Genomic DNA, 57671 nt, shown 5'->3' with positions numbered 1-57671 from the left:
GAGGCCCAGCCGTCGGCCTGGAAACGGCCGATCATCGTGGTCCAGGTGCTGGAGTTCGAGTTCCAGCCGTGGACGAAGAGGATCGGGTCGTGCACGAGTGCGGCAGCAGCCGGTGGCGTCACCGTCGACGGCAGCAGCAGCATGGACGAGAGGGCCAAGAGGCCCAGGACCTTTCGCATGGTTTCCCCCCATTTGGTCGGGTGTTGAAGCGAGGCACTCTAACCGGGCACGGCCACGTTCAACCATGGCCCGTAGAGTGCAGGCATGGACGCCGTGGTGGCCCGCAAGATGTACCGGACCTTGGAGCCGTACCACTCCTTCGTCTACTTCGCGCCGCAGAGCCGGCAACTCGACTACTTCGCCACACGAGCGGCCGGGATGGGGCCGGTGCCCGCCGAGGTGGTGGTCGCCACCTTCTTCAATTTCGCCCCCCGTTTGGTCGAGCAGTCGGTGCCCCGGGTGTGGCAGGAGCAGGCGCCCGCCGCTTGGCACGAAGCGCGCCTCGACGCCGTCGACCACACCCTGCAGGAGGTCGTCGTCGACCAGGCGGCCGCCGTCGAGGCCGCCCAGTTGGCCCGGCGAGCGGCCGAAGCGTGCGAGGCGGTCGGACGGCCGCTCTACGCAGGCCACGCCTCGCTGCCGTGGCCGAGTGACGACCAGCCCCACCTGGTGCTGTGGCACGCCGTCACCCTGCTGCGTGAGCACCGCGGCGACGGCCACATCGCCGCGTTGCTCGTGGAAGGGCTCGACGGGTGCCAGGCCCTCGTCATGCACGCGGCGGCGGGCGACGTACCCCGCTCGTTCCTCCAGGGTTCACGGGGGTGGTCCGACGTGGAGTGGGAGAAGGCCGAGGGATGGCTGCGCGAGCGGGGGTGGATCGACGAGGCCGGCGGGCTGACCGACGCGGGCCGCGCCGCGCGCGACCGCTACGAGGAGGCCACCGACCGCTTGGCGCTGCGGCCGTGGGAGACATTGGGCCCCGACGACTGCGACCGGCTGCGCACCATGGTGCGGCCGTTCTCGCGGGCCATCGTGGAGGCCGGGCTGCTCTCGTTCGTGCGGTAGCGCCCGCCGTCAGTCGTCGAGGCGCAGGGCGGAGATGAAGGCTTCTTGGGGCACTTCGACGCGGCCGATGTTTTTCATCCGCTTCTTGCCCTCCTTCTGCTTCTCCAGGAGCTTGCGCTTGCGGCTGATGTCGCCGCCGTAGCACTTGGCGATGACGTCCTTGCGCTTGGCCTTGACCGTCTCGCGGCTGATGATGCGCCCGCCGATAGCGGCCTGGATGGGCACGTCGAACATCTGCCGAGGGATCAGCTCGCGCAGCTTGGAGGTCATCTTGCGGCCGTACTCGTCGGCCTTGGTGCGGTGCATGATCGTGGAGAAGGCGTCGACGGCCACGTTGTTGAGCAGTACGTCGATCTTCACCAGGTCGGCGGGCTGGTAGCCGGAGGGCTCGTAGTCGAGGGAGGCGTAACCCTTGGTGCGTGACTTGAGCTGGTCGAAGAAGTCGACCACCACCTCGGCCAGGGGGATGCGGTAGACGAGCTCCAGCCGCTCAGGCGACAGGTACTCCATCTTCACCATCTCGCCCCGCCGGGTCTGGCACAGGTCCATGACGGTGCCGGTGTACTCGGTGGGCAGGAGGATGGTGGCGGTGAGGTAGGGCTCTTCCACCGAGGCCAGCTTGTGGGGGTCGGGCATCTCGGAGGGGTTGTCGACCTCCACGACCTTGCCGTTCTCCAGGTGGGCGATGTACTCCACCGACGGGGCGGTGGCGATGAGGACGAGGTCGAACTCGCGCTCGAGGCGCTCGCGCACGATCTCCATGTGCAGCAGGCCGAGGAAGCCGCAGCGGAAGCCGAAGCCGAGGGCACCGGAGGTCTCGGGCTCGTAGGTGAACGACGAGTCGTTGAGCCGCAGCTTCTCCAGCGCATCGCGCAGGTCGGCGAAGTCGTCGCCTTCCACCGGGTAGAGGCCGCAGAACACCATGGGCTTGGGGTCGCGGTAGCCGGGCAGCGGCTCGGCGGCGCCGTTTGTGGCGGTGGTGACGGTCTCGCCCGAGCGGGCTTCTCGCACGTCTTTGATGCCGGCGATGAGGTAGCCGACCTCGCCGGGGCCGAGGCCGGCGGTGGGCGTGGGGACAGGCGAACGGAAGCCGATCTCCTCCACGTCGTGGGTGACGCCCGCCTGCATGAAGCGGAGGCGCTGGCCGTTCTGCATTGTGCCGTGGACGATGCGCACGGCACTGACGACGCCCCGGTACTGGTCGTAGTGCGAGTCGAAGATGAGCCCTTGCAGGGGTGCGTCGCGATTGCCCTTGGGCGGCGGGATGCGCTCGACGATGGCGTCGAGCAGGTCGGGCACGCCGTGGCCGGTCTTGGCGCTGATGCGCAGGATCTCGCCGGCCGGGATGCCCAGCACGTGCTGGATCTCGGCCGCGTAGCGGTCGGGGTCGGCGGCGGGCAGGTCGATCTTGTTGAGGGCGGCCACGATCTCCAGGTCGGACTCCATGGCCAGGAAGCAGTTGGCCAGGGTCTGGGCCTCGATCCCCTGGGCGGCGTCGACCACCAGCACCACGCCTTCGCAGGCGGCCAGGCTGCGGCTGACCTCGTAGCCGAAGTCGACGTGGCCGGGCGTGTCGATCAACTGGATGATCGTGTCCTTCCAGTTGACCCGCACGTTCTGGGCCTTGATGGTGATGCCCCGTTCGCGCTCGATGTCCATCGAGTCGAGGTACTGCTCGCGCATGTCGCGGGCGTCGACGGCCCCCGTCAGCTCGAGGATGCGGTCGGAGAGGGTGCTCTTGCCGTGGTCGACGTGGGCGACGATGGACAGGTTTCGTAAGCGGTCGAGGGGGATCACGATGCCCGCCATCGTACGAACCCCCGTTCTGGTCCGTTAATCCGGCGCGTGGGCGCCGGATTAACGGACCAGAACCGGCAAAGGTCAGGCTTGGCGGAGGGCTTCCATGGGACGGCGGTCGCGCATCCACACGGTGAGCTCGGCGGCGGGGACCGGCTTGCTCAAGAAGTAGCCCTGCACCACGTCGCAGCCGAGCGCCGAGAGCAGGTCCCAACTGCCTTCGTCCTCCACGCCCTCGGCCACGGTGCGCAGGCGCAGGTTGCGGGCCAGGTCGATGGTGGAGCGCACGATCACCGCGTCGGAGTCGTCGCGGGTCATGTTCATGACGAACGACTTGTCGATCTTGAGCTCGTGCACCGGCAGCCGCTTGAGGTGCGCCAGTGACGAATAGCCGGTGCCGAAGTCGTCGAGGGCGAGCTCGACGCCCATGTCGCGCAGCGCCTTCAACACGCCGAGCACCCGCACGGGGTCGGCCATGACGATCGACTCGGTGATCTCCAACTGGAGCCACTGGGAGGTCAGCCCGTGCGTTTCCAGCAGGCGGGCCACGTCGAGCGGGAACGCCGGGTCGTGCAGGTTGCGCAGCGTCAGGTTGACGGCCACGCCGATCTCGAAGCCCTCGTCGTGCCAGCGCCGCACCTGGGCCAGCGACTGGTCGAGCACGTAGAGGGTGAGCGGCTTCGACAGGCCGCTGCGCTCGGCGATGGGGATGAACAGGTCGGGCGGCAAGAGCCCGTGCTCGGGGTGCTGCCAGCGGATGAGGGCCTCGACCCCGATGATGCGGCCCGACTCGAGGTTGGCCTTTGGCTGGTAGTGCAGGACGAACTGCCCCTGCTCCATGGCCTGGCGCATCTCGTGCAGCAGCGTGAGGCGCTTGGGGCTGTAGGGGTCGCGCTCGGCGCTGTAGACCTGGTAGCCGCTGCGGGTCTCCTTGGCCAGGTACATGGCGACGTCGGCTCGCTGCAGCAGCGTGTCGATGTCGTCGCCCTGCTCAGGGTGGAGGGCGATGCCGATGGACGCGTCGATGTCGAGCACCACGTGTTGCAGGCTGAAGGACTGCTCCAGGGCTTCGAGCATGCGGTCGGCCACGTCCATGGCGGTGGCCTGGTCGGTCACGTCGTGGAGCAGCACGGCGAACTCGTCGCCGCCGAGGCGGGCGATGGTGTCCTCCCGGCGCAGCACCGCTTCCAGGCGGGGGCCGATCTGCTGCAAGAGGATGTCGCCGATGTGGTGGCCGAGGGTGTCGTTGATCTCCTTGAACCGGTCGAGGTCGATCAGCATGACGGCGACATTGGTGCCGGCGGCCCGGGCCTCCTCGATGGCCTCCTCGGCGCGCTCCCGGTACAGGGTGCGGTTGGGCAGCCCGGTGAGCGGGTCGTGGGCCGCCTCGTGCTCCTTGGCCAGGAGGATCGACGCGCACTTGTGCACGGCGGCGATGGGGAACAGCAGCAGGGGCACCAGCAGCAACGTGCTCTCCGAGGCGGCCACCACGATGGGGGCAAGGCTCAGCAGCACGCCCGACGTGCCCGCTTGGAAGAGGAAGTCGCGGCGGAGGAACTTGCGGATGGAGGCGCCTTCGGCGAGCGCCGGGCCGGTCCCCGCCACGGTGTTGTTCACCAGGAAAAAGACGATGGCGGCGAGCACGACAGCGGGCAGGTCGTCGCCTGTGATGGCGTTGCGGGCCATGAGGTTGGGGCGCAAGCCGTGGAGGACGGCGGCGGACGCGCTCACCGACAGGGAGAACTGCGAGACGTTGTAGGCGACCTTCCACAGCGGCTTGCGGTGGATGGCATCGGCGAGCAGCGACGCCAGTGCGAGCGACAACACCGCGGCGGCCGCGCCCGAGGTGAGCAGCAGGGCGAAGGCGAAGGTGGTGGAGACGGTGATGTGCTCCTCGCCGTCGCGACGGGCGACCTTGATGGGGATGAGCTCCCCGAGCACTACGAGGGGGGTGAAGAAGACGACGAAACCGGGTGAGGCCTCGGTCAGGTCGGAGAAGGTGAGGGCCACCAGCGCGGCCAACGACGCCAACCCGAGCGCGCAGACGACCGTCACGTAACGGTGTACCGGCTGCCACCGGCCGAGGCGCAAACGGATGTGGTCCAAGGTCGTGGCCTTCACGAAAAGAAGAGGGTTGCGGCCCGGGTGCCAGCATCACCCGGTTCCGCCAGTTGATTACGAGTGGGCTTGTGCCCCTACCACTTCCGGGGAGCGCCGAGCAGCGCAACGGTTGCGGCAAGGCCGGCAAAGCCACTGGCAAGCCTGAAAAGGCGAGCCTTCATGGGGGACCTCCTCCCGATAGCGACGCCCCCGCTGGGAGCCGCTCCTGATCCTTCGGCCACCCCGCCGCCGTCCTTTAGTGGCAACCCCCACACGGACTAGTCACTCAAACGTTGCCCGGCTTGGTGCGTCCTTTGTTCGCCGGAAGGCTCGTTTCGGCAGCCCGTGGCTGCGGAAAACCGGCGCGGTGTCATCGGTCGCCGCGCCTGTCCGCCCGGCTCCTCAGGGTTCCCCCTCAGGCCGGGGCACGGCTCGGCCGATATCCAGCCGGTGATCGTCGTCGCGCTCTTCGCCCTCGGGCTGCTCAGCGTGCCCTTGGCGGGCGGGAAGCTCGGACGAGTCGCGGACTTGCGGCTCCGGCGCTGGCCGGTGTTGCTCCTGGCGCTTGCCGTGCAGTTGATCGCCCTCAAGGCGCCCTTGCCGGTCGACATCGCCGCCGGCCTCAACCTCTCCAGCTACGCCCTGGGTGTCTGGTACCTGGCGGGCAACCTCCACATCCCCGGCATGTGGATCGTGGCTGTGGGCAGCGGCACCAACATCCTGGCCCTGATCGCCAACCGGGGGGTGATGCCTGCCACCGAAGGGGCCTTGGCCACAGCGGGCCTGCCTGCGACCGCCGGCGGCGGCTTCGTGAACTCCACGGAACTGCCTGACGCCCGCATCCAGTTCTTCGGCGACATCTTCGCCCTGCCCGAGTCGTTCCCCCTGCACAACGTCTTCAGCATCGGCGACATCTTCATCGTCCTCGGCGCCCTCATTGCCGTGCACCGGATCTGCGGGTCGCGCCTCGTGCCTACGGGCAGCAGCGACTTCCGGGAGCTGCGCCGCAACCGCTCCTTCGTGTCGCTCTGGCTCGCCCAGGGCGTGTCGAGCATGGGTGACTGGGTGTACACCATCGCCGTGGCCGCCAGCCTGGCGGGCCGCGATGCCAACCCGGCGACCTTCGCCACCATGCTCGTCGCCCAGGTCGGTCCCGCCGCCCTCATGGGCGCGGTCGGTGGGCCACTGGTGGACCGCCTGCCCCGCAAGGGCGTCATGATGATGAGCGACCTGCTACGCGGCCTCGCCGTGGCGTCGCTGTTCCTGTTCGGCACGCCGACGATCCCCCACCTCTACGCAGTGGCGGTGGCGCTCGGCGTCCTCGGCGCCCTGGCCCAGCCCGCCCTGCACGCCTCCCTCCCCAACGTCGTGCACCAGGACCAACTGGTGGCGGCAAACGGGTTGGTGGCCGCCACGTTCAACGGCGCCGTCATGGTGGGCCCGATGCTGGGCGGCATCCTCGTGTCGCGACTGGGCTTCGCGCCCGCAATCTTCATCAACGGGTTGTCGTTCATCGGCTCGGCCCTATTGGTGGCCCGCGTCCACCTCCCGCCGCAGCCGCCTTGCGACGACGACTGGCACCCCGTGGCCGAGCTGCGGGAGGGCTTCCGCTACATGGGCACAACGCCCATCGTCCGGGCCGTCATCGTGGTCATGGGCATCGTGATGCTGGCCGCCGCCGTGAAATCGCCCATCGAGCCGCTGTTCGTGCTGCGGGTGCTGCACGCCCGGCCCGAGATGCTCGGCTTCATCGGCGGAGCGTGGGGCATCGGCATGGTCGTCGGGTCGGTGCTGGCGCCGGGCGCGGCCCGCAAATGGCGGCGGGAGAACCTGCTGTGGGCGGGCGTCGCCATCGTCGGCGTGTCCGTGGTCGCCGCCGCCCAAGTCGGCGCCGTCATGGTCCTCCTGGTGCTGTGGCTGTTGGCCGGGGCGGGCAACGCCATCGGCACCGTCTGTTACGAGTCGCTGTTGCAGGAGCGCACTCCCGACGAGTTGCGCGGCCGGGTGTTCGCCGCTTCGGAGGCCGTGCTCGACACCGCGTTCCTGGGCGGCGTCGGCTTGGCGGCGTGGATGGGTTCCAGCCTTGGCGCCCGCAACGCCATCACCGTCGCCGGGTCGCTGTTCCTACTGGCTGCGTTGTTGAGCCGGGTGCTGCTGACCGAGCGCGCCTCAATAACCGTGTTCCGGGTCCACCAGCCCGACGAGGGGTCGGTTGTGCGCGAAGCGCTCGACGTTCTCGCGCACGCGGGCAGCGACGAGGGGGCGGGCCATCTCGGGGGTGTTGGCAGTGTGCGGGGTGAGCAAGCAGTTGGGCAGTTCCCAGAGCGGGTGCCCCTCCGGGAGCGGCTCGGGATCGGTGACATCCAGAGCGGCGCCGCCGATCCAGCCCTCGTGCAGCGCGCGCACGAGATCGGCAGTGACGACGTGTTCGCCACGCGCCACGTTGACAAGCCACGCATGAGATTCCATGGCCCGCAGCTCGGCCTCGCCGATGATGCCTTTGGTCTCGGGGGTGAGGGCGAGAGCGAGCACGACGAGGTCGGCCCCGGCGAGGACGTCGTGCAGCCGGTCAGGCGTGACCACGCGTGCCCGACCTGCGAGTGGCTGGGGCTGTCGCCTGACGACTGCTGCCTCAACGTCGAAGGGGGCGAGCAGGCGCAGCAACGATTCGGTGATGCCGCCGCCGCCCAGGATGGTGACGCGGCCACCCAGAAGGGTGCGCCCGCTGTAGCGGCCCCAGGAACGGGCGACCGTCCGCTCGTGGAGGTCCCGTAGGCCGTAGAGCCCGAGGGCCAATGCATGCTCGGCCACGGGGTCGGCATAGACGCCCTTGCCGCACGTCCACGTGCGGTCGTCGTCGAACAGGCGGGCTGCGGCGAAGCGCTCCACCCCCGCCCACAGCAGCTGCACCCAGGTGATGTGCGGCGCGGTGGCGAGCTCGTCGCGGAGGGGCTCGACGGCGAAGGGGTCGCACCAGAAGAGCGCCTCGGCCTCGGCAAGGGGCACCACCTGCCCGCCGCCCTGCTCGACGGCCTCGCCCATCCAGGCCCGGGTGCGGTCGGAGATCGTCTGGGGGCCGAGAGCGATGCGAGGGACGGTCATCGACTGGGGAGGATAGGGCCGCCGCTGCTATCGTCTTCCCCCCGTGGCGAACATCAAGAGCCAGATCAAGCGCAACCGACAGAACGAACGGCTCCGCCTTCGCAACAAGGCTGTGCGTTCGGAGATCAAGACCCGCGTGAAGAACGCGGTGTCGTCGGCCGAGTCCGGTGCCGAGACGAGCGCCGACGCGCTGCGCCTGGCCGTCAAGCGGCTCGACATGGCGGCGGCCAAGGGCGTGATCCACAAGAACCAGGCCTCCAACCGCAAGTCGCGGCTGATGAAGCGAATCGCCAAGCTCAACGCTTCTTCGTAAGCCTCTTTACGAATCTTCGGACGATGGCGCCCTCGGGGCGTCATCTTTCGCGTCAGGGGCTCCGTACACTCGATTGTGATGCGTCGATTGGTGGTCTCGTTGGCCGTCGGCCTCGGGGGGATGGCACTCCTGCTGGTGGGCTTGAGCTGGGACGCGCTGCTCCACGCCGCCGATCCCGGCTTGGCCGGACGGGAGGGGTTGTTCACCGCCTCCAACCCGGGCCACGTGCTGTTGGCGCTGGGCATCGCCGTCACGTTGGTGGGCTTGTTGTCCGCCGGCGACGCCGCGCTGGCCGTGCAGGCGGGCGGATCGTGGGGACGAGGCGGCCTGCGCCGAGTGGCGGCAGGCGTGAGCGTGCTGGTGGTGGGCGCCACCGCGTTCACGGGCGTGTGGGCGGCCCGGGCCGGGCACGACGGCGGGCACGAGACGGCTGCGCACGACAACGGGCACGGGCATGAGCCCGCAGCGGTCCCGGTGGCGGTAACGCCCCCGGCGCCGGCGGCACACGCCGACGGCCACGGCCACGGTGCGGCCGGCAATGCGAGCGGCGCCACGCCGGAGCAGCGGGCGACGGCCGACCGGCTGCTGGCCGAGACCAAGGCGGGCGCCAAGCGTTGGGCGTCGCAGGCGAACGCCCGAGCCGACGGGTTCCGGCCCATCACGCCGGTGTGGAACGGCATCCAGCACTGGCACAACCAGCGGTTCCACACGGACGGCAAGGTGCTCGATCCTGCGGCCCCCGAGGAGCTGATCTACGCCTCCACCTCGCGTGGGCCGGTGCTGGTGGCCGCCATGTACGTGATGCCCGAGGTCGGACAGCCCGGGCCCAAGGTGGGCGGGCCGCTCACCGTGTGGCATGCGCACGACGACCTGTGCTTCACCCCCGACGCCATGGTGGTCGGCTTCGCCCGGCCCAACTGCCCGGCGGGCTCGGTGAACCTGCCCACGCCCGAGATGCTCCACGTGTGGGTCGTCGACAATCCCGACGGGCCGTTCGCCCCGGAGATGTCGCCCACCGCCCTGGTGGCGGTCGCAGAAGGCTGACGCCGCCCGGATAGGTACTCCGGCGGGCCGCAGGGAGCGCGGGCCTACTGGCGCACGTTCAACGCCGCCGGGCGCCTGCGTGGGCGCCGCGCTTGGCCGCGGGCGGGCGAGGCACCAGCCGGCTCAGGCGGGCGACCAGCACTTCGAGGACGAGGTAGTCGGGCCACGCCTTGGCGCCCCGCAGGTCGAGGTCGGCGTCGGCCAGCCAGCCGATGGCCTTGGCGATGCCCGCCGACTGCAGGCGACGGGCCTGGTTCATGGCCTTCTTGGCCGGGAACGGGGAGGTGCCGAGCAGCGCGGCGGCTTCGTTCTCGTCACGGACGCCCGCCCCGTCGAGCTTCAACATCGCCTGGTAGTGGCGGTGGAGGGTGGCGAGCACGACCAGCGGATGGCGCTCCCCCGCCGCCAGCATGCGGTGCAGGTACGACAACGCACCCTCGGTGTCGCCCGCGTCGATGGCGTCGGTGAGGTCCCACGGCGCCACGCCGCCTGCTTGGCCGAGGAACGGGGCGATCTCGTCGAGGCCGATGGAGGCGCCTTCGCCGTAGGCCGCCGCCAAGGATTCCAGCAGGTTGTTGAGCCGCCCCATGTCCTCGCCGAGGTGCTCGCCCACCAGCGCTCCGGCGGCGGCGTCGAGGCGCACCGGGCCTTCGTGGAGGCGGCTTGTCAGCCACGAGGTGCGGGCCTTGGCGCTGCTGGGCACGGTGGCGTCGACGACCTTGCCGACCTTCTTGACCGCGTTGACGAGCTTCTGCGAGACCTGGCCGCCGCCTGCGGTGAGCACCAGTGACGTGGTCGGCAACGGGTCGGCCAGCCACTTGATCAACGGCTCCAGCTCGTCGGAGCGGAAGCGGCCGACCTCGCGGACCACCACCACCCGGCGGTCACCGAGGAACGGAGGGGTGAGGCAGGCGTCCACGATGGCGGCGACCTGGACGTCTTCGCTTGAGAGGTCTTCGACCGCCATGGTGTCGTCGCCCGCCAGCTCGCGCACGAGCTTGCGGACCTCTTCGACGACCAGCGCCGGGTCGTCGCCCTTGACGTACCAGGCGTTCACGCTGCCTCCATCACTGCGGCCAGGACGTCGCACACGCGACGAGCCCCCCGCACGTCGTGGGCTCGGATGATCCGACAGCCGCGGGCCACGCCGACGGCCGTAGCCGCCAACGACGCCTCGCGGCGGTCGCCCACCTCGAGGTCGAGCAGGCGCCCGAGAAAGGTCTTGTTGGAGGCCGACAGCAGGACCGGGTAGCCGAGCGCGGCAAGGCGGTCGGACGCGTGCAAGAGCACGACCGACTGTTCCCAGGTCTTGCCGAGGTCGAGGCCGGCGTCGAGCACGATGCGCTCGGCGGGGATGCCCAGGTCCTCGGCCCGACGGGCGCGCTCGACCAAGAAGTCGCACACGGCGGCGACCACGTCGTCGTAGTGCGGCTCCGGGTCGGGGATGCGCGGCCCCAGTCGGATGTGGGTGGCGATGACCGTGGCACCGGCCTTGGCCGCCACCGTGAGGTAGTCGGGATCGGCGAACCCGCTGATGTCGTTGCCCACGCAGGCGCCCGCGGCGAAGGAAGCCTCGGCCACCGAGGCCCGCCAGGTGTCGACCGATATGGGGATGTCGAAGCGGGCGTGCAGCAGCTCGACGGCCGGGACGACCCGGTCGAGCTCCTCTTGCTCGCCTACTTCGGGGCCGGGGCCCGCCTTGACCCCACCGACGTCGAGGAAGTCGGCGCCCTCGGCCACGAGCCGTTCCGCTCGGGCCAGGAAGCTGTCCAGATCGAAGTAGGCGCCCTTGTCGTAGAAGGAGTCGGGCGTGCGGTTGAGGATGCCCATGACCAGGGCGCGGGTGGTGATGTCGAAGCTCCGCTCGCCGAGGGTGAGGCGCACGGGCCGAACGTACACGCGGGTACGGCGGCGGCGAGGCAGACGGCGAGGGCACCTCCGGCGGCGACCACCTTGGGCAGGCGCCGGCGCGCTCGCGCCCCGATCACCGCGAGCGCGAGGAGTGCCGCGACATGCGCGGCCTCGAAGCTGCCCAGGCCCAACGCCGCCGCGTGGTGCGCAACCCCTTCGACCCAGCCGAGCATGAGCCGGGTGGGCAGGTGGAGGACGGCGGCGACCGCCCCGCCGACCATGCCGGCCACGAGGCCCGCGCCCATGCCCCACATCATGAGCGGGCCCGCCACCGGCCCAGCGAGCAGGTTGGCCGGCGTCGACACCACCGGCAGGCCGCCGAAGATCGGCAGCAGCACCGGCGCGACGCCCACCTGCGCCGCCAGCGTGACGGCCACCGGCAGCGGCACCCGCCGTCGCACGAGCCGGGGGGTGACCAGGGCGATGCCGGCGCACGCACCCACCGAGAGCAGGAAGCCGACCGAACCCACCAGCAACGGGTCGACGAGCAGGAGGGCGGCGACAGCCACGGCGAGGACGCGTACGGCCGAGATCGGTCGCCCGGCCGCGGCGGCGACGAGCGTGACCGCGGCCATGGCCTCGGCCCGCAGCACAGACGGCTCCCACCTGGTGAGCACACCGAACAAGGCGAGCACGGCGAGAGCAACGACCACCCGACTCCGCAGCCCCAGGAATGCCAGCAGCGGCGTCGCCAAGGCGAGGACGAACGCCACGTTCTGGCCCGAGACGGCGAGCAGGTGCGCGAGCCCGGCGTCGCGGAACTCCTCGACGATTGTCGTCGGCTGGCGACGGTCGTCGCCGAGCACGATGCCCGCGAACATGGCCTGCTGTCCCTGCGGGAACGACGCCACGCCCCGGAGGAGCAGCCGCCGGACGGCGTTGCCCGCACGAGCGGGCGGCGACCCGCCGTCGAGCGGCGCCAGGGAGTCAAGCCGCAGCCGAGCCCCCACGTGGCGCCGCAACAGGTACTGGCGACGGAGGCCCGTCAGCGGGCTGCGTCGCCCGCTCACCACGGCGCGCTCGCCCGCCGACCGTGCCCGGAGGGCGGCCGCCGCCTTGGGCGAGGCCCACGCCTCGTAACGCCGGCCCTCGAGACGCACCTCTGCTCGGGTGCCGCCGCGCACGTCGACAGGATCGGTCACCAGCGTGGCGATTCCCTCAGCCGTGCCGCTCGTGGGGGCGGCGGCGAGGCCCGCCCAGGAGCGAGCGCCCAGGCCGGAGGCGAGGACGCCCGCCGTCAGCAGGAGCAGCACGGGGCGACGCGCCGCCAGTGCGGCCAGTGCCGCGACACCCACCGCCACCAGGGAAACCGGCGCGGGGCGCGCCAGCCACGCACCGACACCGATGGCGACGACCACCGCCACCATGGCGCGGTCGGACAACACCCGCATCGCCGGTGGCTCGGGCACTGGCGGCGGCACACCGCCTGGGTCGATTGCTGCGGCCCCGGCACCGAGCGGCGCGCCTGGCGATGGCGCCGGGGCGGGCGACGCAACGGAGAGATCGAGCCCGGGCAGAGCGGCCGCTTCCGTTCCTGCGGCACCGGGCGCGTGGCATCGGCCGACGGCCCCCGACATCGGCACACCCGTCGGTCCGGGCGATGGCGCCACCTCGGAGGCCACCGCAGGTTCCGACGGCGGCGAGCCAGGCGGGTTCCAGCCGAGGCGGCGACGGCCGGTCACGTGTACACCAGCTTTTCCAGCGCGGCCAGCTTGGCCTCGCCGATGCCGCGCACTTCGAGCAGCTCGCGCACCGACCGGAACGGTCCGTGGCGGGTGCGGTAGTCGACGATGGCCCGCGCCGTCGACGGCCCCACGCCGGGCAGCGCCTCCAGTTGCTCGACCGTGGCCGTGTTGAGGTTGACCCGCGCCGGGACGCTCGGGCGGCCCCCGGCCCCAGGCGCAGCAGTTGGTGGTGGTGGCTCCGCCTCCCCTCGGCGCGGCACGTAGACCCGCTCGCCGTCGGCCACGGGCGCGGCCAGGTTCAGCCGGTCGAGGTCGGCATCGGCCGTGGCCGACCCGGCGGCGGCCACGGCATCGGCCACCCGGGAGCCTCCCGGCACGCGATAGAGCCCGGGCTTGGCCACCGCCCCCGCCACGTGCACGACAACCTCGGCGGACACCACCGACGTGGACGACGCAGGCGACGCCGCCCCCGCTCGGGGCATCGTCGACTCCACGGGTACCCCGGCCCCCGCCCCTCCGGCGGCACCCACCGCCCACCCGAGCCCGCCGACAGCAACCACCACCACGAGCAGCGCGGCGGCTGCCACTTGCCACGCCTCGAAGGGCAGGACTTCCATGCGCTCACGCAGCGAGCGCCACCACGACACGTCGGGCACACCACTCCCCTCGCCAGGATGGACAACGAAGGGGGAAGTAAGTGCGAGCCCGAGGTTACTCAGGGGGTGTGACAGCTAACAGGGGTCGCGAGGCATCGCGGCCCACCCAGACGGCCTCGACCTCGAAGGGGATGCGCCAGTACGCCGCCCGGTGCCCGTAGCCCCGCAGCCGGAGGCGCAGGTAGTCGCCCAGGTAGCGGCGCAGGAAGCCGACGATGCCGTGCCTGCGCCACTGCTCGACGTGCACCGCCTCGTGACGCAGCAACGGTGCCGAGCCCGCCGCCGAGCGCCGCACGATCACCAGGGACCCCAGCGTGACGGCGTCGGAGCCGGGCGGCACCGGCCCCCCGACCCACACGCGGGCACCGGGCGGCAGGACGGCGCGGGCCTCAGAAGAGGCGGGCAGTGAGCGCCTTCCGGTACTGCGCCGTGCGAGGGTCGTCGGGGCCGAGCAACTCCAACAGGTCGACGAAACGCTGGCGGGCGTCGTCGTCGTCCTTCACCCGGTCGAGCAAGGCGTCGAGCTCGGCCGTGCGGTCGTCGTCGGCACCGGACCCCGCACCCGCGGAGCCCTCCGGCGAACTCGACGCCACGCGGGCCAAGGCGGCGACTCGCCGGGTCTCGCCGGTCTCGGGGATGCGGGCCAACAGCGACAGCGCCTCCTCGGGCGCACCGGTGCCGACCAGCAGCTCGGCCAGCGCCACCACCGCGCCCGGATGATCGGAGTCGAGCTCCAGCGCGCGGCGCAGCGACGCCTCGTCGCCTTTCTCCACCAACAGGTCGGCCTCCGACTTCGACGGCACCAACCCCTCCACGAACGCACGCACCTGGTGCTCGGGCAACGCCCCGATGAACGAGTCGACGACCTTGCCGCCCGCCAGCGCGAACACGGCGGGGATCGACTGCACGCGGAAGGCACCGGCCACTGCCGGGTTGGCGTCGACGTCGACCTTGGCCAACTCGACGCGGCCCTCGGTCTCGCCGATCACCTTCTCGAGGATGGGCCCCAGCGTGCGGCACGGGCCGCACCACGCCGCCCACAGGTCGACGACGACGGGCACCTCGTGCGAGCGCGTGAGAACCAGTTCTTCGAAGGTCGCGTCGGTTACGTCAGCCATGGGCCAGATAGGTTTTCACACATGTCCGAGATCGAAGGCATAGACGGCGAACGGGTCAGCGCCTGGTTCACGCAGAACATTCCCGGCAGCACTCCGCCCCTCACCTTCGACCTGATCGCGGGCGGGCGGTCGAACCTGACCTTCAAGGTCACCGACAGCGCAGGCCGCGAGTACGTGCTGCGGCGCCCGCCCACCAGCCACGTGTTGCCCACCGCCCACGACATGGCCCGCGAGCACCGCATCATCGCCGCCCTGCAGCACACGCCCGTCCCCGTGGCGCCACCCCTCGGCTTCTGCGACGACGAGTCGGTGAACGGCCGCCCCTTCTACGTCATGGAGTACGTCGAGGGCCACGTCCTGCGTGACGCACCGATGGCGGAGAAGTTGCTCGACGAACACGCCCGGCGCACGGCCGGCGAATCCCTGGTCGACGTGCTGCTCGACATCCACGCCGTCGACGTCGACGCTGTGGGCCTCGGTGAACTCGGCCGCCGCGAGGGCTACATCGAGCGCCAGCTCAAGCGCTGGTACGGCCAGTTCAAGCAGTCGAACGAGATGACCGGTCGGTCTGTGCCCGTGGTCGACGAGGTGTACGACTTCCTCTCTACCCACATCCCCGCCCAGGGGCCGGCGGCGATCGTGCACGGCGACTACCGCCTCGACAACACCATCCTCGGCGAGGACGGCCGGGTGCGGGCCGTCCTCGACTGGGAGATCTGCACCCTCGGTGATCCGCTCGCCGACCTCGGCCTCCTCATGGTCTATTGGTCCGAGCCCGAGGACGACTCCACCCCGCTGGGCTCGTCGCCGACCACGGCGCCCGGCTTCGCCCGCCGCGCCGAACTGGTGGAGCGTTACGCCAAGGGCAGCGACCGCGACCTGTCGAAGGTCGACTTCTACGTGGCCTTCGGCTACTGGAAGCTGGCCTGCATCCTCGAAGGGGTCTACGCCCGCTACGCAGGCGGCGCCATGGGCGGCGACCGTTCGGGCTTCGAGGCCTTCGCCGAGCAGGTCGGCCGCTTGGCCCAGGCCGCCAAGGAGTCGACGACCCGGCTGTGAGCCTCTACGAGCTGTCGACGCCGCCGGGGGACCTCGACGCGCCTGTCCTCGTCGTGGGCCTCGACGGCTGGATCGATGCCGGCCTGGGCGGCTCGGTGGCGTCCGACCACCTGCTCACCACAGTGCCCACCGAGGTGCTGGCCCGCTTCGACAACGACGCGTTGGTCGACCACCGCGCCCGACGGCCCACGTTGCGCATCGAGGACGGCGTGAACCGCGGCATCACCTGGCCCGAGATCGAGCTCCGGGTGGGGCAGGACCGCACAGGGGCATGGATCCTCGTGCTGTCAGGCCCCGAGCCCGACATGCAGTGGCATGCCTTCACCCGTGCTGTGGCGGACCTGGCCACGGACCTGGGCGTGCGGCTGGCCTGCGGCCTCGGCGCCTTCCCGGCACCGGTCCCCCACACCCGGCCGGTGCGGCTGGTGGCCACCGCGACCAACCAGGCCCTGGCCGACCGCGTCGGGTTCATGCCCGGGATCATCGAGGTGCCCGCCGGGATCGGCGCCGCCTTGGAACAGGCCTTCGCCGCCGTCGGCATCGACGCCGTGGGCCTTTGGGCGCGGGTGCCGCACTACGTGTCGGCCATGCCCTACCCGGCGGCCAGCGCCGCCCTGCTCGACGGCCTGGCCGACCTCGCCGGGCTCGAGCTCGACGCCCGCGAACTGCACTCGACGGCGCTCGGCACGGCCACGCGCATCGACGCCCTCATCGCCAACAGCGACGACCACGCGGCGATGGTGCACCAGCTCGAGACATCGCACGACACCACAGAGCTGGGCCCCCCGCTCGACCCGACGCGGCTGCCCTCGGGCGACGAGATCGCCGCAGAGTTGGAGCGCTTCCTCCGCGGCGAGGAATGATGCGGGCCATGAAGATCGACGCAGGGATCGGGCCCGACCTCACCAAAGCGGTGGAGAGCGCTCGGCAGGCAGAAGCAACCGGCTACGACGGCATCTGGTCGGCCGAGACCAACAGCGACCCGTTCCTGCCGTTGCTGCTGGCCGCCGAGCACACCGAGCGCATCGAGATCGGTACCGGCATCGCCGTGGCCTTCGCCCGCAGCCCCATGACCACGGCCGCCCAAGCGCACGCCCTCCAGAACTACTCGCAGGGGCGGTTCCTCCTCGGCCTGGGCAGCCAGATCAAGCCCCACATCGAGAAGCGCTTCAGCATGCCGTGGTCGCACCCGGCGCCCCGCATGCGCGAGTTCATCCTCGCCCTGCGCGCCATCTGGGACTGCTGGAACAACGGCACCAAGCTGGACTTCCGCGGCGAGTTCTACTCCCACACCCTCATGACGCCGTTCTTCACGCCGCCCGCCTCGCCGAACGGCCCGCCGCAGGTCTTCTTGGCCGCAGTGGGCGAGAAGATGACCGAGGTCGTGGGCGAGGTGGCCGACGGCATGCTCGTGCACGGCTTCACCACCAAGCGCTACCTGCGCGAGGTGACGATGGGGGCGCTGGAACGAGGCGCGGCCAAGGCGGACAAGACGGCAGCCGACATCCAACTCTCGCTGCCGTGCTTCATCGTCACCGGCGCCGACGACGAGTCGACGGCGGCCGCCGACCAAGCGGTGCGCCAGCAGATCGCCTTCTACGGCTCCACGCCCGCCTACCGCGGCGTGCTCGAGTTGCACGGGTGGGGCGACCTGCAGACCGAGCTCAACGTCCTGTCGAAGCAAGGGCAGTGGAAGGAGATGGGCGAGGCGGTCACCGACGACGTGTTGCACGCCTTTGCCGTCGTCGCCGAGCCCGACGACGTGGCCGACGGGCTGCACAAGCGCTTCGGCGACATCGTGCACCGGCTGAGCTTCTACACGCCCTACGCGGTGGACGACGAGATCACCGCGCATGTGGTGGAACGCCTCAAGAACCGCTGAATCATCAAAAAAGGGGCTAAAGCCCCAGCGTCCGCGTGCCGACACACGGCGAAGGGAGTCGTCCGAACCCCCTTGATGCGGAGTACGGCGTGGCGGAGAACGGTCGCACATCGGGCGGGGGGATCGACAGCCGGAGCGCTGTCCTGGTCGTCGACGACGACCGCTCCATCCGTCGGTTGTTGGCTGCAGCGCTGGGCCTGGCCGGCTTCCGCACCGTCGAGGCGTCGCACGGCGCCGAAGCGCTTGAGATCCTGCGGCACCAGTCGTTCGACGCCGTGCTGCTCGACAACCACATGCCGGAGATGGGTGGCCTGGAAGTCGTCGTCGCCCTCCGCGCCCGGCCTGAGACGAGGACGCTGCCGATCATCCTGGTGACGGCCGACGACGACGTGTCGGACCGAGTGCGTGGCCTGCAGGCGGGCGCCGACGACTACGTGATCAAGCCCTTCCACCCCGACGAGCTGGTGGCCCGCGTGCGGGCGCAGCTGCGCGGGCAGCGGGCGTGGAGCGAAGTCGTGGAGCGCCAGCTTCGCGAGCGCTCGGCCATCGCCGGCGCCCTGTGCCGCGTCAACCCCGACTCCAGCCCGGAAGGCACGGCGGAGTTGGTGTGCAGTGAGCTTCGGTCCCTTCGGGGGCTGGCAGGCGCCGCCCTCATCGTGTTCCTGAGCGACGGCTTGGCCGTGCCGCTCGCCGTGCAGGACTTGAGCGCGTGGGGCATGGAGGCGGGCCGTCCGCTCCCCCGTCCCCTGGCCCGTTACCTGGAGGCCAGGGCGGGCGAAGGCCCGTGGCTCGAACGGGAGACCGGCGTCGCCGCCGCCACAACCATGGCGTCGATCGGCGGCAGGGTCGTCGCCTGCGCGCCCATGCGCCGGGCGGGCGAGCCCCTCGGCCTGTTGGCACTGGCGGCGTCGCCGACGTCGGCAACAGGCGACGAACCCGGTGCCGCGCTGGCCGCCGCCATCGACTTCGCCACCATCGCCGCCGAGCTGTTGGCGCCGTCGTTGCTCCAACAGGGAGAACGCCAACAGCGCCGCTCCCGCCTCGAAGACGTGCTGCGCACCCGCGCCTTCTCCCCCGTCTTCCAGCCCATCGTCGAACTGCGCGGCGCGCAGGTGATCGGCTTCGAAGCGCTGACCCGCTTCGACGACGGCACCCGGCCCGACTCCCGCTTCGCCGAGGCGTCCGCCCTCGACCGCGGCATCGAACTGGAACGGGCGACCATGGTCGCCGCCATCGGAGCGGCACCGTCGCTGCCCCGCAACGTGTGGCTCAGCCTCAACGTGTCGCCGCCGCTCGTGCTCACACCGGGCGTGCTGGAAGAGACGCTGCAGTCGGTGGGCCGGCCCCTGGTGCTGGAGCTCACCGAGCACGACCGGGTGGAGGACTACCAGTCGTTGCGACGGGCCCTGCGGCGGCTGGGCGACAACGTGCGCCTGAGCGTCGACGATGCGGGGTCGGGCTTTGCCAGCCTGCGCCACGTCCTCGCCTTGGAACCCGCCTTCGTGAAGCTCGACCACACGTGGGTCAGCGGCATCCACCGCGACCCCGCCCGCCGGGCGCTGGTGGCAGGGCTCACCCACTTCGCCCAGCAGACCGGCTGCGTCCTCATCGCCGAGGGCGTCGAGACCGAACCCGAGTTGGAAGTGCTGCAGGAGCTGGCCGTCGACCTGGGACAGGGCTTCCTCTTCGGCCGCCCCGCCCCGGTCGGCGCACCCGCCTAGTTACGCGATGCGCAGGTCGTTCTCCAGGTAGCGCTCCCGGCACAACGAGCGCTGGAGCTTGCCCGACGACGTCTTGGGCAGCGTGCCCGCCTCCACCAGCACCACGTCGCCGGGGGGCAGGCCGATGGCCTCACGCACTCGCACCGCCACCGCGTCGCGGATGGTGTTGGCCTCGTTGCCCGACTTGGTCTCGGCCACCACCACCAGGGCCTCCTGGCCTCGGCGGCCTTCGACGCCGAAGGCGATGACGTTGCCCGCCCGCACGCCGTCGACGTTGGCCACGGCGCGCTCGACGTCCTCGGGGAAGACGTTGCGGCCGCCCACGATGATCATGTCCTTGATGCGGCCACAGATGACCAGCTCGCCGTCGACCAGGTAGCCGAGGTCGCCGGTGCGCAGCCACCCGTCGTGGAAAGCGGCCGCGGTGGCGTCGGGGCGCTTGTAGTAGCCGGGGGTGACCGACGTGCCCCGGATCTCCAGTTCACCGACTTCGCGCTCGTCCATGACGTCGCCGGTGGCGGGATCGCAGATGCGGAACTCCAGCCCGGGAACAGGGCGGCCCAGCTTGGCCAGCCTGCGCACCCCGTCTTCTGCGGCAGGGTCGGCCGGCGCCGCGTAACGCTCGGTGTCGAGGGCGACCTTGTCGACCACGTCCATGCGCACACCGGTGCCGGGTTCGGGAAAGGCGCCGCCGATGGCGACCTCGGCCATGCCGAAGGCGGGGAAGGCAGCCCGGCGGTCGAAGCCGTGACGTTCGGCGGCTTCACAGAAGGCGTCCATGGTGGCGGGGTCGACGGGCTCGGCGCCGTTGAGGGCGACCCGCCAGCGCGACAGGTCGAGGCCGTCGAGGCGCCGCAGCGCACGGGCCGCCAGCGCGTAGGAGAAGTTGGGGCCTGCGGTGGCAGTGGCGCGGTACTCGCTCATCCACTCCATCCAGCGAGCGGGCGCGGCCATGAAGTCCTGCGGGGCGCCGAGCACCAGGTCGGTGCCGGTGATCATGGGCAGGGTCAGGCAGCCGATCAGGCCCATGTCGTGGTAGAGCGGCAGCCACGAGACGAGCACGTCGTCGGCGGGGTCGAGCTTGGCCGCTTGGGCCACGGCGTCGAGGTTGGCCACGACCACGCGGTGGGGCAGCATCACGCCCTTGGGGTCGGCAGTGGAGCCGCTGGTGAACTGCAGGATGGCAAGGTCGTCGGCATCGGTCTGCGGGCGCTTGTACGCCTCGGCCGGAGCACCGTCGACTACGTCGCCGAGCAGCACGAGCGGCGGGTCCCCGGGCAGCGGTTCGATGAAGGCGGCCAGGTCGCCGTCGACCAGCACCACGTCGGAGTCGGCGCCGTGGATGCGCAGCCGGGTCTGGAGGACGAACTCGTCGAGCGAGCCGAGCCGCATGGGCAGGGGCAGCACCACCACGGTGGCGCCGATGAGCCAGGTGGCCTGGATGGCAGTGACCAGTTCGCGGGTGGTGGGGCCGAGCAAGGCGACGTGCGAGCCGTTGCCGAGGCCCCTGGCCTGGAGCGCCGCCCCGGTGGCCTTGGCCTCCTCGTGAAGCTGTGCCCAACTCACCCGCTGCACCGGATCGCTGCCTACGAAAGTGATGCTTCCGCCGCGTTCGATGGCGCGCTCGATGCGCGAACAGAGTGTGGTCATGGCCCTTGGACCGATGGCCGCGGCAGTTGGTTACCGGTCGGTCAGACGACGATGTTGACCAGCTTGGGCGGCCGGGCCACGACCTTCTTGGGCGTCGCCCCGGCCAGGTGTTCCTGCACGCGGGCCGACTGCAGGGCCATGGCCTCGGCCTCGGCCTCGTCGAGGGCGGGGTCGACGTCGATGCGGTCGCGGACCTTGCCGTTCACCTGCACGACCATTGTCTCGGTCTGCAGCTTGGCCAGGTCGGGGTCGGCGTCGGGCCACGACTGCTCGTGGATGTGGCTGCCGTGGCGCCGTTCCCACAGCTCGGCGGTGATGTGGGGCGCCATGGGCGCCATGAGCAGCAGCAGCGTGTCGACGGCCTCGTCGGTCACGCCCCGCTTGGCCAGCATGTTGACGAACTCCATGCACGCGGCCACGGCGGTGTTGTAGGACCACCGGTCGTAGTCGTCGCTGATGCGGTTGATCAGCCGGTGCGTGGCGCGGGTGACCTCGATGGCATCGTCGCCTTCTGCTTTGGCGGCGTCGGTGCCGGGCACGGCCAGGCGCCACACCCGCTTCAGGAAGCGGTACGTGCCCTCAATGCCGACCGTCTCCCAGTCGACGTCGTCGGCGGGCGGCCCCACGAACAGGTGGGCCAGGCGCAGGGCGTCGGCGCCGTACTGGTCGATGATCTGCTCGGGGGCGACCAAGTTGCCCTTCGACTTCGACATCTTGGCGCCGTCGAGGCGGATCATGCCCTGGGTGAACAAGCGCTTGAACGGCTCCCGCAACTCGGCCGGGGCCAAGCCGATGTCGGCCAGCGCCTTGGTGTAGAAGCGGGCGTACATCAGGTGCAAGATGGCGTGCTCGACGCCGCCGATGTACTGGTCGACGGGCATCCAGCGGCTGACCGCTTCCTGGTCGAACGGCAAGGCGTCGGACCACGGGTCGCAGAAGCGCAGGAAGTACCACGACGAGTCGACGAAGGTGTCCATGGTGTCGGTCTCGCGCTCGGCGGGCCCGCCGCAGCGGGGGCAGGTGGTGCGCAAGAAGCCCTGGTGCGAACGCAGGGGCGACTCCCCCGTCGGGGTGAACTCCACGTCGTCGGGGGCCAGCACCGGCAGTTGGTCCTCGGGCACGGGCACCATGCCGTCGGTCGGGCAGTAGACCACGGGGATGGGGCAGCCCCAGAAGCGCTGGCGGCTCAGCAGCCAGTCACGCAGGCGGTAGTTCACCTTGCGCTCGCCGATCCCCTGCTGCTCCAGCCACTCGATCGCCTTGGCCACGGCGTCGGCCTTGTTGAGGCCGTTCAGCCACTCGCTGTTGATGGCCGGGCCGTCGCCCGCATAGGCCTCGCCCTCCCAGTCGGCCGGCGGCTCGACCGTGCGCACGATGGGCAGGTCGTAGGCAGTGGCGAAGTCCCAGTCGCGCTGGTCCTGGCCGGGCACCGCCATGATGGCGCCGGTGCCGTAGGTCATCAGCACGTAGTCGGCCAGGTAGACCGGCACGGGTTGGCCGTTGAAGGGGTTGACGGCGTACCCGCCGGTGAACACGCCCCGCTTCTCCAGCGGCCCGTCGGTGCTCTGGCGCTCGATGTCGCTCTCTTTGCGCACCCGCTCGACGAACTCGGCCACCTCGTCGGCCCGCTCGGGCGTGGTGAGCTGCTCCACCAACGGGTGCTCGACGGCCAGCACCACGAAGGTCATGCCGAAGCTGGTGTCGGGGCGGGTGGTGAAGACCTTGATGGTGGTGGCGGGGTCGCCTTGCACGGGCAGCTCGAACTGGGCGCCCTCGCTGCGACCGATCCAGTTGCGCTGCATGGTCTTGACCCGCTCGGGCCACTCCAAGCTGTCGAGGTCGCGCAGCAGTTCGTCGGCGTAGTCGGTGATGCGGAAGAACCACTGCTCCAGGTCGCGCTTGGCCACCAGGTCGCCGCTGCGTTCGCACGTGCCGTCGGCCAGGACCTGCTCGTTGGCCAGCACGGTCTGGCAACCGGGGCACCAGTTCACCGGGGCGTTGGCCCGGTAGGCCAAGCCGCGCTCGAGGAACCGTGTGAAGATCACCTGGTTCCACTTGATGTAGTCGGGGTCGTGGCTGCGGACCTCGCGGCGCCAGTCGTAGGACGCGCCGATGGCCTTGAGCGAACTCTTCAGCTCCTCGATGCGCTCGTCGGTGAAGGTGCGGGGGTGGACGCCGGTCTTGATGGCCGCGTTCTCGGCGGGCAGGCCGAAGGAGTCGAAGCCGATGGGGCTCAGCACGCCGTAGCCCTGCATGGTGCGGTGGCGGACGATCAGGTCGCCGAAGGTGTAGTTGCGCACGTGGCCCATGTGGGCGGCGCCGCTGGGATACGGGTACATGCAGAGGACGTAGAACGGGGGCCGGGGATCGTCGTTGGCCACCTCGTAGGTGCCGTCGGCGGCCCAGCGCTCCTGCCACTTCCGCTCGACGGCGGCGATGTCGTAGCCCTCTGCCATGCGGGCATCGTACGCGGTGGCCCGGGGCCTCCCCTTCGAGTTGCAGGGGCGGCGGGTGCTAATCTGAGCGCTCCCGCGGGGCTATAGCTCAGTTGGTAGAGCGCTTGCATGGCATGCAAGAGGTCACGAGTTCGATTCTCGTTAGCTCCACCATGGCCGCCTTACTAGAAACCCCGCCCTTCAGGGCGGTGGCCAGCAAGGCGGCCTTGTTGTTTCCGTCCGCCTGAGCGGTCGGACGCGTCCGACCCTCGTGAACCAGGCGTTGGGCCTGCACGAGCGTTGCCACCGGCGCAGCCAGGTCGGCATCCACCACGCCGTCTGTGTCGACATAGAGCCGCTTGAAGAAGGCCTGGTTCATCTGCCGCCGCTGCTGGTCGTCCATCCGGGCATAGAGCCGCTCGGGGTCGGCCAGTAGGCACAGCGTCAGTTCGACGGCATCGGCCGCTTCGGACAGTCCTCCCTTGATGCCTTCGAGGTCAGCCGTGAGCCGCTCCCGCGCCGCGCCCAGCTTCCGCAGCCGTCCCTTCGCCTTCTCACTCACCAGTTCCCCGTCGGCCACCAGGTCGAGCAGGTTCTCCTCCTGACGATCCAGTTTCGCCAGTTCCTTGTTCAACTGCTGGCACAGCAGCTTCGCCGCCTGCTGCTCATCGCCGACGGCTTCCCGGACCTTGGCCCGAACCCGTGCCGAGAACTCCGGGGTGAGCCGCAACGTGCCGTAGAAGCGAGCCACCGCTTCGTCCACGGCGTCCATGTCGAGATAGGGCAGTTCGCAGACGTGCTCCTGTCGACCTCGGCAGAAGAAGTAGAAGTACTCCTGCTTGGTGCGACCCACCGCTCGCTGGATGATCAGCCGGAAATCACGGCCCTGGTCGTGGCACAGCCCGCACCACAGCGAGCCCTTGAGGTAGTGGTGGTGAACGCGCTGGCGCTCGCCGCTGACCGCTTTGGCTTCGAGAACAGCCTGCACCTTCTCGAACAACTCCGGCGTGACCAACGGCTCGTGTCGGCCCTCGATCTCCTCGCCGTCGTACTCGACGTAGCCGAGGTAGTAACGGTCGCGCAGCATGGCGTAGATCTTGGACAGCGACACCGGCCCAGCCGGATGCTTGGCCGGTCGGGTCCGCAGGCCTCGCTTCGTCAGCTCATCCTGCAACTGCTCACCCGTGTAGCGCCCGGTGGCGAACAGCTCGAACGCCTGGGTAATCAGTGGTCCCCGCTCAGGGTCGACGGCGACGGTGCGAATCTCCCGGCCCTCGAACTGCTCCCGCACGTTGAGATAGCCGAGCGGGGCCCGTCCGAGCGTTCCACCGCGACGGGCCTTCTCCCCCATCTTGTAGCGGATGTCGGCGCCGTCCTCGGCCGAGCGGAACTCGTTGAACGACGCCAGGATGCCGTGCATCAACTGGCCGATCGGCGTCTCGTCGATGTGCTCGGTGGCCGAGATCAGCTTCACGTTGTACTGCCGCAGGCTCATCATCACCAGCGCATCGTCGATGCGATTGCGGTTCATCCGCGACAGCTTGTAGACGATGACATAGTCCACGTCCCGCTCGGCCTTGATACGGGCCAGCATGTTCTGGAACTCCACCCGCTTGTCCATGCTCGTCGCCGTGCGACCGGGCTCGATGTACTCGTCGACGATCTCGATCCCGAGCAATTCGGCCTTGCGCTCGCAGGCCTTGCGCTGGGCGGGGATGGACAGGCCCTCAGGGTCGTAGTCCGTCCGCACCTGACTCGGCGTGCTCACCCGGAGGTACAACACGCCTCGACCGGTCACGGCACCCTCACCGGTCGGCAGCGAGCGGGTATAGCCGCGCTTCTGCCGCTTGGAGGGCGGTGTCAGGACGGTACTCATCATCAACTCCTTTGTTACGAGATCAGGACCGGCGCGAGCCGGTGGTACACGGCGGAGCTACCAGCCGTCGGTTGCGACGGCAAGGACCAGTCGGAGGCTTCCCGGCCGCATCGACTACGACGGGGCCCGAGACCGGTCTGGCTCAGGCGCACCTCAACGGCCTGCTCGGACACCCCGAAGTGTCGGGCCAGGTCGGGGAGTCGTTGGATACGCAGCGCGGCCCAGGCGTGCTTCAGCCAAGGTCGAGGGATCAGCAGGCAACCGGCGAAGTAATCGCAGACCTGCTCGATGAACTGGGCTCGTTGGTCGTCCGGGACACCTTGGTAGAGCACGTCCACGAACCGGTCGTCGAGGATGTGCTTCAGTTCGTGAGCGGTGCTGAAGAGCTGACGAGTGGGCGCCTCCTGCGCACGCAGCAGGATCAGCCAGCGACCCTTCGTCCAGTGCGTCGCACCGGAGACAGGCAACCCGTTCACCCGTTCGATCTGCACCCTCGGCAGCTCGGCGATGATCCGTTCCGGCACGGGCGGTGCGGCCACCATCGAGAGCTTCAGGAACCGCGTCGCCTGCAACTCCGCAATCCGCAACGCCTCGGCCCGTCGCAGCGGTCTGATCGGTACGAAGTCCCGAAGAACGGCGATGGCGCTACGGCTCATGCCGCTCTCCGCAGCGTGGCGTTCTCGACGGAGAGCGTCGGGTCGTTCCACGGCCCGCCGCGCTGCTCCGACGCTGGTTGCTCGGCTTTCGGTCGGGCTGCTCGTTCCGGCTTCTTGGGGAACACCGACTCTCCCTCAGGGATGCCGTACTGGTGGCGCAGGAAGGCGAAGTAGCTCTCCAGTTGCTCGATGGCCTCCGGCGGCAGGTGGTACTTGCTCCGCAGGTAGGGCGTGAGGCCGGGAAGCCGCTCGGCCGCGGTGTAGCCAGCCAGGGCGTAGACGTCCTCCAGCGGGGCGTCCAAGGCGTCGGCAATCCGGGCCAGGTAGCGGGGGTCGGGCTGCTTGAAGACGCCCAGCTCCAGCTTGCTCCAGTACGTCCGGTCGACGTTCGACTCGGCCTCGGCGTCGTCGAGCGTCCAGCCCCTCGCCTTGCGGCGACGACGGATGTAGTCCCCCAGCGTGGCGTCTGTCCGCCCCTGTTGTTGCTTATGCTTCACATCATTGTTCCTGTTTACTGTATTCATTTTCTCAGATACATCGCGTGTAGGCAACACATCTATAGAGTGGTTATTACAACGACAGTCGGTACGCATTCGTCAAAGATCGAAGACGTACACACCGTTGTCGTCTTCGCCGGTTGTGAACTCCATAGAGAGGTCCCGGGCGAACGCTTCGGTGTCGAACCGGATGTAAGGCTGCAGTTCGGGCGGGCCGATGTTGTTGACGTCGACTCCCAGGTCCTCCAGCAGGCTCCAGGCGTAGGCCTCCATCGACGGCCAGCAACCGAGGTAGCAGTCGCCGAAGCGTTCCAGGTCGTTGCCCCAACCGGAGCCGAGCAGATGGGCGAAGTGGGCGAAGGCTCGGCCGTGCTCGTCGATCCCGGCAGCCAACCGAGCCACGTCGGACAGCGACTCGTACTCGGACAACTCCACCGGCCAGAAGCCGTCGTGGTCGTGGATGGCGTACTCCTCGGCGAGTGGCTCGGGACTGGCGGCCAGCATCCGGTCGATCTCCTCGCCGATCTCGTCCACCGATTGCGAGGCGTCGATCCAAACGCCATGCAGCCGCCCGGCGTTGTAGTCCGACAGCGACGCCATGTAGATGCGGGGCGGCTCGGAACGCTCCGCTTCCGCCTCGGGTCTTATTGGTGGTTCTGCTTCCATTCGTGATTCCTCCTTTCGATTACGTCTGTCATCAGGCCGCCGCGCTCGGCGACGCCTGATCTCGATCACTGTCAATCCGCCGCCGGGCCAGCTCCGCATAGGCCGGGTTGAGTTCAATGCCCAGCCAGTCGCGGCTCATTCGCTCGGCGACCAGCGCCGTCGTCCCCGACCCCAGGAACGGATCGAGCACCAGACCCGGCCGCCACCCCACCCGGCAGGTGCAGTCGGGAACGAGTTCGCCGAGGCGGTCCCGCCGGGGCTCCCGCCGCCAAGGGTTACCGCAGGACCCGCACACTCGCTCCGGGCAGGTGGCAGCGATCGGATCGTGGACGAGGCTCGACGGGAAGACGGCGAAGTGAGCACCGTCGAAACCAGCCGTGCCGAGTCGCCACACGTCCCCCGGGTTCTTGCCGAGCTCATGGCCGCTAAGGCCTCGCAGCCGCAGTCGCAGCAGCCCGTCGTTCGCCCCGGCCAGCGGTCCGGCCCATCCCGCCCTCCGCCCACCCGTGTACTTCGTCCGGGCCGCACTGCGGGCAGGGCGACGCCTGCTGCGGTGCGGCTGACGGATCACATCGAGGTCGAAGTGGTAGTGACGGGAGCGGACCAGGAAGTACACCGGTTCCCAGGTGCAGGCCAGGCGGTCCTTCACGCTGGCGGGCATGGTGGTCGTCTTGGCCCAGACGACCTTGTTGCGCACGATCCAGCCCCGCTCACTCAGGGCCAGCAGTAACCGCTCGGGTGCCAACAACAGGCTCTTGGGCGGTGCACCGTAGCGGCGGTGCCGGGAGTAGCTGTCGCCCAGGTTGAGCCAGAGACAGCCGGACGGCTTCAGCACGCGGGCCAGCTCGTCCGTGACCTCAACGAGCCGCTCGACATACTCGGTGACGGTCCCCTCGGTGCCGATCTCCTGCGGCCCACCGCCGTAGTGGCGCAACAGGTGGTACGGCGGGCTGGTGACGACGCAGTCGACGGAGGCAGCGGGCAGTCGTCGGAGCTGGGTCAGGGCGTCGCCGACGAGAACGGTGTTGCGCGGCACCGACTCCAAACGAATGCCCGTCATGAACGGACCTCCGCGTCGGCGTCCGTCGTGCCGAGGATCATGGTGTCGGCGAAGTGCTCGGTGTCGCAGACTTGGAACAGCCGCCAGCAGTCGGGATCGAGACGGGCCATGGCGTCGACCAACACCGAGGCCCGCTGCGCGTCGGGAGCGACCCACAGCACCTTGGGAAAAACGCCGTGCTCACGTTGCTCCGCGCCGTTCTGCCAGTACTCGACATACTCACGAGCCTTGCGGGTGATGCGGGCCGGGTGCTCGGTGGCCAGATCGACCTCGATGAAGTGGCGCAGTTCCCAGTCGCCGTGAGCGGTGACGGCGAAGGCGTCGGGCTTGACGAACTGCGGACGGCCGTCGACGGTGGCATGGGAACGCCAGCACGCCGGTTCGGCCTGGAAGGCGAGCAGTTCGAGCGTGTCCTGTCGAGTCAGTTCGGTGAGCACGACGTAGCACTCGGTGACCGCGACAGCGTGGGCCAGATAGGCATGGCCGGGCGTCCAGGGACGACGGAAACGGCGCAGGTCGTCGGTGACGAGGCGCTGGCCGACGACATCGAGGCGGTAGGTGTAGCTGTCGCTGCCGGGACGGTGCCCGCCGACGCGTCGGTGCAGCCGGGCGATAACGCGCTGCCGGGTGAGTGCGGCCAGGTGCCGTCGGGCGAGGCGCCGTCCCGTGTCGTTGTCGGGCCAGTGGAGGCGACGCAGTTGACCGCCGGTGGCGACCGTGACGGTGGCGAGGGTGGTGACGACGCTGCGGTCGGTATCGCTGAGCGTGTCGGCGATGCGACGGGCAGCGGCCTTGCTGACCCGAGTGGTAACGGGAGTCGGTGTCCCCAGACCGTCGTTGGCCTTGGGGAGCGCGACACCTGGCGCGAGCAGGTGTTTCGATGCGGGACACTCGGCCCGATCGGACGGCCGAACGGACCTCACATCGACCTCCGGCTGCGGCCGATGGAACCGTCGTCCCGTCCGATGTGCAGTCGGGCCCGGATAGCCGCCTCGATATCGGCCCGGTCGGCACCGAAGCGAGCTCGTGAGTGTTCCTTCACAACAGATGCAGCGCGCAACGGTTCGCCGGGCGGCAGGGTGCGAACGGTGCTCGGTGGCTGGGTGCGACCGTTGGCGAACGCGGTCACCACCGCCTCGTAGGCATCGAGGTTCATCAGGTCGTCGGGGGTCAGGCCGCTGCCGAACTCGCGGGCGAACAGGGCGGCGTCCTCCCGGTCGCAGCCGAAGACGACTTTGCTGCGGGTGTTGGCGAGCGCCGCGTGGCGCAGGTCGGTCCCCAGTTGGTACATGGCCTGCGCCGCCAGCACCGCCCCGACGCCGTAGCCGCGGGCCATGGCCAGCATGTCCTCGACGGCGTTGACCGGCAGGCGCAACACCGATTGCAGCTCGTCGATAACCACCAGGGCCGGGTGACGTTCGGTTGTTGGCACCGCCGCCCGGGCGCTGACCGCCTGCCAGAGCTGCGCTGTGACCAGGGCACCGAGCAGGCCCGCCGTCTCCTCGCCCAGCAGCCCGATCGGCAGCCGGACCAACAGCACGCCGCCGTCGGCCAGCAGCCGGTCGAAATCGACGGCCGGGTTCGGCTGGCCCAGCGTGTGCCGGACCGCCGTGCGCGTGGTGAAGGCCCGCAGCTTGTTCAAGGGCGCAGCCGTGATGTTCGCCACCTCGGCCGCCGACAGGCTGTTGAACCAGGCCCAGAACGGGGCGACCCCGACCGGATCGTCCACTTGGGCGAGTACCCGGCGTCGGAAGCCGGGATCGGCCGACAGCAGCGCCGGTGCCTCGCACAGCGTCATGCCCGGCACCTGCGTCAGCGTCAGCAACGTGTGGCGGATGAGGTCCGAGGAGCGCGGCCCCCAGGCACTGTGCCAGATCGACGCCATGATCGACACCACCCGGTCGACCACCAGCTCGCGCGTGGCAGGCGTGGAGCGCAACGGATCGAAGCCGACCGGCCGGGCGTCGGTCGGGTCGAACACGATCACGTCATCCAGCCGATGGTCGGGCAGCTGTTCGAGGACGTTGTCGACCAGCTCGCCGTCCTTGGGGTCGATGACGACGACAGCCTGACGGTTCTCGGCCAGACCGGCGAGGGCCAGGTTGCCCAGCAATACCGACTTCCCCACGCCCGTCGGCCCGATGACCAGCGTGTGATGGGTGCGGGCTCGCGCGTCGAGCGCCACCGGCCGCTGCGTGCCGGGGAAGGTGCCGATACCCACCACCGCACCGCGACTCGGCACCCCGCCGGGTACAGGCAACAGGCGGCAGCCGCCGAGCTCGAGGCCGGGTACAGCGTCGAGCTCGATCGGCCAGCCGACGAGCCCGCTGGCCTCGGTGACGTTGAGCACCCCGCCCGGCCAGGTGACGAGCGGGACACGGCGTTGCTGTATCCGTGAGCCGACGAGGCCAGGCGGCAGCACACGCCGCCTGAGCAACACACCGGGGGCTCGTACGCCGTGCCACGCCGCCTCAACATGACGCAGAAGGAGTCGTGCGCGCCGTTGGTCGTGCGCGACGACACCTATGCGGCCGACAGCGAGCAGGAGGGCGGCACTGTGCTTCTTGCGCAGCGCCGTTGCGGCCTCGCTGGTGGTGACGACGCCGTTGTCCGTCGTCAGCCAGGTTGCACCCTCCGACTTGCCTTCGACGCGGGCCGGAGCGACGGGAGGAGCAGATGCGAGGACGTACTGGACGGTGATGACTTCGCCATCGCGTAGCGGTTGCAGGCTGGAGAGCAGACGGGCCGACAGGACAGCCGCATCGACAGTCAACGGTCGTTGGCTGGTCGACAGGCGGTATTCCGCACCGATGCCAGCGGCAGGCGCGACGGCCTCCGTGCGCTCGTAGCGAACGCTGGGCAGGTGGGCGTGCAGGAGCGACACCAGCAACTGCTCCCAGGCGCCGGGCACGAGGAGGCGGTGGGTGATGCCCGAGTGGTCGGCGCACACCTCGCTCATCAGGAAGGGCGAGCCGGTGAAGAAACGCCGCCACCACGGCGGCAGGGTGCCGCTCCACCCGGCCAGCACGGCCTCGACAGCCTCGGCCGGAGTCTGTCGCGGGAAGCGCAGCGTGAAGGCGATGAGCGAACGCCGCCGATGCGCCGCTTCCGCCGCCCGGCGCACGACTACGGCCACGCCGAAGGCGAAAACCGACAGGACCAGCCAGGCCAACGTCACGACCCTGCTCCCGGCACCGTCTGGTCGGTGCCGCCGTCGCCCATGGGCTTACAACTCGCCTGCAGCCGGTGCCGTTCCTCCGGCGTCAGTTGCTCGACGAGGCGCAGGAGGGCGAAGGCCAACTTGTCGAGGTCGGGCTCCCTCCGTCGTACACCGCGGACCCTGATTCGTCGTTTCATTCGTCCTTCGCACCTCCTCCCACCCCTTGTTGCTGATTCACGGGCGCACCGAAGAACGGTCGTTGATTGCGTACCTTTCCGCCGTGCGCTTCTGTCCTCGCTATACGAAGCCGCCTACCAGCCCGTCAACGTTTTATTCACAACACCCGCCGTGGGCTACCGCCGCCAGTTGGAGTAGGGCCGCACGAGCCAGACCAGCAGGGCGGTCACCGTAAACAGCACCACCAACAGCGGCACCACTGGCATGACCACCCAAGCCGTAACGCGGATTACCAGGCAGAGGAACAACAGGAGCCCGAGACCGTTGCGGAGCTGGGTGATCATGGAGCCGATTGCTCCTGGTCGGACTGATAAGCGTGATCGTCCCCAACACCACACCCGGGGCGCCGGCCCGGGTGCTCTGCCTCGTGCCGCAACTGCTCCCGCATGGCCTCACGAAGCGCGCTGGTGTTCTCGCAGTCGATCTCGCTGGCAGTCGTGGCGGGATGGATGAGGGATCGAAAGGCGCCCTGCACCTGGATCAACGCCCACGGAGTTGTTCGGCCTGTTCGGCCATCGCCACGAACGTCTGGCGGGTCAGATCGTGCAACTGGCGTTCGGCCCGCGCCGCTTCCAGCCGGACCCGCAACAGTTCAGACTGCCAATGGTCGCCTCCGAGGCGGAAGCCGAGCAGGAACATCGCCATCACCACCATCAAAACGAGGAGGACCACCAGCACCATCACGACCGGCTCTCCCGGCAGAAGGTGTCGATGGTGTCGGCGATGATCTCGCCCTTGGCCATGCGGGCGATGTCGGTGAAGAACTTGAGTTCGTCGGTTACGAACGGATCACCGGCGGCCAACGTGTCCCGCCAGCGGGCGAGCATGGCCTGGCCGCTCATGGCCTGGCGGGTCAGATGGTCGACCTCGTGCAGCTTCTCGGACTGCACCAGGCCTTCCGCCTGGACGTTCGCCAGGCGAACGATGGTGCGGTGTTCGACTCGGGCGAGGTTACGTCCGGTCTGGCGCAGCAGGTGGCCGCTTGTCGGCCACTGGGCGGTCGACAGCGAACGGTCACGAATCTCCAACTGGTTCGGCATGGGGTGCTCCCTTCGGTTCCCTCGGGGTCTCCGAGGTGGTCTCCTGGGGCACTGCAACACAGCCGACTGGGCACCGTGTGGGGTCAGACTGGTGATGGAGTGGACATGCCGACCGAACTCATTGCCGACTTGCCGACCGAGGAGTTGGCCGAGGCCCTGACCGGGCTGCTTCCCCGCGGCCTACCGGCAACCGAGGCCACGGCAGGCGACGTACTGCCGAACCTGCGCAGCGTCTACGCCCGGGCGGTGCATCCCGACGTTCGCCTGAGCCGCATCGACGCGCTGAACGAGCTGTTGCCCCGGCTGATCGGCAAGCTCACCGACGAGGACTACGCCGAAGCCTGCCGCTGCCTGTTCGGTCTGGCGACTGGCACCCGTCGGGCCGGGCTGATGGAACGACGACGGCGAGCCGCCAAGGAACTCGGCTACACCACCGACCACGTCCGCAAGGTTGTCGAAGCTGAAATCCTCAAAGACCTGGCCGAACTGATGCGCCGTGACTTACTGCGCTACAAGACCCGGGTCAAGCGGGCGGTCGAGACGTTGGAGCCGACCGGCAGCACTCCCCGTCTCGCTCCCGAGCACCTGACGGCTGAGGAGGAACTGGTCTCACGCATCTGGCAGCACGTCTACGGGCTCAGGGCCGAGCTGATCGGCCATCTGCGGCTGGTCGACGAGCCCGGCTACGAAGGCCAGGCTGAGGATCACCGGCAAGCGGCGAACAGGCAGCACGACGAGCTACAGGCGCTCATCACGGAGTACGTCGAGACGTACGGCAAGAAGCTCATCGAGCACGGCGAGACGGAGTATGCCGTGGAGGCGTTGGAGCGGTTGTCGGGGTGGAGGGGGTAGCGCTACCGCGCCATTACGGGCGATGCGGAATCGTTCACGACGGTCAGGACCCGACGTTGGTCGCACTGAAAGGATGTACGTGGGTGACGAGCGAACCAGCGAGGCTGTCGGCAGCAGTTGGCACCTCCCTACTGCAAACCGCACTGTTTGTCGAGTTCGGCGAGATACGTCGCCAGAGCGAAGTGACCTCTTTGCTTGGCCAGCTCAGCCCTAGAGCTAACTCCCCAAACATCAAGCAGCCAATTCGACGGTTGTTCGCAGGGATCGACACCGTGTTCAACAAACCATTCTGCAAGCCTGGCGTTATCGCATCGCGCGCTCATCACCGACAGTGCATTGTCCCCATGCACCGTTTTACCTCGCGCATCCGCACGGTGTCTGTGTAGAAGTACAACCATGTCCTCGTCACAAAGCCGAGCGGCCAAGACAATTGGGGGATCGCCCATATCGTCGCGAATATTTAGTCGTATATCTCTTCCGTCAAGAAGCCGCATGAGGGTGGAGTGTTTCCTATCTTGGAGAAGCTCGGAGACCACGGCGACGTCGCGATGGGCGTTTCGCTCTCGGATTAGCCAAACAACGCCTCCCGCGGCAAGGAGCACGCCGACGCTGAGGAGGAGGATGATGATGCGACCTCCTCGTCCGCGGCTTGACGACGTTATGTCAGCGGCCACCGCTATCTTTCGGCGCGTGCCCAACTCATCGCGCTACCACCCTGATCGTCTCACCCGTGGCTTGGTAGCTGGGAACCGCCGCACGAAGCTCCTCGACAATCATGGCTTCGGTGAGCCGTGTAAAGTCGCCGTTGACTCGATCATAGAGTCGATAACCGACATCAATCGAGACCTGGTCGCTCGTAGCGTTATCGAATCCCGGCAATATGCCCACAAGCCAAGCGGCTGCGTTCGCTTCAAATGGGGTGATCCCGACCTTCTTTGCCATTAGTCCGTAGCCAACATTTCCAAGTACATCATAATAGATCCACGTATTATTAACCAGCGCGTAATTGGTTGTTGGACCTATTGCTTCTCTCCACCAAGGCTTGATGTCTACGGGTCCCCAGCGAGGACCCGTCAGGATAAGCATCTCGGCGTAACTCAAGCTTCGCCCTTGCAACCCGGACGTTGCGAGAAAGTTAGCCCTGTCCAGGTCGTTATAGGGCCGCAGTACATCAATGAGGTGAGCCGCAGGGTTTGGATCGGTCGGAGACAGTCCGGACATCGGCGGAAGCGATATCTGCATCTGCGGCGCGACGCCGACCCGAAGGACGCCGCCGCCCGCGGGGGCGGTAACGACCCTCAACGACCCTGTGGAGGAACCACTGTTCAACAGTTCGCTTCCTCCGAGTCGTGTCAACGTCAAAGCCTGACCCTTCCGCCGCCACCCGCCCCCCAACAGCGCTTCGATACCAGCAGCGGGCTGAAGCTGGTGCCCACTGATGGTCGGCTGAAGGTACTGCGCCGAAACGGTCGGCTGAAGGATCGACGCGGCGCTGCTCGACCCCTGCAACGATCCGTTCCACGTAGCGGTGCTTGCAGAGCCCACGCGCAGGGTGCCGCTCCAAGAACTCGCCGTGCTGACGGTGAGGAAGCCGAGCAGGTCGGTGTTGGTGCTTGGGTTATCCGCAACGAACTGGTACCTGGCAAGGGTGTCCGGTGTGCGGATGTCTCCCTTGATCGGGTCCGCTTGGAGCCACGAGCCCGTCCCGGGCTCATAGCTCCGGGCGAAGTAGTGACTGAGCACCGGCGTGTCATTGCCGATGCCGTTGCCGGGAAGGAGCGGGTCGGCGACTTCGCCGCCGAAGCCCATGCGGAAGGGGCTCTTGCCGAGGTTGACGCCGAAGTCGCTGTAGGCGGTGGCGTTGTCGAGCTTGGCCTTCCCGTTGGTGGCACCGAGGATCGAGCCGAGGGCGTCAGTGACGTACCAGGCGGGATCGTCCGTAGCCATCTGCTCGCCCTGGAGCTGTCCCCCAGCATCCCGCAGGTAGAGCGTGGTATCGGTGTCGCTCGCGAGGATTGGATTGAGCCCGTCCGCGGTCCACGTCGTGCTCGTCCGGTTGCGAACTTCGCGCACCAGACGGCCCAAGGCGTCGTAGGAGCGGGAGTAGTCACGCTGGCCGTCGCCGTTGCCACGCTTGCTGCGGTCGCCTGCCGGGCCGCTGCTAACCAGTCGATTCTCGAAGTCGTAGGCATACGCGGTTGCAGTGGACTGGCCCGGCGCTTGGGCCTCGGTGCTCGTCAGCACCCGGTTCCCGTTGGCGTCGTAGGCGTTGGTCGTGACGTCGGTGAAGGTGGCATTGCCGTTCTGACGGGCCTTGGTCGAGGTGACCACCTGTCCGGCGACATTGAAGGCGTTGGTCTGGGTGAAGGGATCGTTGGGCTTGGGCGTCGTCGGGTCGTCCGGGGCGCTCCACGTGAGCCGGTTGCCTACGGCATCGTAGGAGTACGTGCTCGGCAGCGGCCCGCCTGCGCTGTTGGTGAGTCGCCGCAGCGGGTCGTACGTGTAGGTCGTGGTCGTGGCGGTACCGCCGAGGTTCTGGGCCCGAGTGGCGACGTTGCCCGCCGGGTCGTAGGTGTAGGCGAACGACGCCAATGGGCTGCCGCCCCCCGAGGTGGCGAGTCCGATGAGCTCGTCGGCGTCGTCGAAACCGACCGTCGTCGTCGTGCCGTTGGGGCGGCTCACCAGGGTCGGGCGCCCGGCGTCGTCGTAGGCGGTGACGAGATCGCCCAGCGGGCTGGTCAGCCTGGTAAGGCGGTCGGCGGCGTCGTACTGGTAGGCGAGCGTCCGGCCGTCCGGAAGGATGAGACTCGTACGGTTGCCGACAGCGTCGTAGCCGTAGCGCAGGGTCTTACCGGCGGCGTCGGTGACGCTCGTCGGCCGTCCAAGTGCGTCGTAGGCCGTCGCAACAGCGCCGACGGCGTTGGTCGCCCGCAGCTGCCTTCCTACCGCGTCGTAGTCGAAGGTGTCCTGGCTCCCGTCGGGATAGGCACGCCGGACGAGCAGGTCACGCGAGTCGTAGGAGTACGACGTCGTAACGCCGTTGGCGTCGGTCCGGCTCGAGCGGGTACCTGCGGCGTCGTAGCGGTAGCCCGTGACCTTCCCGAGCGGGTCGGTGGTACTCGTCAGCAGCCCTCTCGCGTCGTACGCCTGCCCGGTGACGGCCCCGTTGGCATCGGTCGTCTCGGTCAGCAGCTTGCGGGAGTCATAGCGATAGGCAGTGGTGACGTTGACGGTCGAACTGCTGGGCTGGCCCGGTCGGCTGTTCTCCGTAACGGACGTGAGGTTGCCCGTATTGTCGTAGCCGTAAGCGGTCACGATGCCGTCCGGGGCGGTGCGGCTGGTCTGCCGCCGATTGAGGTCGAAGCCGAAGCGCGTCACCCGACCAAGCGGGTCGGTGGTGGCCGTCCGGTCGCCGATGGCGCCGTGGACGTGGCTCGTCCGGTTCCCCAATGGGTCGATCTCAGCCACCACGAGGCCTCCGGCGTCGTAGCGCACGGTGCTGGTCTCGCCGTCGCCGTTGGTCCGGCTGACGGGCTGGTCCATCGAGTCGTAGCCGGTCTTGTTCACATGACCGTTGGCGTCGGTGGTGTTCGTGCGGTTCCCAGCGGCGTCGTAGGCGTGGCTGGTGATGCCCCCGAGCGCATCGGTGACCTTGGTGACCTGTCCGGCTGCATCGAGCGTGAACGTCGTCGTCGCCCCGGCCGCATCCCGGCGGCTCGTCAACCGACCGGCAGCGTCGTAGCGGTTGGTGGTGACGCCGCCCGCCGGGTCGGTCGTCGTGGTCAGCCGGTCACGGAAGTCGTAGGTGTATGCCGTCCGGCGGCCGAGCGGGTCCGTGGCGGCAGTCAGACGGCCGACCGAGTCCCATTCGTTGGCGGTAACGCCACCTGTCGGGTCGGCAACCGACAGGACCCGACCGTTGGCGTCACGTACAAAGGTCGTGGTGGCACCTGTCGGGTCCGCCTCCACCCGGACCATGCCCGCTGCGTCATAGGCGGTGGCCCAGGTGTGCCCGGCGGCGTCGGTGACGGCCACACGACGGCCGAGCGGATCGAGGCTGTAGAGCGTCTTGTTGCCGAGCGGGTCAGTGGTCGACGTCAGGCGGTTTTCGCCGTCGAAGGTGTGCCTCACGACGCCCTCATTTGCGAGCGTCACGGCGACGACGTTCAGTTCGGCGTCGTAGGCGTAGCTGGTGACCGCTCCCCGCCTGTCGGTGATGTTGCTGAGTTGATCATTGACGTCGTAGCTGCGCCGCTCGCTCGACCCGTTCGGATACGTCGTACGAACAAGGTTGTCATTCTCGTCGTACTGGTAGGCCGTGGTGCGGCCGAGCGGATCCGTCACCGACGTGAGCCGGTTGGCAAGGTCGTACGTCATATGGGTGGTGCGACCGAGCGGGTCCGTCACGGAGGTCGTATTGCCCCGGCCGTCGTAGCCGTAGGCGGTGACCGCTCCGTTCTCGTCGGTCGCCGAGGTCACGTCCCCGGACGGGTTGTACGCGCGGGTCTGGGTGGTGCCGTCCGGGTTGGTGACGGTGGTGGGCAGCCCCTGGCCGTTGACCGTGTAGCCGATCGTGCGAGCCGTCCCGCCCGGCCCGCCCGTATCAGTCCGGGAGGTCAGGTCACCGGCGCTGTTGTAGGTCGAGGTGACGGCCTTGCCGAGCGGGTCCGCGACACCGGCGACCTGGCCGGAGGCGTCGTAGGCGATCGTGGAAGCGTGACCGAGGGGGTCGGTCTCGCCGACGGGCTGGAGGTCGCCGTTGTAGGAGGTCTTGGTCACGCCGCCGAGGGCGTCCTCGACTTCCGTGACCATGCCGAGGGCGTTCCAGCGATAGACCGTCTTCGCTCCGGCCGTATCGGTGTAGGTCGTCAGCCGGTTGGCGTCGTCGTACGCAATCGTCCGTATCTGGTCGAAGGCATTGGTCTGGCGAACGACCCTGGAGTGTTCGTCGTAGCCGTTCGTCAGGAACGTGACGCCGTCCTGGCCGACCTGCGAGGTCATGCGGTGTTGGTCGTCGTAGCCGAAACGGCGGACGGTGCCCCGGGCCGAGGTGATCGAAACGAGGTCGCCAGCGTCGGAGTAACCGAGCCGCCAGGTTGCGCCGTCCGGGCGGGTGAGGCTGGTGATCCGGCCGTGGCTGTCGGAGATGACGGCAACGTGCTGGCCAGCCTGGTCGGTGATACCGACGAGCCTCGGGAAGGCGCTGCCCGAACCGTCGTACGTCAGCGTGACGGCATTGCCCTGCCGGTCCGTCGTGGAGGTCAACATGCCGCGGCCCGATGCATCCTGGGTGAACGTCATGGATGCGCCCGTAGTCGAGGCCCACCTGAAGGTGGAAGCATCCACCTCTGTCAGGTTGGCGAAGGCACCCGCGGGCGTGTTGTAACCGCCGCTGCCGTTCGGCACGAAGAGGAAGGCCCGACCGTCTGCCAGGCTGAGGCCGACCGACCCGTCGCTGTATTGCTGGAGGAAGGAGCCGTAGGCGAACTGCCAGCCGACACCGACGGGCGAGTCCTGGCTGGACTGAGCGTTGTAGTTGAGCGACAGGTCGACGACCTGACTGCCGACACCGGAAAGCGTGAACACCCGCTCAGACGTGACGAAGTTACCGGTGGACATCGACACCGGGTCCGCCCCGTAGCGCAGGAAGTTCTGGTAACCGAGGTTCCGTAGCTGCCGCAGCCTGGCGGTGCTCGGGGGCGACGGGAATGTCCCGACACACTTGAAACCTTTGGACTGGAGGGATCTGCCCACGGCGGTGACGACAGCATTGACCAGCAAGTCCCGCCCCGACTGAATGACAGGCCAGTCGTAGTTGTGGTCGATGTAGAGCATGAAGATCTGTGCGTAGCTGCCCGGCAGGGAAGCGAACTCCGGGTACGGCAGTGTCAGGCCTTCCTTGGTCGGTGCCTCGTTGACGGGCGCTGTCGGACGACCGGTGTGGGCGTGGAGCTCGTTGAGAAGTTCAGTCCCAAAGGCGAGATTGCCGGGCGCACTCGTGGTGTAGGCCGATGACCCACCCTCGGCTTCGACCCCCCACGGCGTCCCCGTCAGGCCGTTAAGCGAGAGGGTCACAGAGACATCGGCAGTCTCCATCTGCGCCGCTCGCTCAGAGCGCGGCACGAAGTCCTGCGAAGTGCCACGCGTGATGATGACATCGGAGTCGCAGATCGAAGGGAGCTTGGCTTGGACGGCCTGAGCGATGTCATGGGTGATCGGGAGCTCTCGATAGGTAGTCCCATCGTGCAATCCGAACGAGAAGTTGTCATCCGGGTCGAGGGCCACGGTGGGCTTTCCGGCGGCCTGAGCGGCCGATCCAACCGCGAACAGGCTCAGGAGGAGAGCCACTACCAGCAAGCCCGCAAGGCCCCGGCGATAACCCGCAACATGCGACCTCGCCTGCGGCCCGCCTGGACGCCAAACGTGCGTCGACCTGCCCAGCGCCACATCTTCCGTCATGGAACCGGTGCCCCCCGTTCTTGCGGGTATCGGCGCCAAGACGTTTCTAGGCTTTACCCGGTCAGGCAAACTTCGCCATGGTCGGCGACGAGTCCTCTACGCCGCCCAATTCCGGCGGTAGGCCCAATAGCGGGTGACGTCAACGCCGGTAATCGGGCGACGAAATGTCCCCTAAACGGGAAGCACAACAGTCGAGCTGAAAGGGACAGGCGATGCCCAGCGGGGGGTCTGGGCACCGCCTGCGACCAGCCAGTGAGGGTTTCCTTGGCGGCCTTTGTCACTAGGACGGCGAAAGGCTAGACCCGGGCGTGAAAAACGAAGCGGTCGGTCGTGAGCGCCTTGGTCAGCGACAAACGGTGCTCCTTGGCAAACATGCGAGCGGCCCACTTGGCCGCCCGTAGCGGTAGACCCCGCCGCCAGACGCAATCCACCTCCGAGAAGCCACTGCTGCGGAGCATGCCGAGGGTGGCCGCCACGTTGGGCGCCCACCAGTTGGAGCCATCGGCGTTCAGTTCCGTGTTCGGGAAGAACTCGGCCGCTGGTCGGCGCGTGAGCAGCATCCCGACCTCGGTTTCGAGCACCAACAGGCCGGACGTGACCGACCGCACGCGTTCCAACAGCAGCATCGGGTGACGGATGTGATAGAGGACGCCGAGCAGGAGCACGACGTCGAACGTGCCGCCGACAGCTTCGGGACTGAGGTCGAGCGGGTCGATCCACTGGTCTCGAACCTGGGAGCTGACTGCTTCACGGGCGAGGTCGAACCCCGCCTTGGTGCCCCAGCCGCCGCCGTCCCAGCAGTAGCTGTCGGTCGCGAGCACCGATGCCCCACGACGCTCCATCTCGAACGAATAGAAGCCGTCCCAGGCTCCGACATCGAGCACGGACAGACCGTCCAGGCGTGCGGGCAGTCCGAGACGTGGCAGCGTGCGGCTCGGATCGTAGATGCCAGGCGTGCGCACGCCCGGGGCCAGTTCCATGCTGTGGAACCACCGGACGGCCTCGATCCGTCGCCGCAGTGATGCCCGATCGTCCTCTCGCTCCACCCCGGCGCTACTCATACGTAGCGAGTTATGCTACTCATCAGTATGTAGACCGACAAGTAGCAACTTCACAAGCGTCGGCGGCGTGGAAGGCGACCTACAACGAACCCTCGGACGCAACCTGCGCCGCCACCGCGAAGCCCACGGTCTCAGCCAGGAGGCCTTCGCCGACCAGCTCGGCTACCACCGCACCTACATGGGCGGGGTCGAACGGGGCGAGCGCAACCTGACGCTGAAATCCGTCGAACGGATCGCCGAGCGCATCGGCGTCGACCCGCTCGACCTCCTACGCCCCGGTTGACTACGGCTCGGTACCGGCCAACCGAGACTGACGTGGCTGGCGGGAAATGATACGGGCGTCTCATTCTCCGTAGAGCTGGCGCCGAGCACCCAGTGGGGTGGATCATGTTGACAAGACGATGTTAGCGAGGCGTGTGAGCCACGCTATATGGGCAGGTCAGAGCCCTCCAGCAAGGCCGCCGGACTGACATCGAGCGCCTTGGCCACCCGCACGATGTTGAGCAGCCCCACGTTGCGTTTGCCCCGCTCGATCTGACCGATGTAGCTCCAGTGCAGGCCGCACTCGTCGGCCAGGCGTTCCTGGCTCCAGCCAAGCGCCCGACGAGCGACCCGGACCTGCTCGCCAAACCGCCGGAGGACGGCGGCGTCAGGCGTCGCCGGATCGGCCGAAGCCGGGGCGACGCCCATCACCGATCGAGTTGCGCCACGGCTGAGCGCAGGTGCTCGGCGATGCCGTCGGGCATGCCGTCCAGTTCGGCCTCGCTCCGACGACGGACGTACTCGCGCACCGCCTCGATGATGAGTGTGGACCGGGTGGTGTCGAGCCCGTAGGCCAGCGCCCGCAGCGCCTCATAGACCGGCCTCGGCAACCGGAGGGTGAACGGGGCGGCATCATCATCGCCGGATCGGTGGCCCGGGCTGCGCACGCTCACGTCCCCGACGTCTCGGTCGAGGCCGCAAACACCAGCAGCTTCCCGGCGGCGTTGACCCGCCAAGCGGCCGCCGGTGTCGCCTCGTGGTCGAACAGCACCAAGTAGGTGTTGGCATCGACCTCGCCGCCCGGATCCGCTACCCCGAGCAGCACTGCTGTGTTGTGGCCCTGGCTGGTCAGTTCCAGCTGCGGCCCTTCGGGCTCCAAGGACAGCACGGCTCGCTCGTGCCCGGTCTCATCGAGCAGGGCTAGGCCGACCGTGGACGGAGCTGGTGGGTGGTCAAGTTGTCCGACGAGGAGGCGTACCCGGCCGTTGGCGTCGACGACTTCGAGACGACGGGTACGGGTTACGGAAGAATCTCTGCAGCTCGCCAGGTGCTCGGCCAGGCTCACCCGGTCGATCTGGCGGCGACAGACGGGGCACTCGGCCTCGTCACTGGTGGCCAGTGCCTCCACCAGGCTGACGACTAGCCGCCACTCTGCAGGCGTCAGTTCATTGAGCAGGTCGTCGTGCAGCCGTTCGGCTGCCGCTCGATGCGTGGGAGCCGGTGTCCTATCGTCAGCCATCGTCGGTTCCTCCAGTCAGGAATCGGCCAGGCCGGGGGCTGTCTCACCAGCGCCCCGGCCACTCGTTTACAGGTTGTCGCGGGACCATACGAGTGCGGGTAGTTTTACGCAAGCACCGTCGTAGCCCTACGGTTTGGGCCGTGGGACGGAAGGTCGATGCCGACGACATCGTGGGCACCCAGGAGATCGCCGACCGCCTCGCGGTGGCGCGCAGCGCGGTCATCCATGACTGGCTGCGTCGTTATCCCGACTTCCCCAAGCCGATTGCTTTTGTGGGCAGGCAACGACTGTGGAACTGGCCGGACATTGCGGCTTGGGCGAGACGGACGGAGCGGTTATAGCCGCCCTCGTGGATGATCCCTTCAGACGTACCTTGTCGCCAACGTTGGGATTGGGGTTACGGCCTGGCTGACAACTGTCGTACTGAGTCTCCTCCGGCCTGGCGCTACCCGCTCTCCAGCAGCAATGCGAAAACAGGTGTTCTAGCGTGGCGACTGAAGGGTGCCGATAAACCAGCTCGGGCACGTCGAACAAGGGGGAGCCATGCGTATCGCTTCATTCAACGTTGAAAACCTGTTCGCCCGGCCGAAAGCGATGAACCTCGCCACTTGGAAAGAGGGTGCGCCGGTATTGGCGGCGCACGCTGAGTTGAACTCCCTGTTGCAGTGCGCCGATTACCACGAGCCGGGCGTGGCGGAACGAATCCTTGCCCTGTTTGAGGAGCTGGGTCTGCTACACGACGACGAAGGGCCGTACGTGCGATTGCGGAAGATCCGCGGCCGAATTCTCAAGCGGCCGAAGCAGGGGCCGGTCACAGTCGCCGCTTCCGGCCGCGCCGACTGGATCGGATGGGTGGAGCTCAAAACCGAGCGCGTCGACGAGTTGGCCATGAAGCACACCGCCATGGTGATCTGCGACGTTGACGCCGATGTCATGGGGGTTGTCGAGGCCGAGAGCCGTCCCACCTTGGCCCTCTTCACAGAAGCCATGCTCAGCCAAGTCGGCGGCCGTCCCTACGAGCAGGTGATGGTCGTCGACGGCAACGACCAGCGCGGCATCGACGTCGGTCTCCTGGCCCGCTGCGAATATCCGCTTCTCGAAATCCGATCCCACATCTTCGATACCGACGCCAAAGGCGTGGTGTTCTCCCGCGACTGCTGCGAGTATCACCTCCGGCTACCCGATGGCACACGACTCGTCGTCCTCGTGAACCACCTCAAGTCCAAGGGGTACAGCGCACCGGATGACAGGATCGGCGCGAAGCGCCGCACCCGCCAGGCAACGCGAATCGCCTCGATCTACCGTGCTCTTCGAGAGGAAGGCCACCGCCACATCGCCGTGCTCGGTGACCTGAACGATGACCCTTCCAGCGAGGCGCTCAAGCCCCTGCTCGATGGCAGCGGCCTGCGCGACATCAGCGACCATCCCGACTTCGACTGGGGAGGACGGAAGGGCACCTTCGGCAGCGGCAACGAGAAGGACAAGATCGATTACGTGTTGCTCTCACCGGAGCTCTACGGCAAGGCAACGGGCGGTGCCGTCTTCCGCAAGGGCATCTGGCGCGGTCCACGAACGAAGAACCCCTGGCCGATCTACGAGACGCTGACGGCAGATGTCCATGCCGCATCTGACCACGCTGCCATCTACGCAGAGATAGCTCTCTGAGACTCGGTGGGCGGCAGTCCGCCCACCGAGCACCCGGCGATGGCTCGGTCAGGACCAGCCCGCGGTCATCAACCCCCAACCGGGTAGTCACACTCCGATTGGGAGCACCGTTTCAATTACCAGCCGCGTCTCCCGGCCAGGGCTACTCTTCCGTGCCCCAGTCATGGCTGAGCACAAGGAACTGTCCATGCCCGAAATTGATGAGATCCCGGTCGCCAACCTACTGCTTGACCCGCGCAACGCCCGCCTGGGTGACGAACAGCCGTCCCAGCAGGCCATTTACATCGCCCTGGCCAAACAGCAGGGCAAGCGGCTGGTCAAGCTAGCCGAGGACATCGTCAATAACGGTCTCGACCCCACGACCCTGCCCGCCGTCGTGCCGACGCCCGACCGTCTAAAGCGCTACCGGGTGATCGAAGGCAACCGACGCATCCTCGCGGTGAAGGCCCTCGAAACGCCCTCAATCGTGACGCCTGCACTGGGACCAGCCGAACGCAAACGCCTCATTGAGCTGTCCGGCAAGTACGCCGACAGCCCCATCGATGCCGTGAACTGTGTCCTCTTTGACAACGAGGCCGATGCTGAGCACTGGATCAGGTTGCGACATACCGGGGCCAATGAAGGCGTGGGGCTCGTCGAGTGGGACCCGAACGAACAGGACCGGTACCTTGCGCGCACCGGGGCCCGGCAGCCGACGGGCCAGGTCGTGGACTTCGTTAACAAGCTCCGTGGAACGAAGTCCGGCACCGGGATCATCACGAACCTGAAGCGCCTCTTGGGCACGCCCGAGGTTCGAGAAGCACTTGGGATCGAGCTCGTGAACAACAGCAAGACGGTGGTCTCGCACTACCCGGCTGAGGAGGTCGTCAAAGGACTCAGCCGTGTCGTCGACGACCTGGAGGAGGGCCGGGTCAAGGTCAAGAACCTCTACGAGAAGCCCGATCGGGTCGAGTACATCAAGACCCTCACCCGCAAGGACCTGCCCACGAAGTCGAAGCGGCTGAAGATGCCGGTGACGCTCGACGACCTTGCCTCCGGGCACAAGACGCCGGCTGTGGTGCGGCCCAAGAAGTCCACCAAGCGACCGAAGGCGACCACCCGCAGCTCAGTGATCCCCAAAGAATCCAAGGTCAACCCCAACCCGCCGCGGATCAACGCGATCTACAACGAGCTGGCGCAACTCAACGTGGACCAGTGCCCGAACGCCTGCGCCGTCCTCCTGCGGGTCTTCGTCGAGCTGAGCGTGGACCACGAGATCGAGAAGGCCAAGCTGATGACTGAGGCCCAGCGCCGGAACGCACCGTTGGCCAAGCGGATGAAGGAGCTCGCAGCCCATCTGGAGCAGACCAAGCGGATCAACGCCCAGCTTCGGAAGGCGATCGAGAAGATCGCCAACACGCAGGACGTCATCGCAGCATCCACCACCACCTTCAACCAGTACGTGCACAATCCCTACGTCCATCCCAAGCCTGGCGAGCTGCGTACGGCCTGGGACGAGCTTGAGCCGTTCATGGAGAAGCTGTGGCCGTGACCTACAACCTGACGAGGTACTAGTAATGGGAGGCGTGCCCCTCGGACGCTTCCCCTCGCCGCTTCGCTACCCCGGCGGCAAGGGCAAGGTTGCCAACTTCATGAAGCTGCTGTTCCTTGAGAACGGGCTGGTGGGCGGCGAGTACGTCGAGCCGTACGCGGGCGGTGCCAGTGTGGCCCTGAGCCTGCTCTTCGAGGAGTACGCCTCCCACGTCCACATCAACGACATCAACCGCAGCGTGTACGCCTTCTGGTGGGCGGTGCTCAACCACCCCGGAGAGCTGTGCCGCCGTATCTGGGATGCACAGTTGACGATGGATGAATGGCACGTCCAACGTGCGGTGCAGAACGATGCGGACGCCGATCCCCTGGACCGTGCCTTCTCGACGTTCTTCATGAACCGCTGCAATCGCTCAGGCATCATCGGCGGGGGCGTCATCGGCGGGCAGGATCAGACGGGTACGTGGAAGATCGACGCCCGGTTCAACCGCGAGGACTTGACCCGGCGCATCGAGAAGATTGCGCGCTACCGGGACCGAATCTCACTCTCCGACCAAGACGCGTTGGCGTTCCTAGAGCCATGGGTGAGCGGCGACGCCAAGGCATCGCTGATTTACCTAGACCCGCCGTACTACGTGAAGGGCGAGGGCCTTTACGAGAACTTCTACGAGCACGAGCACCACGTTGCCATCGCTGATCGTGTCAAGGCGCTGGCCGGGCCGTGGGTCGTGTCCTACGACGCCGCTCCTGAGATTCTGAAGCTCTACAACTTTGCCCGACCGACCAAGTACTCCTTGAGCTACAGCGCAGCCGACCGGTACAAGGGCTCAGAAATCATGTTCTTCTCGAAGGGTTTGAGAATTCCCACAGTGGACACCCCGGCGTTGGTGTCGCCGGAGATCGTCAGCGAAAAGCTCCTCGGAGTGTCCGTCATCTGATTCGAGGCGTTGTGTCGGTTGGTCTAGGAATTGGGTTCGTTCCCCAGCCTCGGCCGCGTCTGTACTCCGGCGGCCAACAAGGCACTGCGAACCGTGTTGTCCGAGGTCCCGTAGCGCTGGCTGAGCTTCCTGAGCGACCACCCCTGCGGGTAGAGCTGCGCCGCTTCGGCGATCTGCGCTTCACTCAGTCGTCGGTAGCGGGTAGGCACGCCCTGCCGGTCGAGGTGAGCCATGACGGTTGTGCGGTTGATGTTGTAGCGCTGGGCCAACTCGCGGATGAGGGCACCGGCCTGGTAGGCCTTGGCCAAGTCAGCAGCCTGCTCGGGTCGAAGCCGGAGCTGGACCTGCTTCGTACTGGGTTTGGCTCGTCGAGCTGTCCGAGAGGGCTGGAGCGCTTGCACGGCAGCCAGCGGTTCCAGTTCCCACCTCTGTTTCGAGTACGCCGCTAGGATCTCCACTCCCGTGTGAGGCCGCCGGCACCCGCAACACTCGGAGGCCAACGATCCTACCGTGGTAGGATCAGCCTATGACGCGAAAGCTCTCCGTCAGTCTTCCGGACGACCTTTATGAGCAGCTTCAAGCGGAGGGCGCCGAAAACGTCAGCGCCTTTGTGGCCGGAGCCATCCGGCAGCAGCTCGATCGCCAACGCCTCCTCGGCTTCGTGGCAGAACTCGAAGAGGAGCTCGGGCCGGTCGACGAGGATGCGTTCGCAACATTCGACGCGCTGCTCGATGACGTCCTCGCGGCGCAAGGTTCCGCATCACGAGTCGGAAAACACGCCCGGAAATCGGCCAAGAAGAAGGCCTCTGCTCCAGTCGCTCGGAGCAGATCGGCGGCGCGGTGACGGCAGTGGTCCTCGACACCCGTGCGGTCGAGGTGCTCGCCGACCGCACAGCGGACCCGATCGCCGCTCGTCATCTGCGTGACCTTTTCGCGTGGGCGGCGCGCCGGAACATGCCGGTCCGCGTGCCGACGGCCGTATTGGCCGAGGCGTACCGCGGTACGGGAGCCGATGCCGGCGTTGACCGGGTGCTGAACAGCGGTGTCGGGACGATCACGGTCGGCCGGGCGATGGCCCGTATGGCAGGACGGCTCCGCCACCGAGACGGCCTCGACTCGTGCCACACAGTCGACGCCCTGGTCGTAGCCACGGCGATACGACTCGGTGGCGGCATCATCTCGACCGGAGATCCCGACGACATCCGCTCGCTCGCCCGCGACCACCCGAATGTGGCGGTCGCCCCGCTTCGACTTTGAAAGGCAGAGCGTCCCGCTGCCGTGTGAGAATCCGGCGATGAGCACGCCGTCGATCAACGGGGCATCGCATGTCGCCCTCACCGTTCGCGACAAGGACGCCAGCGCCGAGTGGTACCAGCGGGTGTTCGGGTGGCAGGTCCTGGCCCGGCTCGAAGCAGGCCAGGCGGGCTCGCCCCGCGTCCTGCTGTACGACGCGGGCAGCGGGTTCGCCTTGGCCCTGTGCGAGCCCGACGACCGTTCCCTCGACGCCTTCGACCACCGCCGCACGGGCCTCGACCACCTCGCCTTCAACCTGGCCGACGCGGCCGAGATGGACCGGTGGGTTGCCCACCTCGACGATCTCGGCGTGGCGCACTCGCCCGTGCGAGACGCGGCCATCGGCACGTTCGTGTCGCTGGAGGACCCGGATGGCATCCAGTTGGAGCTCTGGTTGACCGCGTAGCACACTTGCTACGATTATCGCATGGGCGAAGCGGCGTCGCGCGACCTGCGCAACAACACCCGCGGCCTACTCGACCGCGTGGAAGCGGGTGAGCACATCACCATCACCATCACCATCGATGGTCGAGCGGTCGCCGTGTTGCAACCCGTCGGACGCCGGCCGCAGTGGCTCGGACGTGAAGAGTTCGTGCGCCGGGTGGTTCCCCACCAAGCCGACGAGGGGTTGCGGCGCGACCTGGCCGAGTTGGCCCCCGACACGACCGACGACATCCCCTGAGGGTGACCCGCGGCCTGGCCGACACCACGCTGTTCATCGCTCGTGAGGCGCGGCGTCCCCTCGACACCGACGCGTTGCCTGACGAGATTGCCGTCTCCGTCATCACCATCGGCGAGCTCCGCGCCGGCGTGCTGGCGGCGACCGACATCGAGACGCGCGATCGACGGCTTGCCACCCTTACTGCGGCGCTGGCTCTGCAACCGATCCCCATCGACGAGCAGGTGGCCGATGCATGGGCGAGGCTCCGAGTTCTCTTGCTCGACAGCGGTCGTCGCATGCCCCTGAACGACTCGTGGATCGCCGCCACTGCGATAGCACTCCGCATCCCCGTCGTGACCCAGGACGACGACTACGTGGAAGTGGCAGGACTGACCGTCGTCAAGGTCTGACGATCCAGCGGGCGGCGATCGGGGCGAAGCGTTCCGCGGTACCCGGGGGCGCGTCGTAGACGACGACGTTGACGTACTGGTCGCCTCGCAGCACCACCAAGCTCTCCGAGCGTTCCCGTGGGCCGGCACCGACGTGCGCCCGATACCCCGGGCCGCTGACGTCCTTGCCCTCCGGTTGCCGGTGAAAGTCCTTGCCACCTGGCCCCACGGCGAAGACGATCATGTGCACGCCGGGCGCCCTGCCGTAGCCGCAGCCCGACGAGTGCGCGGTGGTCGCCTGCGGCTCGAACGCACGCCCCTCCAGCCGCACCCCCAACACTCGCACGACCTCGTCGGCGGGCAGCACGTCGCACGCCGCCACCGCATCGGCCGGTTCCGTGGGCGCCCACACCACAGCGCCCACCACGAGCACGGCGGCCACAGCCCCGACATGCGCGGCCCGGGGCGTCCACGCCGACGCCGCGAACACCAGCCCGCCCAACAGGACCGTCGCCGCCAGGCCCAAGCCGAAGGCCCACGTGGTGAGCCCCAACCGGGGCGCCATGGCCGCACGGCACGCCTCTGCCTTGCCGATGACGGGCGACCCCACGATCATCGGCTGCGCCTTCGAAAACGACCGCCCAGTGAGAAACGCGGCCGGGGTTCCGCAGTCGTAGTAGTTCGTGCCCTCGTCGCCGGGGCGACCCGCCGACACCGGGATGGCGAGGCCGGCGACGCCGACGATTGCGGCCACCAAGCCTGCTGCCACCACCAAGGGCAGGAACGACGCGGCGGTGGCCTTCTCCCGCATGAACACGAGGATGCCGGCACGTCGGGCCGCGAGCATGGGCGGACGCACCACCGACATCGACGACATGGGGGTGGTGGCCATCGCGTCCGACGCGGCTGCGGGACGGTGTTGACTGTGACCGCCATGCCGACCACGAACTGGCCGACGACCACCGCAAGGCCGTGCGCCACCGCCTCGGCGGGGACGGCTGATAGGTGAAGTTCGCCGAGCTCCGCTCGCGCTGGGCGCCGGAGCGGGCGGCCGATGCCTTCGCCCGCCTCACCACCGGGCGCGACCTCGCACCGGTCGCCTTCGGTGAGGTCGACGGCCGCCTCGACCTACGAGGGCTACCCGGCGACCTCGACGCCTTCCGCTCGGGCCGGTCCGACGCCTACCCGCCGCTCGACTACGTCGACGTACGGGACACCACGTGGGAGCACCTCGACCTCACCGCCGCCGCCCTGCCCGCGCTCTGGCTCAGCCGCTGCACCATCGTCGGCTCGATCTTCGCCCGCGCCGACCTCACCAGTTGGACGACCGCAGGCTGCACCGTGCGGTCGTGCTCGTTCGAACACGCTGTCCTCTACGCCTGCTCCTTGGGCGCAGAGACACGCTCGCTCTTGCGCCGGAAGCGACGGCCCGGCCTGTTCGAAGACTGCGACTTCACCGGGGCCGACGTGCGGCGGGGCTACCCGGGCACGACGACGACCTACTGCCGATGCACGTTCGAGCGCTTCCGCAGCACCGACTCGTGGTGGCTCGACGCCGCGCCCGACGTGGCCGAGCGCCGCGACTGGCAAGCCTGGACAGCTCAGCGATAGGCGGCGCGGGCGGCGCGGTACGACGCCGACTCGGCCACGATCCGGGGCTCGAGGAAGTAGTCGAGGGATCGGTCGGTGCCCCCTGCCCGCATCACGTCGGCGGGCGTGGCCACCTTGTCCGGCATGCGCGGCAGGCGATCTCGGAACACCTGCACCCGGACGGCGGGAACGAACTTGGCGCCGTTGGGATGCGGTAGCCACGGTCCGTCGCCGCAGATGTCGACGTCGGCCAGCGCAGGCCAGCGCTCCAGCATCGACCGAGCCGTCTCCACGGCGACCGGCAACTGGTCGACGAAGGTGTCGAGCGGCCACTCGGGCACGCCGCGCACGTAGAGGCCGAGGTGGCCGTCCTTGACCATCACGCTGACCACCTCGGCCCGCACCGTCTTGAGGTAGTCGTGGGCAGCGGCCTCTACCTCGGCTGCCGTCGGCTCCCGCGGCGGTGCGTCGGAGCCGGAGGAACACGCGCCGCCGACGATCGCCACGACGACGGCGAGTACGACACGGGCCCAGCGGTTCACCAGCGGCACGGGCGGCGACGGTACCCGAAGCACCGCCGGCTACCATCGACCGGTGCCCCCGCTGCGCCCGCTTGTGCTCGCTGCCCTCGTCCTCGGAACAGCCGTTGCCTGCGGGAACGGCGACGGCGGCGACGCCGGGAAGGACGCCGCCCCGGAGACGTCGACCTCCACCTCCACGACCAAGCCGCGGCGCGGCCTGCTCGACCAACGCGAGGAGTTCCCGGCCTACGCCGTCGACGCCAAGGGCCCCAAGGTCGACGTGTACGACCGACCCGACGGCGGCGTGGTGCGAACGTTCGACAACCCGCAACCCTCAGGTGCGCCGCTGGTGTTCCTGCAAGAGCGGCGGGAGGGTGAGTGGCTCAACGTCTTCCTCCCCGCCCGCCCCAACGGCAGCACCGGCTGGGTGCGGCGCGCCGACGTGACCGTGCGAGGCGTGGCCTTCCGCGTCGAGGTGCTGCGGGGTGCCCATTCCCTCAAGCTCTATGAGCGAGACCAACTGGTGCGGGAGTTCCCGGTGGGCATCGGCACCAACGACACGCCGACGCCGGGCGGCACCTTCTACATCAAGGAACTGCTGGAGCCGCCGAACCCCGACGGCGACTACGGCCCCTACGCCTACGGCCTGTCGGGGTTCTCCAACGTGCTCACCAACTTCAACGGCGGCGCGGGCGTGATCGGCATCCACGGCACCAACCAGCCGGGCTCCGTCGGCCGCGACGTGAGCCACGGCTGCATCCGCATGCGCAACGAGGACATCCGCTACCTGGCCGAGCGCCTTCCGCTCGGCACCCCGGTAAAGGTGCTCGCCTAGAAGTCAGCCGGTGAAGGACGGGCGGCCGCGGACCGCTGTCGCCGCGCCCGTGTCGTCGTCGTCCTCGTCGTCGTCTGTCGGCTGGCCACCGGCGGAGGTGACGGTAAAGCCTGCGGCCTCGAAGTCGGAGCCCGGGCACTCAGCCACGAAGTCGTACTGCCTGGCATCGAGGTCGTCGGGGATTGTGTACGACGCCGAGAACGTGCGGTCGTCGTTGAGGGTGACGTCGGTGACCTCGTCGACCAGCTCGTCGTCGGAGTCGATCAGGGCGATGATGATGTCGTCGCCGTAGCAGAGCGTGCCGGAGATGGTGACCTCGGTGCCGGCGGGGCCAGAGGTGGGCGACACCGCCAGCGTCCCCTGCCAGGCGGCCACGGTGAGGTCGACGGTGTTGCTCCCCGCGGCGCCGCCGCTGCAATCGACCGAGCTCTGCACGGAGGCGTCTTCGCCGGCCACTGCGTTCTCGGGAACGGTGATCGGCTGGGTGTACTCGCCCGACGCATCGGTCGTGCCCGAGGCTGTCGCTGTGGCCGGGTCGCCGTCGGGGTTCGTGTAGGTCAAGGTGACGGTGTAGGCGACGCTGGCGCAGTCGCTGGTACCCGTGACGGTGACCGACTCGGTCGGCCGAGCGGTGGTGGGGGTCACGCTGATCGAAGGGGCCGCGGCGCCCGCACCGGCGGGCGTGGCCGGGACGACCACGCCGAGCACGAGGGCGGGCAGGAAGAACAGCACCTTGGTACGCATGGCGGGCAGCGTACCTTTTCGCCCCCTTACGCCGACTGTTCCTCGCCTGTGTTGTCGTCGAACAGTGCGGCCAGGCGCTCGCCCAAACGGGCGCGGGCGTGGCGTTCCATGGCCCGGGCCAGCTCGGCGTCGACGGCCATGCGGGCCAAGGGGCGCAGGCGGTGCACGAGCTCGGCCAGGCGGGGCACCTGTTCGGGGGACAGCTCGGCCAGCGGGTCGAACACGTGCGTCGACACCGTCTCCACGAAGGCGGCGGCCACGGCGTCGATCCGGCGGTGCAGTTCGGCGCCCAGGTCGAGCACGGCGTCGAGGGGCACCCCGGCCGCCACCATCTCGGCCGCCGCATGCACCTGGCGGGGGCTGAGCACGCGGTAGCCGTTGCCCTCCGGCTCGAGGAACCCGACCTCCACCGCCCGTTCGATGCCGGCGGCCGCCTCACCCCCGCCGAACAAACGAGCGAGTTCCTCGCCCGTCATGTGGACGGGCGCCTCGTCGCTCCACGGCCCGGCGACGGCCATCTCCAGCCCGATGACATCACGCAGCTCACGGCCGCGCTCCCAGGCCGACAGCAACTCACCGATGTTGGCCAGGGCGTAACCCCGGCGTAGCAGTTCGGCGATCAGGCGCAGCCGCACCAAGTGGGCGTCGCTGTACAGGGCGACGCGGCCGGAGCGCCGGGGCGGCGGCAGTAGTCCGCGGTCCTGGTAGGCCCGCACGTTGCGGACCGACGTGCCCGCTTCCCGGGCCAGGTCGTCGATGCGGTACTCGTTCATGACATTGGTCACTGTACCAGTCTGTCGGTTGACATTTACAGTGTTTGATGTCACGGTCGGCCGGTGACAACTTCTCAGGTGTGGACCCCCACGGCAGAGGATCTCGTCGGCTATCGCAGCGTCCAGCAGTTGGCCTACCGCTGCGCCGAGACAGTAGCCGCCACCCTGGAGCCAGGCGTGACCGAGCGGGCCGTCGCCCGCCGCATGCGGGAGTGGCTGCTCGACGCCGGCGTCGACGACTGGTTCCACGTGCCGTTCGCCTGGTTCGGTGACCGCACCGCCTTCCGGGGCTTCCGCACGTCGTTGCAGTTCTTCCCCACCGACCGCCAACTGGTCGAGGGCATGCCGTTCATCCTCGACTGCGCGCCGGTGGTCAAGGGGTACTCGGCCGACATCGGCTACGCCTCGTCGTTCGGCCCCAACCCGACCGTCGACCGCATCCTCGACGACCTCGCTGCCCACCGGTCGCTCATCCTCGACCTGGCCCGGCAGCGACGCCCGCTGCGGGAGATCTACGAGGCGGTCGACGCCCTCGCCTCCCAGCAGGGCTACGAGAACCGACACCGGCGCTACCCCTTCGGCGTGATCGCCCACCAGGTCGGCCCGCTGCCGACGCATCCCCGCAACGTGGTGGTCGCCGGGTTCGGCCTGCGCAGCCTGCGGGCGTTGGTGCGCAACGCAGCGGTCGGGAGGGCCCGGGGCTCGTCGCCGTTGTGGTCCGACAGCAAGCGGTCCGCCCATCCCCCCACGCCCGGCCTGTGGGCCGTCGAGCCCCACCTCGGCACCGGCGACGTGGCGGCCAAGTTCGAGGAGCTGTTGGTGGTGACCGACGACGACGTCTTCTGGCTCGACGACGACCTGCCCCACGTGCGCCGGTGGAACACCACGGAGGTGAAGACATGAACACCCTGCTCGCCCATGCCGAAGGTTCGTCGTCGTTCTGGAACGGCTTCACCGAGTTCGGCGCCCTGTGGCTGGTGCCCGCGCCGATCGTCCTGTTGCTAGTGGGTGGCGCCGCCGTGCTCTGGCTCCTCGGTACGGGCCGCGGCCTGCTCGCCCGGGTGGGCGACGGTGCGGCCCGCATGACCGGCCTCCCCGACTGGGTGGCGGTACCCGTGCTCACCATGCTGGCCGGCGCCTTGCCCATGGCCGCGCTGGGCTTCTACTGGGACGTCGCCTGGCACATCGACGAGGGCCGCGACGAGTTCCTCTTCTCCCCGCCCCACGTCGCCCTCGCCGGCGGCCTCGCCCTCATCGGCGTCGCGGGCGTGCTCGGCATCCTGCTGGCCACCCGTGCGCAGCCGACGACGGGGTGGAGCATCGGCCGGTGGCGGGTTCCGCTGGGCGCCGGTGCGTTGGCCTTGGCCGGGGCGGCGTCGATGGTCGCCTTCGGCGCCGACGAGATCTGGCACCGCCTCTACGGCCTCGATGTGTCGATGTGGGGACCCACCCACTTGACCATGGTCTCGGCCGCCGCCTTCAGCCCCTTCGCCGTGTGGCTGCTGCTCGGCGAGGCCGGGCCGGGCGCGGGACGGCCCGTGCCGGTCACTGCCATCAAGATCGCGTTCGCGGCCGCCCTCATGGTGGCGCTGTCGGCGTGGCAGTTGGAGTTCGACCTCGGCGTGCCGCAATGGCAGGCGCTCTACCACCCCGTCCTCATCGTGGCCGCCGCGGGGCTCGGCCTCACGTCTGCCCGCACCATCCTCGGCCCCGGCGGCGCGCTGCTCACCGCCATCGGCACCATCGTGATACGGGGTGCCTTCACCAGCGTGGTGGCCGGGCTCGGGATGACCACCCCGCGCTTCCCCCTCTACCTCGGCGCTGCCCTCGCGGTGGAAGCCGCCGCCGCCTTGGCCGGAAAACGGTCGACCGTACGCCACGGCCTGATTGCCGGCCTCGGCGTGGCGACCGTGGGCTTGGCCGGCGCCTGGGCATGGACGCACGCATGGGGCTACCGGCCCTGGCAGCCCAGCCTCTTTCCTGAACTGTGGGTCGCCGTCGTGGTGGCGTTGGCGGCATCCGTGCTCGGCGTGGCCGTGGGGCGCATCGTCAGTCATCGGCCGTCTGGGCTGCGGACCCCGGCCGTGGTGGCCTGCTTCGTCGGCTTGGCGCTCGGCGTGGTCGTGCCCTTCCCCCGCAACGCCCCTGACGCCGAAGTGGTGGTGCGCACAACGGCTGCCGGCCCGGGGCTGGTCGACGTCGAAGTGGTGGCCGACGATCCGAGCCTCGGCCAGGGAATCGACTGGTTCGAGGTCTTCTCCTGGCAAGGCGGCGGGTCACGCCACGCGCCGCTGCTCCAAGGGGCCGACGGCGTCTACCGCGCCGAGCACGCCATGCCGGTGGGCGGCACGTGGAAGACGATGATCACCTTCGCCGACGGCGACCGCCGGGGCGTCGTGCCCCTGTTCTTCCCGGCCGACCCGGCCATCGACGCCTCCGAAGTGCCGGTGGTGGCCGAACGCCGCAGCCGGTTCACCTCGGAACAGGCCGCCCTCCAACGCGAGCGCCACGACGGGCCTGCCTGGCCCGCCGTCTTCGGCTACCTGTGGGTGGCCGGGTCGATCTTCAGCCTGATCGGCATCCTCGTCGCCGGCTACGTCGCCCTCGAACGGCGTCGGCGGGCAGGCACGTGGCCGCCCCCCGGCAACGACCCCGGGCCGCTCGACGGCACGCGGGTGGTTGTGACCGGTGCGGCAGGCGGCATCGGCCGCGCCGTCACGTCGGCGTTGCAAGCCAACGGCGCTCGCGTCGTCGGCATCGACCGGGCCGACGCCGACCTCACCGACGCGGGCGCCGCCGAACAAGCCGTGCGGGCCGCGGCCGAGAAGTTGGGCGGCATCGACGTGCTCGTGAACAACGCGGGCCTCGGCACCGCGGGCGACAGTGGCGCCGCTCCCGACGAACGGGCGCAGGCCACCGTGGCCGTCAACCTGTTCGGCGCATGGAACGCCACGGCGGCGGCCATGCCCTACCTGCTCGAAGCACGCGGCCACGTGGTGAACGTGGCCTCCGGCCTGGCCGTGGCCACCGTGCCGTATGCGGCCGCCTACGCGGCGAGCAAGCGGGCCGTGCTCGCCTACGGCGACACCCTGCGCATGGAGTACCGGGGACGCGTCGCCGTCTCGGCCGTGCTGCCCGGCTACATCCGCACCTCGATCCACGCCGGTCCGGCGGCGGACGGGGTGTCGCTCGACGGCGTGATCCCCGACGAGCCGGTGGAAGCCGCGGCAGCAGCCATCGTCGCCGCCATCGAGACCCGCAGGCGCACGGTCATGTCGTCGCCCCTCACCCATGTGCGGGTGGCCGCCGCCCGCTGGCTCCCCCGCACCGCCGAACGAGTGATCGCCCGCCGCGTGCAACGGCGCCGCTTGGCCCCTGCGTTCGTGCGCTTCCCGGAGCCGTCCGGCTCGTAGCGTCGGTCACGCGGCGGAGTCGTCGCGTTCGATCAGTTCGTCGTGAAAGCCTGCGGCCGGCACGCCTCCCGCACAGCCAGCCCGCACGCCATGTCGTCACTCTTTCCGGGGCCGCAACCCCGCTCGGCCGCGCCCGCTACCCCGGAGGCCCACACGTTCGAACAGGGTTCCGCTCGAACGGCGGCGCCAGCGGTTCGTCGTGCCGGGCGGCGCAGGCGACCTCCCAGGCCTGCGGCCACGGGTTGGGCAGGCACCCGTCGAGCTCGGTCGACTGCTGCGCCATGATCGGCGCCGCTTGCCCCACCGCCGGGCACTGCACCTCGGGGTGGTGCTGGCCGAGCAGGTGGCCCACTTCGTGGTTGACGAGCATCTGCCGGTACGACGGGAGGTCGCCCGTCCACTGGGGCGTGGCCCGCCGCCACCGTTCGGCGTTGAGGGCGACCACCGGCCCGTTCTGGCAGCTGTAGCGGCCGTAGACGTCGTAGGGCCGGCACAACCCGTCGACTGTCGGCCCTTCAGCCAGCACGATCGAATACGGCGCGTCGGCGGTGAAGCGGAACTCGAAGCCCGCGGCCTGCCAGCCGCGCCGGTCGGTGAGGGTGGCGCGCACGACGGCGTCGAAGTCGGCCGTCGCGGCGTCGCGCACGCGCCGGTCGAGGCGCACAGCGACGACGACCGGCTGCGGCGCAGGGATGGTGGTAGTGGTCGGCGACGTC

The 57671-nt window shown here is 68.8% G+C and carries 57 protein-coding genes and 1 tRNA gene (1 of these 58 running past the window's edge); 26 read left to right on the top strand and 32 right to left on the bottom strand.

The features are described from left to right. A protein-coding gene (locus VM938_06260) for a triacylglycerol lipase (GenBank protein ID HVF74634.1) crosses the window boundary here: on the bottom strand, positions 1 to 179 show its 5' end (the start). It extends 487 nt beyond the left edge of the window; only the first 179 of its 666 coding nucleotides appear in the window; its start codon is at positions 177 to 179; its stop codon lies beyond the left edge, outside the window. A gap of 85 nt (positions 180 to 264) precedes the next feature. On the opposite strand from VM938_06260, the gene VM938_06255 reads away from it, so the two are divergent. Continuing rightward, on the top strand, positions 265 to 1065 hold the full coding sequence (locus VM938_06255) for a hypothetical protein (protein HVF74633.1): 801 nt from the start codon (positions 265 to 267) through the stop codon (positions 1063 to 1065). 9 nt (positions 1066 to 1074) lie between these two features. Here VM938_06255 and lepA read toward each other — a convergent pair whose 3' ends face one another. Both lepA and VM938_06245 read right to left on the bottom strand, forming a co-directional pair. After that, on the bottom strand, positions 1075 to 2874 hold the full coding sequence (lepA, locus tag VM938_06250) for a translation elongation factor 4 (protein HVF74632.1): 1800 nt from the start codon (positions 2872 to 2874) through the stop codon (positions 1075 to 1077). Positions 2875 to 2946: 72 nt separating this feature from the next. Beyond that, positions 2947 to 4983 carry an EAL domain-containing protein gene (locus tag VM938_06245; protein HVF74631.1) on the bottom strand — a complete coding sequence of 679 codons (2037 nt, stop codon included), beginning with the start codon at positions 4981 to 4983 and terminating at the stop codon, positions 2947 to 2949. A 429-nt stretch (positions 4984 to 5412) separates the two neighbouring features. Here VM938_06245 and VM938_06240 point away from each other — a divergent pair, with 429 nt between their 5' ends. The 3 genes from VM938_06240 (at position 5413) to VM938_06230 (ending at position 9421) form a co-directional block, all read left to right on the top strand. After that, positions 5413 to 7737, top strand: coding sequence for an MFS transporter (locus VM938_06240; GenBank protein HVF74630.1), 2325 nt, complete (start codon positions 5413 to 5415; stop codon positions 7735 to 7737). A gap of 370 nt (positions 7738 to 8107) precedes the next feature. Beyond that, on the top strand, positions 8108 to 8377 hold the full coding sequence (gene rpsT, locus VM938_06235) for a 30S ribosomal protein S20 (GenBank protein ID HVF74629.1): 270 nt from the start codon (positions 8108 to 8110) through the stop codon (positions 8375 to 8377). Between the two features lie 78 nt (positions 8378 to 8455). Continuing rightward, a complete protein-coding gene (locus VM938_06230; GenBank protein ID HVF74628.1) occupies positions 8456 to 9421 on the top strand; it encodes a hypothetical protein in 966 nt (321 codons plus the stop codon). Positions 9422 to 9479: 58 nt separating this feature from the next. Here VM938_06230 and holA read toward each other — a convergent pair whose 3' ends face one another. From holA to VM938_06200, 6 genes are all read right to left on the bottom strand, one after another. Further along, the gene (gene holA, locus VM938_06225) at positions 9480 to 10478 is read right to left on the bottom strand and encodes a DNA polymerase III subunit delta (GenBank protein HVF74627.1); all 999 of its coding nucleotides are present in this window, start codon (positions 10476 to 10478) and stop codon (positions 9480 to 9482) included. Continuing rightward, the gene (gene folP / locus VM938_06220) at positions 10475 to 11194 is read right to left on the bottom strand and encodes a dihydropteroate synthase (GenBank protein ID HVF74626.1); all 720 of its coding nucleotides are present in this window, start codon (positions 11192 to 11194) and stop codon (positions 10475 to 10477) included. The genes holA and folP overlap by 4 nt, the downstream gene beginning before the upstream one ends. Next, positions 11098 to 12723 (bottom strand): ComEC/Rec2 family competence protein, encoded by a 1626-nt coding sequence (locus VM938_06215; GenBank protein HVF74625.1) that lies wholly within the window; start codon positions 12721 to 12723, stop codon positions 11098 to 11100. Before VM938_06215 ends, folP begins: the two co-directional genes overlap by 97 nt. A 287-nt stretch (positions 12724 to 13010) precedes the next feature. Next, positions 13011 to 13673: a helix-hairpin-helix domain-containing protein gene (locus VM938_06210; GenBank protein ID HVF74624.1), complete on the bottom strand. Its 663-nt coding sequence runs from the start codon at positions 13671 to 13673 to the stop codon at positions 13011 to 13013. 55 nt (positions 13674 to 13728) lie between these two features. Then, entirely contained in the window at positions 13729 to 14031 is a 303-nt protein-coding gene (locus VM938_06205) for a hypothetical protein (GenBank protein HVF74623.1), read from the bottom strand. A 31-nt stretch (positions 14032 to 14062) separates the two neighbouring features. Beyond that, complete coding sequence (locus VM938_06200; protein HVF74622.1) at positions 14063 to 14791, bottom strand: tetratricopeptide repeat protein; 729 nt, start codon at positions 14789 to 14791, stop codon at positions 14063 to 14065. 21 nt (positions 14792 to 14812) lie between these two features. Between VM938_06200 and VM938_06195 the strand changes: the two genes are divergently transcribed. The 4 genes from VM938_06195 to VM938_06180 all read left to right on the top strand — a co-directional run bounded on the left by VM938_06195 (position 14813) and on the right by VM938_06180 (position 19453). After that, positions 14813 to 15850 carry a phosphotransferase family protein gene (locus VM938_06195; protein HVF74621.1) on the top strand — a complete coding sequence of 346 codons (1038 nt, stop codon included), beginning with the start codon at positions 14813 to 14815 and terminating at the stop codon, positions 15848 to 15850. Beyond that, positions 15847 to 16713: a PAC2 family protein gene (locus VM938_06190; GenBank protein ID HVF74620.1), complete on the top strand. Its 867-nt coding sequence runs from the start codon at positions 15847 to 15849 to the stop codon at positions 16711 to 16713. The genes VM938_06195 and VM938_06190 overlap by 4 nt, the downstream gene beginning before the upstream one ends. Positions 16714 to 16721: 8 nt before the next feature. After that, the gene (locus tag VM938_06185) at positions 16722 to 17732 is read left to right on the top strand and encodes an LLM class F420-dependent oxidoreductase (protein HVF74619.1); all 1011 of its coding nucleotides are present in this window, start codon (positions 16722 to 16724) and stop codon (positions 17730 to 17732) included. An 89-nt stretch (positions 17733 to 17821) separates the two neighbouring features. Then, positions 17822 to 19453, top strand: a complete 1632-nt coding sequence (locus tag VM938_06180) for an EAL domain-containing protein (GenBank protein HVF74618.1) — start codon at positions 17822 to 17824, stop codon at positions 19451 to 19453. Here VM938_06180 and VM938_06175 read toward each other — a convergent pair whose 3' ends face one another. Next, positions 19454 to 21103 carry a fatty acyl-AMP ligase gene (locus VM938_06175; GenBank protein ID HVF74617.1) on the bottom strand — a complete coding sequence of 550 codons (1650 nt, stop codon included), beginning with the start codon at positions 21101 to 21103 and terminating at the stop codon, positions 19454 to 19456. It lies immediately after the preceding gene. A 41-nt stretch (positions 21104 to 21144) separates the two neighbouring features. Further along, positions 21145 to 23559, bottom strand: a complete 2415-nt coding sequence (leuS, locus tag VM938_06170) for a leucine--tRNA ligase (protein HVF74616.1) — start codon at positions 23557 to 23559, stop codon at positions 21145 to 21147. A 77-nt stretch (positions 23560 to 23636) separates the two neighbouring features. Between leuS and VM938_06165 the strand changes: the two genes are divergently transcribed. The 3 genes from VM938_06165 (at position 23637) to VM938_06155 (ending at position 25085) form a co-directional block, all read left to right on the top strand. Beyond that, positions 23637 to 23712, top strand: a tRNA-Ala gene (locus VM938_06165). Positions 23713 to 23809: 97 nt separating this feature from the next. After that, on the top strand, positions 23810 to 23974 hold the full coding sequence (locus VM938_06160) for a hypothetical protein (GenBank protein HVF74615.1): 165 nt from the start codon (positions 23810 to 23812) through the stop codon (positions 23972 to 23974). Between the two features lie 958 nt (positions 23975 to 24932). Further along, positions 24933 to 25085 (top strand): hypothetical protein, encoded by a 153-nt coding sequence (locus VM938_06155; protein ID HVF74614.1) that lies wholly within the window; start codon positions 24933 to 24935, stop codon positions 25083 to 25085. A gap of 343 nt (positions 25086 to 25428) precedes the next feature. Here VM938_06155 and VM938_06150 read toward each other — a convergent pair whose 3' ends face one another. From VM938_06150 to VM938_06105, 10 genes are all read right to left on the bottom strand, one after another. Further along, positions 25429 to 26070 (bottom strand): ImmA/IrrE family metallo-endopeptidase, encoded by a 642-nt coding sequence (locus VM938_06150; GenBank protein ID HVF74613.1) that lies wholly within the window; start codon positions 26068 to 26070, stop codon positions 25429 to 25431. After that, entirely contained in the window at positions 26067 to 26567 is a 501-nt protein-coding gene (locus tag VM938_06145) for a helix-turn-helix transcriptional regulator (protein ID HVF74612.1), read from the bottom strand. The genes VM938_06150 and VM938_06145 overlap by 4 nt, the downstream gene beginning before the upstream one ends. A gap of 99 nt (positions 26568 to 26666) precedes the next feature. Continuing rightward, the gene (locus VM938_06140; GenBank protein HVF74611.1) at positions 26667 to 27233 is read right to left on the bottom strand and encodes an antirestriction protein ArdA; all 567 of its coding nucleotides are present in this window, start codon (positions 27231 to 27233) and stop codon (positions 26667 to 26669) included. 31 nt (positions 27234 to 27264) lie between these two features. Then, on the bottom strand, positions 27265 to 28293 hold the full coding sequence (locus VM938_06135; protein HVF74610.1) for a site-specific DNA-methyltransferase: 1029 nt from the start codon (positions 28291 to 28293) through the stop codon (positions 27265 to 27267). Then, positions 28290 to 29216, bottom strand: a complete 927-nt coding sequence (locus VM938_06130; protein ID HVF74609.1) for a replication-relaxation family protein — start codon at positions 29214 to 29216, stop codon at positions 28290 to 28292. Before VM938_06130 ends, VM938_06135 begins: the two co-directional genes overlap by 4 nt. Beyond that, positions 29213 to 31471, bottom strand: coding sequence for a type IV secretion system DNA-binding domain-containing protein (locus VM938_06125; GenBank protein HVF74608.1), 2259 nt, complete (start codon positions 31469 to 31471; stop codon positions 29213 to 29215). Before VM938_06125 ends, VM938_06130 begins: the two co-directional genes overlap by 4 nt. Further along, the gene (locus tag VM938_06120; GenBank protein HVF74607.1) at positions 31468 to 31650 is read right to left on the bottom strand and encodes a hypothetical protein; all 183 of its coding nucleotides are present in this window, start codon (positions 31648 to 31650) and stop codon (positions 31468 to 31470) included. Before VM938_06120 ends, VM938_06125 begins: the two co-directional genes overlap by 4 nt. Positions 31651 to 31806: 156 nt before the next feature. After that, positions 31807 to 31974, bottom strand: coding sequence for a hypothetical protein (locus VM938_06115; GenBank protein ID HVF74606.1), 168 nt, complete (start codon positions 31972 to 31974; stop codon positions 31807 to 31809). A 196-nt stretch (positions 31975 to 32170) separates the two neighbouring features. After that, entirely contained in the window at positions 32171 to 32374 is a 204-nt protein-coding gene (locus VM938_06110) for a hypothetical protein (GenBank protein HVF74605.1), read from the bottom strand. Then, positions 32371 to 32730 (bottom strand): hypothetical protein, encoded by a 360-nt coding sequence (locus VM938_06105; protein ID HVF74604.1) that lies wholly within the window; start codon positions 32728 to 32730, stop codon positions 32371 to 32373. Before VM938_06105 ends, VM938_06110 begins: the two co-directional genes overlap by 4 nt. Before the next feature lie 105 nt (positions 32731 to 32835). Here VM938_06105 and VM938_06100 point away from each other — a divergent pair, with 105 nt between their 5' ends. Beyond that, entirely contained in the window at positions 32836 to 33582 is a 747-nt protein-coding gene (locus VM938_06100; protein ID HVF74603.1) for a hypothetical protein, read from the top strand. 699 nt (positions 33583 to 34281) lie between these two features. Here VM938_06100 and VM938_06095 read toward each other — a convergent pair. Both VM938_06095 and VM938_06090 read right to left on the bottom strand, forming a co-directional pair. Next, a complete protein-coding gene (locus VM938_06095; protein ID HVF74602.1) occupies positions 34282 to 39930 on the bottom strand; it encodes a DUF6531 domain-containing protein in 5649 nt (1882 codons plus the stop codon). 407 nt (positions 39931 to 40337) lie between these two features. Beyond that, a complete protein-coding gene (locus tag VM938_06090) occupies positions 40338 to 41021 on the bottom strand; it encodes a DUF1698 domain-containing protein (GenBank protein ID HVF74601.1) in 684 nt (227 codons plus the stop codon). A 148-nt stretch (positions 41022 to 41169) separates the two neighbouring features. Between VM938_06090 and VM938_06085 the strand changes: the two genes are divergently transcribed. After that, entirely contained in the window at positions 41170 to 41385 is a 216-nt protein-coding gene (locus VM938_06085) for a helix-turn-helix transcriptional regulator (protein HVF74600.1), read from the top strand. Positions 41386 to 41528: 143 nt separating this feature from the next. Here the strand turns inward: VM938_06085 and VM938_06080 are convergent, their stop codons facing one another. From VM938_06080 to VM938_06070, 3 genes are read right to left on the bottom strand one after another with little or no spacing between them, the layout of a single operon-like run. After that, positions 41529 to 41792 (bottom strand): helix-turn-helix transcriptional regulator, encoded by a 264-nt coding sequence (locus VM938_06080; protein ID HVF74599.1) that lies wholly within the window; start codon positions 41790 to 41792, stop codon positions 41529 to 41531. Further along, on the bottom strand, positions 41792 to 42037 hold the full coding sequence (locus VM938_06075) for a ribbon-helix-helix protein, CopG family (protein HVF74598.1): 246 nt from the start codon (positions 42035 to 42037) through the stop codon (positions 41792 to 41794). The genes VM938_06080 and VM938_06075 overlap by 1 nt, the downstream gene beginning before the upstream one ends. Beyond that, on the bottom strand, positions 42034 to 42603 hold the full coding sequence (locus VM938_06070) for a hypothetical protein (protein ID HVF74597.1): 570 nt from the start codon (positions 42601 to 42603) through the stop codon (positions 42034 to 42036). The genes VM938_06075 and VM938_06070 overlap by 4 nt, the downstream gene beginning before the upstream one ends. Before the next feature lie 140 nt (positions 42604 to 42743). Here VM938_06070 and VM938_06065 point away from each other — a divergent pair, with 140 nt between their 5' ends. From VM938_06065 to VM938_06050, 4 genes are all read left to right on the top strand, one after another. After that, on the top strand, positions 42744 to 42944 hold the full coding sequence (locus VM938_06065) for a hypothetical protein (protein ID HVF74596.1): 201 nt from the start codon (positions 42744 to 42746) through the stop codon (positions 42942 to 42944). A 202-nt stretch (positions 42945 to 43146) separates the two neighbouring features. Further along, entirely contained in the window at positions 43147 to 44268 is a 1122-nt protein-coding gene (locus VM938_06060; GenBank protein ID HVF74595.1) for an endonuclease/exonuclease/phosphatase family protein, read from the top strand. A gap of 163 nt (positions 44269 to 44431) precedes the next feature. Continuing rightward, positions 44432 to 45799 carry a hypothetical protein gene (locus tag VM938_06055; protein HVF74594.1) on the top strand — a complete coding sequence of 456 codons (1368 nt, stop codon included), beginning with the start codon at positions 44432 to 44434 and terminating at the stop codon, positions 45797 to 45799. Between the two features lie 34 nt (positions 45800 to 45833). Beyond that, positions 45834 to 46736, top strand: coding sequence for a DNA adenine methylase (locus tag VM938_06050; protein HVF74593.1), 903 nt, complete (start codon positions 45834 to 45836; stop codon positions 46734 to 46736). A gap of 23 nt (positions 46737 to 46759) precedes the next feature. On the opposite strand, the gene VM938_06045 is transcribed toward VM938_06050, so the two are convergent. Beyond that, on the bottom strand, positions 46760 to 47044 hold the full coding sequence (locus VM938_06045) for a hypothetical protein (protein ID HVF74592.1): 285 nt from the start codon (positions 47042 to 47044) through the stop codon (positions 46760 to 46762). Between the two features lie 218 nt (positions 47045 to 47262). On the opposite strand from VM938_06045, the gene VM938_06040 reads away from it, so the two are divergent. From VM938_06040 to VM938_06020, 5 genes are read left to right on the top strand one after another with little or no spacing between them, the layout of a single operon-like run. After that, positions 47263 to 47580, top strand: coding sequence for a hypothetical protein (locus tag VM938_06040; protein HVF74591.1), 318 nt, complete (start codon positions 47263 to 47265; stop codon positions 47578 to 47580). Further along, entirely contained in the window at positions 47577 to 47993 is a 417-nt protein-coding gene (locus VM938_06035) for a PIN domain-containing protein (protein ID HVF74590.1), read from the top strand. Before VM938_06040 ends, VM938_06035 begins: the two co-directional genes overlap by 4 nt. A 37-nt stretch (positions 47994 to 48030) precedes the next feature. Further along, positions 48031 to 48435 carry a VOC family protein gene (locus VM938_06030; GenBank protein HVF74589.1) on the top strand — a complete coding sequence of 135 codons (405 nt, stop codon included), beginning with the start codon at positions 48031 to 48033 and terminating at the stop codon, positions 48433 to 48435. A gap of 21 nt (positions 48436 to 48456) precedes the next feature. Then, a complete protein-coding gene (locus VM938_06025) occupies positions 48457 to 48711 on the top strand; it encodes a type II toxin-antitoxin system prevent-host-death family antitoxin (protein ID HVF74588.1) in 255 nt (84 codons plus the stop codon). Positions 48712 to 48713: 2 nt separating this feature from the next. Then, positions 48714 to 49100: a type II toxin-antitoxin system VapC family toxin gene (locus tag VM938_06020; protein ID HVF74587.1), complete on the top strand. Its 387-nt coding sequence runs from the start codon at positions 48714 to 48716 to the stop codon at positions 49098 to 49100. Here VM938_06020 and VM938_06015 read toward each other — a convergent pair. Then, positions 49090 to 49971 (bottom strand): hypothetical protein, encoded by an 882-nt coding sequence (locus VM938_06015; protein ID HVF74586.1) that lies wholly within the window; start codon positions 49969 to 49971, stop codon positions 49090 to 49092. The two genes, VM938_06020 and VM938_06015, sit on opposite strands and share 11 nt — an antisense overlap. Positions 49972 to 50084: 113 nt before the next feature. Here VM938_06015 and VM938_06010 point away from each other — a divergent pair, with 113 nt between their 5' ends. Then, positions 50085 to 50690, top strand: coding sequence for a hypothetical protein (locus VM938_06010; GenBank protein ID HVF74585.1), 606 nt, complete (start codon positions 50085 to 50087; stop codon positions 50688 to 50690). Here the strand turns inward: VM938_06010 and VM938_06005 are convergent. Further along, positions 50681 to 51244, bottom strand: a complete 564-nt coding sequence (locus tag VM938_06005) for a hypothetical protein (protein ID HVF74584.1) — start codon at positions 51242 to 51244, stop codon at positions 50681 to 50683. The two genes, VM938_06010 and VM938_06005, sit on opposite strands and share 10 nt — an antisense overlap. Before the next feature lie 19 nt (positions 51245 to 51263). Between VM938_06005 and VM938_06000 the strand changes: the two genes are divergently transcribed. Further along, positions 51264 to 52025: a L,D-transpeptidase gene (locus VM938_06000; protein HVF74583.1), complete on the top strand. Its 762-nt coding sequence runs from the start codon at positions 51264 to 51266 to the stop codon at positions 52023 to 52025. Positions 52026 to 52028: 3 nt separating this feature from the next. Here VM938_06000 and VM938_05995 read toward each other — a convergent pair whose 3' ends face one another. Continuing rightward, positions 52029 to 52769 carry a hypothetical protein gene (locus VM938_05995; GenBank protein HVF74582.1) on the bottom strand — a complete coding sequence of 247 codons (741 nt, stop codon included), beginning with the start codon at positions 52767 to 52769 and terminating at the stop codon, positions 52029 to 52031. A 26-nt stretch (positions 52770 to 52795) separates the two neighbouring features. Further along, on the bottom strand, positions 52796 to 53542 hold the full coding sequence (locus VM938_05990) for a MerR family transcriptional regulator (GenBank protein HVF74581.1): 747 nt from the start codon (positions 53540 to 53542) through the stop codon (positions 52796 to 52798). A 63-nt stretch (positions 53543 to 53605) separates the two neighbouring features. On the opposite strand from VM938_05990, the gene VM938_05985 reads away from it, so the two are divergent. Further along, positions 53606 to 54445, top strand: coding sequence for a M24 family metallopeptidase (locus tag VM938_05985; GenBank protein ID HVF74580.1), 840 nt, complete (start codon positions 53606 to 53608; stop codon positions 54443 to 54445). Beyond that, entirely contained in the window at positions 54442 to 56955 is a 2514-nt protein-coding gene (locus tag VM938_05980) for an SDR family NAD(P)-dependent oxidoreductase (protein HVF74579.1), read from the top strand. Before VM938_05985 ends, VM938_05980 begins: the two co-directional genes overlap by 4 nt. Positions 56956 to 57091: 136 nt before the next feature. On the opposite strand, the gene VM938_05975 is transcribed toward VM938_05980, so the two are convergent. Further along, on the bottom strand, positions 57092 to 57671 hold a 580-nt coding region (locus VM938_05975), incomplete at its 5' end, for a DUF3152 domain-containing protein (protein HVF74578.1).

Source organism: Acidimicrobiales bacterium (assembly GCA_035536915.1).
Lineage (GTDB): Bacteria > Actinomycetota > Acidimicrobiia > Acidimicrobiales > JAHWLA01 > JAHWLA01.
This window is presented reverse-complemented; position numbering and strand designations above follow the sequence as displayed.

Bases quoted from the DNA above. Each gene is read 5' to 3' on its own strand.
- VM938_06255 (HVF74633.1), top strand. From the start codon at position 265: ATGGACGCCGTGGTGGCCCGCAAGATGTACCGGACCTTGGAGCCGTAC.
- lepA (HVF74632.1), bottom strand. From the start codon at position 2,874: ATGGCGGGCATCGTGATCCCCCTCGACCGCTTACGAAACCTGTCCATC.
- VM938_06230 (HVF74628.1), top strand. From the start codon at position 8,456: ATGCGTCGATTGGTGGTCTCGTTGGCCGTCGGCCTCGGGGGGATGGCA.
- VM938_06215 (HVF74625.1), bottom strand. From the start codon at position 12,723: ATGCGGGTGTTGTCCGACCGCGCCATGGTGGCGGTGGTCGTCGCCATC.
- VM938_06200 (HVF74622.1), bottom strand. From the start codon at position 14,791: ATGGCTGACGTAACCGACGCGACCTTCGAAGAACTGGTTCTCACGCGC.
- VM938_06195 (HVF74621.1), top strand. From the start codon at position 14,813: ATGTCCGAGATCGAAGGCATAGACGGCGAACGGGTCAGCGCCTGGTTC.
- VM938_06185 (HVF74619.1), top strand. From the start codon at position 16,722: ATGAAGATCGACGCAGGGATCGGGCCCGACCTCACCAAAGCGGTGGAG.
- VM938_06175 (HVF74617.1), bottom strand. From the start codon at position 21,103: ATGACCACACTCTGTTCGCGCATCGAGCGCGCCATCGAACGCGGCGGA.
- leuS (HVF74616.1), bottom strand. From the start codon at position 23,559: ATGGCAGAGGGCTACGACATCGCCGCCGTCGAGCGGAAGTGGCAGGAG.
- VM938_06150 (HVF74613.1), bottom strand. From the start codon at position 26,070: ATGAGCCGTAGCGCCATCGCCGTTCTTCGGGACTTCGTACCGATCAGA.
- VM938_06140 (HVF74611.1), bottom strand. From the start codon at position 27,233: ATGGAAGCAGAACCACCAATAAGACCCGAGGCGGAAGCGGAGCGTTCC.
- VM938_06135 (HVF74610.1), bottom strand. From the start codon at position 28,293: ATGACGGGCATTCGTTTGGAGTCGGTGCCGCGCAACACCGTTCTCGTC.
- VM938_06120 (HVF74607.1), bottom strand. From the start codon at position 31,650: ATGAAACGACGAATCAGGGTCCGCGGTGTACGACGGAGGGAGCCCGAC.
- VM938_06115 (HVF74606.1), bottom strand. From the start codon at position 31,974: ATGATCACCCAGCTCCGCAACGGTCTCGGGCTCCTGTTGTTCCTCTGC.
- VM938_06105 (HVF74604.1), bottom strand. From the start codon at position 32,730: ATGCCGAACCAGTTGGAGATTCGTGACCGTTCGCTGTCGACCGCCCAG.
- VM938_06100 (HVF74603.1), top strand. From the start codon at position 32,836: ATGCCGACCGAACTCATTGCCGACTTGCCGACCGAGGAGTTGGCCGAG.
- VM938_06090 (HVF74601.1), bottom strand. From the start codon at position 41,021: ATGGAACTGGCCCCGGGCGTGCGCACGCCTGGCATCTACGATCCGAGC.
- VM938_06080 (HVF74599.1), bottom strand. From the start codon at position 41,792: ATGGGCGTCGCCCCGGCTTCGGCCGATCCGGCGACGCCTGACGCCGCC.
- VM938_06070 (HVF74597.1), bottom strand. From the start codon at position 42,603: ATGGCTGACGATAGGACACCGGCTCCCACGCATCGAGCGGCAGCCGAA.
- VM938_06060 (HVF74595.1), top strand. From the start codon at position 43,147: ATGCGTATCGCTTCATTCAACGTTGAAAACCTGTTCGCCCGGCCGAAA.
- VM938_06055 (HVF74594.1), top strand. From the start codon at position 44,432: ATGGCTGAGCACAAGGAACTGTCCATGCCCGAAATTGATGAGATCCCG.
- VM938_06040 (HVF74591.1), top strand. From the start codon at position 47,263: ATGACGCGAAAGCTCTCCGTCAGTCTTCCGGACGACCTTTATGAGCAG.
- VM938_06030 (HVF74589.1), top strand. From the start codon at position 48,031: ATGAGCACGCCGTCGATCAACGGGGCATCGCATGTCGCCCTCACCGTT.
- VM938_06025 (HVF74588.1), top strand. From the start codon at position 48,457: ATGGGCGAAGCGGCGTCGCGCGACCTGCGCAACAACACCCGCGGCCTA.
- VM938_06015 (HVF74586.1), bottom strand. From the start codon at position 49,971: ATGGCCACCACCCCCATGTCGTCGATGTCGGTGGTGCGTCCGCCCATG.
- VM938_05995 (HVF74582.1), bottom strand. From the start codon at position 52,769: ATGCGTACCAAGGTGCTGTTCTTCCTGCCCGCCCTCGTGCTCGGCGTG.
- VM938_05990 (HVF74581.1), bottom strand. From the start codon at position 53,542: ATGAACGAGTACCGCATCGACGACCTGGCCCGGGAAGCGGGCACGTCG.
- VM938_05980 (HVF74579.1), top strand. From the start codon at position 54,442: ATGAACACCCTGCTCGCCCATGCCGAAGGTTCGTCGTCGTTCTGGAAC.